Origin of the sequence: Photobacterium sp. GB-36 (genome assembly GCF_003026135.1) — a bacterium.
Taxonomy (GTDB): Bacteria; Pseudomonadota; Gammaproteobacteria; order Enterobacterales; family Vibrionaceae; genus Photobacterium.
On the sequence record NZ_PYNY01000026.1, the window covers coordinates 1 to 54421 of the forward strand.

Here is a 54421-nt window from a genome sequence, read left to right on the forward strand (position 1 = left end):
TATATATTGTGATGTTTTCAGAAATTTTGAGGAAGCTAAAGTATATCTTGAGTTTATAAAAAACAATATATCTCAATCTAAATATTATTTGTATCTATCTAATATTTCAATATTAGAAAATGATTATAAAAATGCTTTAAAGTATATTGATATTTCATTTGGTCGAGGATTATCTAAGCAAGATTATTCGATTAATAAATCTTTCATTTATCTCTGCTTCGCTAAATATGAGGAAGTTATAGATTTAGTTAATAGTTCAAAAACTGCTGGTGTTTATTGTGATGTTCTTGAAATAAATAAACAGTTTTCATTAAAAAGATTAGGAAAAAAAATTGATGAAAGTAAACTTAATGAAATTATTTCAAAATCAGGAAAATTAAAGAGCAGTGATCAATCATTTGAATTAACATCAGATAAGTGGATTTGCGCTAATATAATCCTAGATAAAAATAAGCAATACAATACTCACATTATCAATAATATAAATCATTATCCAGCTCTATATTACCTTTATAGTAAGTGGCCAATTGTTGATATTCCTCCTCTAGCTAAAAAGAACTTAAAGGTTGTATCTTAAAAGTTTTGGGGATAATTTTTATCCTAAAACTTAGTGGCTATTTGCATAACTAACTCTTTACAAAATTTTTTACTTACTAATTCACACTAAGTTAGTAGAGATAATTGGTTATAGACTATGTTTTGAATAAGCTAATATCTGGCGGATAATAAATTGGTATCCGCCATTATTCATAATGAAATACCTTCTAAAGTGTGGAATAGAACGTTAGTGGCTTGCCTGTGAGGAAACTGATTTAATCATTATCTGAATACTTTTTTTGAAATCGTTTATTCTTTCGGAGTTTTTATCTCGTAAACAAAATAAAAAAGTGACGCTGTACCTACACAGCATCGCTTTTTTATTATCTTTTCTATTCAAGTAAAGCGGGTCTTAAACCTTAACGTGACTCCAACGGATATGAACGGTAACTCCACATGCCGTAAGTACGTAATGCATCACGGTAAATACCTAACAATTCACCATCGCTCGTTGTTACTAACTCTTTTAGTGGTTTATCTGGGTAACTTACCGTATCAAAGGTGATGTTTTGTGGGCCTGTCTGCCAACTTGCGATCTCAAACAGGGTTTGACCACGGCGAACATGGCTTGCCGAGCTAATAATTGTGGCATGTTTAATATGATGACGTGCTAACGCATAGCTACTGAATAGGGCATTATCAACAGTGCTGGTGGCGTAGTTCTCTTCAATTATACGATCTTTACTAATGCCTTTTTCAATAAGCCAATCTGCCATTAGCTTACCTTCAGTTTTATGGTTCATTGGCACACCACCTGTTAATACGATTAACGCATCAGGGTTCGCATTTGCCATCGCAAGGGTCGTTTCAAGACGTTCAACTAAGATGGGATGCATCGAACCATCAGGGTTTAGTGCATAACCTAAGGTGATGATTGCGCCTTTGTCGTCTAACTTGCCTTTAGCTGCTTTCTCTTTTAGTGGTGTTGCTACGATGCGATCAACAGTTGTGAAAATACGCTCAATATCAGCCGCTTTGCCCGGGTTTAATTTGGCTAATGTTGCCATGTGTTTGTCAGATTCAGCTTGGTTGCCTTTGAAACGCTGCCAAACAGCAAGGTAAGCATGTAAATCGACATCATCAGGTGCAACCGAAAGAGCTTGTTGGAAAAGTGAAATGGCTCGGTCTGCATTCTTGTTGTAGATCTGTGCATTAGCAGCAGAAATCAGTAAGTCGGTACGGTATGGCTCTAATTGGTAGGCTTCAAGTAATCGGTTGGTTACGATTTCCATATTGCTTGGCATTTTGGCGGTAAAGCCTGCATGGGAAACACGAGCCGGAGATTTAAACGCTGTTACTGCATCATTTAATAGTTGATCGACAACTTGACGCTTAGTAACAAATTGCGAGTAATCGCTAGAAGATTGAACCGTTGCGTCGTTAGCAGCAAAGGAATATGGCGCAGCAGTGAGTGCTAATGCGCCACTAAGGGCTAGGGCAAGTAGGTGACTTTTCATTAATATATCCAGAGTTTATTGCTGTTTATTGTCATAAAAGTGATTTTTTATTCTATTTTTACTGGGTATATAAACTGTGAAAAGTATCCCGTTTTGTAACCTTTCGTTTTAATGACATTCGTTATTGTGATTAATCTCATGTAATTGAGCTTTAGTGATTGATTATTACTATGCTTGCTTATTTTAACTGCTAACAATGAAATTCTGCATTACAGGGCTTTAGTCTTGTGGTTTGTTGGCTAAATATTATTCATACCTGATATATCACCTGTAATGTTTTTGGAATAAATCCATTTACTATCTAATATTCAGTTAGTTAAGATTGTAGTTAGTGATGGTGATGAACAAGGAAGTATGATGAAAAAACGGTTTTATTACCCAATGGTTGCGGCTTTCATTCTGCCAACCTTCTTTAACACTGCGTTTGCCGATTACAGTAAAGAGTTTGATCAGTGCATTGATACTTGGGGAGCCTCGACTCCATCCGTTGTTAAATGTATGAACGAGGAATTATCGAAAAGGGATAAATTGCTCAATACGGCTTATAAGCAATACATGGCTAGAATCCAAGATTTTCGTAAAGAAGATTTAAGGAAAACCCAACGATTATGGATTCAATACAGAGATGCTAAGTGTGGCATGTTTTATCATAGTGAAAGTGGCTCTGGTGGGTTAGAAGATTTAAGTGATTGTATGATTACAGAAACTATCCAGCGCACTAAAGAGCTAAATGAGGGGTGGTAGTGGAAGCATGAAAGGGGATATTAACCTCACTTGCTATCGCTAGAAGTCAGGCGCTTTTTTTTTGAGTGAGGTAGTTCTTATTTCTGCCTTGCTAATTAATATTTTTTAGATGAAGTTAGCATTATTTAACTTTGCACTATCGACCTTTTACAAATCTCTCACTAATATAATTTCGAAGATCCTATATTTTGATTGATAAATATTTCATTCCTTTTTGGCGGTTGATCTTTAATAGAAAGGGGCTGCAACGTCTTTCTATAATGTTATAAAAAAGCCCGATTTTTTAAATCGGGCTTTTTTATCTATTCTTTCTAATTCTTATTTGCTAATAACGTGGTGGTTAATAAGGGGCGATGCTTGGATCAATACACTGGAAAATCTGACCATTAGCATCATTTCTTAACAGCAATTCATGGCTTAATCGTGTGACTTCTCCCCGTGTAATCGCGCCGTGAACTTCTTTATGTTGTGATAACTCGCCTAGCTGGGTTGGCTCGCCATCTTTCAGTCCCCCAGGTCGAAGAATCGTGTAATTCAAACTGCTGCTTTGTAGCCAAGCTTCAGCGAGTGTTTTTTCACGTACTGCGCTGCCAAAACCCGCTTTGGCACGGTCTGAAAGGTATTGCCAACTATCACCACAACCCAGTGAAGTAATTAACAATAAGTGTTGTGAAGTGCTTTGTTCTAATGCATTTGTTAAGTAGCGGTGACCAATGTAATCGACGGGCGTATCAGAGCGAAAACTGCCCATTGTCGAGATATTAAAAGTGTTGTCGGGTAGTGCTGATACAGCCGCTTCAACTTGTTGTTTATCTGTTGCGTCACAACAAATGGACGTTATGTTGTGCTCGGCAAGCTTGGTATTTTTATTAGGGTTACGTGCAATGGCGATAACGTTCATACCTTGAGCATAAAAGTAATCTACCATTGCTGCGCCTAATCCAGTTGAAGCACCCCAAATTGCAATATTCATTACGTAAAAATCCATCTCAAATAACAGTAATGATAATAGTTTGCATTATTCTAATGGTGGAGTCATTAGTTTGGTTGATTATCTGTTTGTTATTAGTCGACTTAGAGAATTGCGTAAATGAAAAAACGTTGCCATCTCAGTGATGACAACACTTTGATTTATATACTGGCTTTTGTTTCAAGAAGTCGCTTAGTGCGCTTGTTTAACTCTCTTTGTTGTCAAACAGGGAGTTTGAGTTTTCGGCTTAGCCGCTCAATATTATTCTGTTAGCGGTAGCTCTACCTCACCAGTGGCACTGGTTCCCCAGTTAAAGGTTTTATCGTCTTTCCCTGTAATTTTCGCTGTGCCGTTTGCCAGCCAGCTATGTTGGCTATTGGTATCTTCATCATAATCAAATGGGGTGGTACCTAAAGATTCTGCCGTCCAATAGGTGACATCTACGGTTTTATCGTCACGGAAGAAGCCTCTGAACGATGCGCTATCTGATCCTGTTTCATTCACAATAAAGTGAATCGCGTTATCATCAACAAGGCGATAATTTAATGTGCCATCGCTAATGCTAGCAGCATGAAACTTGACGTTATCTTTGGTTTGAATTTTGAAGTCGGTTTCGCTAGAACGGGTAATATCAAGCACGCCACTGATCAACGAAATGCTAGAAAACTGAGTTTGGCTTACTGCGTCTTTATGATCGGCGATGTTACAGGTAAAGCCTGTCAGCGTCAGGTTAGGATTTTTGTTTGATTCAGCCGTCAAACATTGGCCACCAATATAAATAATCAATGTATTAATGTCAGTTGAGATCTGGGCATAATTTTGTTTTTGTTGGCTCGATAAGCTATCGATATTTAGCCCAACGGTTTCTACAATCGCATCTTCAGCATCATTAGAACCACACCCCAGCAATAAAGCCGATGCCAAAGCTAAAAGACTCCATTTTTTCATAGCATATTCCTATTGTTTATGTATGAAAGATCCCAACAAAAAAGTCAGTATCTAAGTAATCGTACTTTTGAGATTAGCTAAAGCTTTTTGATTTGATTGTCTTGAAAGTAATACTGTTATTCAATTAAAGATAATCGTTTCTTATGTATAAGCACTCGGTATTTAGCACTTTTCTGTCGCAAATTGTTCACACTGGTAGCGATCAATCATGCGGTTGATACTTTCAGGTGAAAGTAAAAGGTGTGGCTTACTCGGCAGTGATAACACTATATCAACCACAGGTAAGCTAGGCAGGTGCGGGGCGGTAAGCTCGATCAGATCATTCGGCATGCTGCATTTCGCCATCGCAGAAATTGCCAAGCCTTGTCTTACTAAGCCTTTGTTTGCTGTTGCACTGCTGCAACAACTGACGAGCTGATAATGGCGGTTACGTTTTATGAAGCCTTCAATGGCGGCATCGTGGAATTTACAGTCGCGTTGGAATAATACAATTGGTAAGGGTTGCTGGTTAACAATGTCGTGATGTGGAGAGCCAACCCATATGCCTTTGTCGGTTTGGAGAAAATAGCCTTCTTGTGAGGTAGGTGAACGGGTAACAATAGCAAGATCAAGTCGATTACTGTCAAGTAAACCTTTTAAATATACGCTTGGCGCACAAGTGATTTGCAGGCTAATGTGTGGGTGTTCTTCACGGAGTAAAGCCACAATATAGGGCAAGATAGACTCAGCATAATCATCAGGACAACCAAGGTGGATGGTTTGTTGCGGTAACTTGTTTTTAAGTTCTAGCAAGGCTTCATCGTGGGTTGCGATAATTTGGGTGGCATGTGTTGCTAAGCGTTGCCCATCTTCTGTTAATACCAGCATTCGACCATCTTTAGTAAATAGCTGAGTATTGAGTTCATCTTCAAGCTTTTTCATCTGCATGCTTATGGCAGATTGAGATCGAAAGCTTTGCTTGGCTACGCGGGTGAAACTGCCAGTTTCTACGAAAGCTAAAAAGCTTCTTAATGCATCAATATCCATATGATATCCCTCTATTTAGCAATAAAAACATAGCGTTAAATCACTTCCATAACAAGCGGTAAATACTTCAATATTATTGATAGTTGGTATTCGTATTTTACGATAGTCGAATCGTGCTTTGCTGATTACAGTTAACTTTATCAGTGAGGGCGATAAATTGCTTTCAGTTCAAACCCAGACAATACAAGGAGTGGTTATGGTTGTTTATGGCGATTTACAGTCGGGAAATTGTTTGAAAGTGAAGTTGATTTTGTCACTGCTAGGGATTGAGCATCAGTGGCAGCATATTAATATTTTGGAGAACGAAACCCATACGCCTGAATTTTTAGCGTTGAATCCTAATGGAAAAATACCTGTTGTGGTGTTGGATGATGGCCGAGTGCTGTATGAGTCGAATGCGATTTTGAGTTATTTCGCAGAAGGCTCTGAATATTTACCCCAAGACAGTTTTCTCAAAGCTAAAGTCTATCAATGGTTGTTCTTCGAGCAGTATTCGCATGAACCTTATATTGCGGTAGCACGTTACATTCAAGTTTATTTGGGAATGCCAGCGGACAGAGTTGAACAGTATGAAGCGTTACATGCAAAAGGGTATAAAGCCCTCGATGTGATGGAGCTGCAATTGTCGAAATCACACTGCTTGGTAGGTGACAGCGTCACGATAGCGGATTTGGCACTATATGCTTATACCCATGTTGCCAATGATGGCGGTTATGATTTACGCGACTACCCACACATTAAGCGTTGGTTAAAAGCGGTCGGGCAGTTACATGCCAGTGTCGATCTGAAAGAAGCGGTGTAATGTGTAATTAGAGGGATAAAGGTATGTCACTTGTTATGTCAGATACGTTATTGACCGGATAAAGAGGTGTATTTGAATTTCATCGACGCAAGTGGTTGCCTTTATTGGAAAAGATCAGCGGAAAACATCACGGCTATTTTCTTCCATCTGAGGGTCGAATAACACTGCCTTAGCTTTTGTAGTTCTAAGAGCCTTACTGCTTATGAACCGTATGGAAGGGATAAATTTGCAAAGCAATAGATCGCATTATCAAATATGAGCGTAGTTTATTATCCGACTTTTTGAAAAAGGAGAATGACGAATCATGAAGCTGGCACAATTCAATATCGCAAAGGCAAAATACCCATTAGATGCACCTGAGATTAAAGACTTTGTTGATAACTTAGATAAGGTGAATGCGATAGCTGAAAGCTGTGATGGCTTTGTATGGCGCTTAAAAGATGAATCTGGTGATGCGACGAATATTCAGCTATTTGATGATCCTTCTATCATCGTCAATATGTCGATTTGGGACTCGGTGGATGATCTTAAAAACTTTATGTTCCGCACGCATCATAAAGATTTTATGCGCCGTAAAAGTGAATGGTTCCATGGTTTAACGGAAGCTAATTATGTTTTATGGTGGGTTGAAGATGATGAGATCCCCACGCCACAACACGCTGTGTCGCGACTTGAGCATTTGCGTGAACATGGCGAAACGCCTTATGCCTTTTCATTTAAATCCCGTTTTACGCCAGACGATTTGTTGTTGCTGGATGAGCTGATTATAAGTAATAGATGAGTGGCGGGTATTAAAAATTCAATCTCAGTTTGTTTGTCAGTTGGCGGCTATGATTGGTATTAATGGTAGAACAATCTAAGCCAAAAAAGGTGTATGTCATGTTTACTGTTAAAGAAGCCACCCTTGATGATTTAACTCACGTTACGCCTTTGTATGAGGCATATCTGACGTTTTATGAAGTAGATTATAGCGAGAAAAACCCACTTCAATACCTGCAACAACGCTTAGGAAATAAAGAGTCGGTTATCTACTTTGTGGTTGATGAACAAGGGCAATATGTTGGTTTTACTCAATTATATCCGCTGTTTTGCTCGCTTGAAATGAATCGCACTTGGTTACTTTATGATCTGTTTGTAACCGAACCTGCTCGCCAACATGGTGTTGCGCAGTTGCTGCTTGATCGCGCTGATCAGTTAGCGAAAGAAACTCAGGCCTCTTTCATTATGTTAAGTACTGCTATCGATAATTTAAAAGCGCAGAACTTATATGAAAAAAATCACTACGAAAAAGACACTGAGTTTTTTACTTATCTAAAGCATTGTTAACGTTAGCGTTGATTTCTGGTTTTTCATTAGTTTGATGGTTAAAGATCTTACTAGCAATAAAGGCTGTAAATGGAATGGTAAGCACAATACCGATACTGCCTGCCAAACCGTGAATAATGCTTAACGCGATCACTGGGGTATTCATAAACTGTTCAACAGGCATTGAAAGACCCCAGACCATCATGATGGTGGTGAGCGAGCTACCTGCAAACGCTAAAATTAACGTGTTTGTCATGGTTCCCATGATGTCTTTGCCTATGTTCATGCTGGCAAGCATCAATTGCTTGGGAGTGAGTTTAGGATTGGCTTGTTGTAGCTCTTGATACGATGAAGCAATTGAAATGGCAACGTCCATCACGGCGCCTAGCGCGGCAATCATAATGGTAACAAACATCAGCCAACGCACTTGAATAGGATTTTCTGTGGCAAGGTAAATGACATCCTCACCTTTATCTAAGTAAATACCTGATAGGTGTGCCCATTCGCCAAAGGTTTGAGCAAAAATACCCGCCATGATAACCCCAACTAAGGTGCCTAATATCGCACACAGACTTTTCTTGTTATAACCAGCAACTAGGATGAAATTAACGACAATTTTTATTGCCATTAATTCGATAGTGACCAAGGCTGGGTTTATTCCGTCAAATATGGCTGGAATTAATACGCCAATGATCAGTGCGGCAGTGAAATACAGTGAAATCACAGCGTTTAAGCCTGCGCGTCCACCAAACAATAAAATAAGCCCAATAAAGACCAGTGCCATGGTGTAGATGGGAGTAGTACGCTGGTGGTTAAACGCCCAAAAATGGCTGCCGTGAATGGTTTCGCGGATCATCAATATGAATTCTGATCCTTTATCCAATAACACGTTATGTTGACGACTTAATGGGTTATTGATTTCAACGGTTTCATTGGCATGCTCACCTTCAAGTACTTTGATTTTTAGGTGTTGTGTACCGCGATATATCCCAGGCGCTAAATCATCTTCAAAGACATTTTCATCGATGATGTTTTCCACTTTTGCGGAGACGAAATGCTGAGATTGTGTTTTATTTGGATGGAAAGATTGGCTCAACAAAGGGGAGTAAAGAAAAATAGCTGTTGAGAGCGCAAAAATCATGATCGGGAAAACGTATTTTTGAAACATGTGGCCTACAGAGATAGTCATAGATAAAAAGCGGTAGAGGGTATCTACCGCTTAGGGTGTTGAAAGCTATAAACGATTAAATTTTGTTATTTGGATCAACCGTCCAGCTACAGCCAAGGTTGAGTGCTTCTTTCGTTGCACTGCCGTCTGCTTTATAGGCTTTGTTTTCGAAATAACTGGTTGGATCGTTCATGTTTAACGCATGACTAATACTTGGGTATTTCACGTTATCTGGGTTGATATGAATACACAGTTGTTGATGAGTAAACTGTTTCCAGATATCGCTATTAGCACGGTTCTTTGTGATTTCACCGTTCGGTGCTAACTGCTTAATTTGCCAGTTATTCGTGGTGTTTAGGTGCTCATCGTTGATGCTAATACCGTTATGCTCTGTTACGTAAGCGGTGATCATATCTCGGATTGCTGGAACCGTTGCATCACTTGAATCGTAGAACACATCATCTTTCGTGAACCAACCGTTAGTGACCCCTTGGGTACCAAAGCGGTATGAGTTTAATGCTAGTTTGTATGTTGCATTTGGATCAAACGCTTTGCCGTCAACTAGGGTGATATCAACACGATCACCTGCAGGCTTTGTAAGGTCAACGGTGTATTCAATGGCACCATCGAATAAGTCGTAGTTATACGCTTGAACCTCTGGATTAAATGAAACGGTTAAATCACCTTCTTTGTAAGTATTGAAGTAGTTATATGACCACTCCATGTACTCTTTAAGGTGTGCACCTGTGATGTTTACGCCAATGAGTGCGTTATCGTATTTGTACAGGTTTGCGGAGTCTTTACGTTGGTAGTCTTGACTATCACGTAGGTTAGAAGTGTCGCTAAATAACGCAGCAGCAGAAATTGTCGCCCCTGATTTTTCACGCTCAATGAACTGAATTAAGTCAATCAGTGCGCTGTCTTGTACTTTTGCTTTGTGAATGGTGCTGTATAGTCGCGTACCTAAGTCATCAACAAAGTAGTCATCGTTTGTTGCTTCATCAGCACCGCCACCGTTAACAAAGTCACCGTCTACTTTGCCCAAAGTTTCACGAGCATCTTCTACAGAACGATCATGAATATCTTGGTATTCATCAACCATGTTCTGATTTTCTGCGATCTCTTTGGTATCAAGGTTAGAAAGGGTGGTATCAACGATTTTCCATTTACCTGACGCATCTTTTTCAACGTCAATTTTCGCCATGGCTAAATCTGAACCCCATTTACCCGGTTCAATGATTTTTACTGAACCTTGGCGATTTCTGTCGTCGTATTTACCTGATTTTGCTTTGTCTTCAACTAGGCCACTTTTCACACTGATGTCGTTACCGGTAGGCTCGCCTTTTTTCACGGTTTCAATGTAAGTTGCGTGTTCGTGTCCAGCCATGATCACATCAAACTTGTCAGCCAGCTCTGCGGCAATGTTGTATACGCCCACACCTTGATCGGTTCGACCTAAGTGCAGCGCACCGACAATAATATCCGGCTGGTGGCGAGCAATAACATCGTCAACGACAGCACGTGTTGCATTTAGCTCGTCTTCAAACTTTAAGCCTTTGAAATGCTCGGGTGCTGATGCTTCCCAGTTAGGGACATAAGAAGGGGTTAAACCAATAACCGCTACTTTACAGCCGTTAACGTTATAAATCTGGAAGCCACGCAGATAGTTTGCGTTATTTGATTCCCATTTGATGTTGCTAGAAATTACCGCGCCATCAAAGTTTTCTAAGTTACGGTCAAGGAATGAGCGATCAAAGTTAAATTCGTGGTTACCGGGCACCCATAAGTCGTAATTAAGATATTGTAAGGCATCGATCATTGGATGCGTTTCCATATCATTAAATAGCTGTGCTGAATTGCCTTGTACCGTATCACCGATATCTAACAGAATAAGGTTAGGATCTAAAAGGCGTTGTTGCTCTAAGATAGTAGCAATACGGGTTAAACCTGCGTGTTTGTCTTCAGCATCAATGGCATAGTCATAGCCGCGAAGGCGACCGTGTAAGTCAGACGTTGCAGCCAATGTGATGGTTTGTTTGTTTACTTGTTGATCACCTTTACTAACCACTTCTGGAGTGTGGGTCAGTGTTTGTCCATCAATAACTTTATTGTTGTCATCATGGTGGTGGTGGTCATCATTACAGCCAACAAGGGCAATAGAAACAGCTAGGCTTAATGATAGAATTTTAAATTTGCGCACTATTCGAGTTCCTTAACGAATAAAAGATAGTTTCTTGGTAGGGGAGAAACGGCGCGATAATAGGAAGCGAATGTAAGCGTTGTGTCAGCGTTATATGATGCTTCTGTCATTGATTTAAATAATGGGACTTTGCTTGTAAATTCTTATTCTGAATGATTTAGGCTATTAAGATAAAAATATGAAGAAAGGTGAAATAAGTATGGCTGGTCAATATTGTGTTGTTTTAACAACGTTTTCAGATCCCAAGGTAGGGAAAATTATTATCAATGAGCTGATTAGCCAGCGCTTAGCGGCGTGTGTACAGGTGATGCCTATTCAGTCTTATTATCATTGGCAAGGTGAAGTGAATTGCGATCAAGAGCAGCAAGTGCTCATTAAAACCAAAACATCATTGTTTGAAGAGGTTAAAGCCACGATTGTTGCGCTTCATGATTATGAAACCCCTGAAATCATTCAACTACCGATAACAAATGGTTTTGGTGATTATCTTTCATGGATAGACAAAGAATGTCGCTAATTTAACCCAGTAAGTTAAAAACAGTGACTTTTCTTTGATTTATCTATTGGGTTTAGGTAAAACTAAAGCATATATTGTGTTGCTAATTTGATAAATAACATAAATTTTCACCTTAAAAGAGAACGGTAAGGTAAGGCAACACACAAGGATGAGATAAACCGTGGCAAAAGACATTGCTACGGCTTTATAAAAATTAAGCAGGTGTTATCTATTGGGTAATACACTGTGACAACATGGAAGTGAGCATTTATGTCGGATCAATATCAACCCACCCCTGAATCTGAACTGCGTGTCCGTTATAACGACATCACACGCGGTGTTTATTTTATTGGTACAACCCCACCAAAAACCAGTACACCGATTGAAGATGTTGAAGGCATTGCTGATCGTTTAGTTGATCGTATTCGTGATCTCGCGATTGATGGTTTGATTGTTTACGATATTCAAGATGAAGCATCACGTACTAATAAGCCGCGTCCGTTCCCTTTTAAATCGACCCATGATCCTCGTCATTACTCATCACTTTTGAATAAGAAAACCGACCGTCCTGTGATCACTTACAAGAGTGTGGTGCAGTCAGAAACGGAAGCATTTGATGAGTGGCTAAATGAAGCGTGGGATGAGTACCGTGTACGTGACATGGTATTAGTGGGTAGTCCATCGGCGAAAAATGATGTTTCACTGCCATTATCTACGGCATATCAAACGCTGGCTGAAAACCGTAATGACTTTTTTACCGGCGGTATTATGATTGCTGAGCGTCATGCTAAGAAAGGTAATGAGCATGAACGTTTAATTGAAAAGTATAAGCAAGGTTGTAACTTCTTTATTTCTCAAGCGATTTACGATACTCAGGCGACGATTGATATTCTGACTCGTTACGCGATTGAGTGTAAAGAGCAAGGCTTAAAACCGCAGCGTATTATTTTAACCTTCTCACCTTGTGGTAGTGCAAAAACGTTAGAGTTTATTGAGTGGCTAGGTGTAAGCGTTCCTGAAGCAACAAGTTTGCGTATTTTGAATGCGGAAAACCCACTGCATGAGTCGATTAAGATGTGTTGTAACAGCTTAAATCAGATCTTGGATGCGGTAGTGGAGTATGACTTACCACTAGGCTTAAATATTGAAAGCTTAACTAATCGTAAAGAAGAAATTGACGGTTCTATCTTACTTTACAAGTTGCTACGTTCTTCAATGGACAGTCATTTAGCAAAGCATGAATTCCGTTTGTTAAAGCGTAAAGCTCGCGCGAATAAACTCGCATCTGCTTAACGTGTTCTAGTAACAAAGATTGCTAATAAAAATGGCTACCGACTTGAAAGAGCGGTAGCCATTTTTGTATCTGTTTCTTTTTCAATTCTCTTTGGAGAGAGTAGCGTTAAGGTTTAGGTATTTGGCAATTTTTTTCTGAGGCGGGTTCGCAGCCTCCGGTACATAAAATATCACCAAGGTCGTTTTTTATCGCAAAGCCACCATCTTGTTTGGAACACTGGTAGTTATCTTGTCGGTCTTTGATGCATTGCCCTTTACCACATAGTGGGTTGCCGAGTTTATCTGCGTAGATATGACCAAAAGGCGGCGGGCATACATAGTCACCTAAGGTTGTTTTTAGACAGTAACTAGCACTCCATGACGGGAGAGAAAACAAGAGTAATGTTGCTAATAATATCGATCTCACCATGTATTCCTTTTCGCTAGTTTGAAAGCGGTAACGTTATTAAGCTATATGACGTATTAATAGTGGCTAGGCTTATATTTGCTAATAGTGATGTAATTATAGTGTGATTGTGTGAGAGAAGCTGAGACAGATAAAAATCAGGAATAATTCTGATCCTGCGTCTTTGATTAATTCGACACAACGGTAAAAGGAGAAACTGATACGTTAAACAACGAGTAAACGAAAACAGAGATGATCTCTGCTTCCGTTACTGTGCCATTAAAAAGTGTCTTTACTCATTAATAAGAGCAATATCACGAATATATTCAGCTTGCACTTCTTTAGTGAAAGCATTGGGTCTTAATGCTTGAACTTGGCTAATGATGTCTTCTAATTGCCAGTTTTTTTCTAATAATAAGTGGGCAGCAAGTAAACCAGTCCGGCCTGAGCCACCCATACAATGTAGCGCGACTTTTTCCCCGTTATCTAATGCTTGGTGTAATGCAGGGGAGATTGCATCCCAATGCGGTTGAAAGCTTTCATCTGGGGCACAATCATCTTTTATTGGGGTATTGAACCATTGAAGCCCGACTTGCTGAACAACCAGTGGTAACAGACCCACTTTCTTTGCTTCCATTTCTTTGATGCTTAATGCTGTGACAACAATTGTGACACCTTGTGCTTTCAGTTGATCAATGCTGTCAACTAATGGCGTGCCTTTTGTTCCTGGACAAGGGGTTAGTACCAATCCTGCTGATTTATTGCTTATTGGTAATTCCCATGTTGGATGTGTCATGCGGTATATCCTTATCGTCTTTTCCATTTCTAAATAGTTATACACGGTAATTATGACACATATGATAATTCATATGTATTGATTTAAAAAATCTCATTAATGTTTGACCTCAGGTTTACTTGAGGTTTTATCCTATGTTGAGATTTATGAACTGAATAAGGACGTTTTAATGAAAGCGATAGGTATTGTTTATTTCTCGAATACAGGCATCACAGAAGCTTTAGTCGAGGCTTGTTGTGACGAGTTAGTATCAGATCCTGTAGAGATTATTATGCATAAGATAACGGGAACAGAAATTATAGAAGGGCGATTTGTTAATCATGAAATAATGGAAAAACTTCAGCACTGCCAAGCGATTATTTTTGCCTCTCCAACTTATATGGGATCTGTCGCGGCACAATTTAAAGCTTTTGCTGATGCGACAAGTGATCAATGGTGCGATCAGAGATTATCAGGAAAAATAGCAGCAGGAATAACTTCTGGTGGCTCACCGAATGGCGATCAAACTGAAACGCTACGGTATTTCCAAATATTAGCATCGCAACATGGCATGATTTGGATGGGAATAGATAGCCCTTCAAATTTCAACGCATTGGGAGTAAACCGCTTAGGATGTCAGGCTGGTGTTGTTGCTACCTCTGAGGACGGTAAACCTGATGCTAAAGATATAAATACGGCAAAATACTTAGCACGTCGTATCTATAATTTTATTCAGTAACTTGACGTTGGATCAGCGCTTATCAAAAAAGTCTTTATTACGAATATACTTTTGCATGAAGTGATAACTAAAAGGGCGCATGATCCAACTTATTATTGATCGTGATAATCGTATGATGGTGGGAATGTTTTGATATATTTTACCGTTGTGCAACCAGAGCATTTGCCCAACGTGCCAATGCATAAAAGGAATCGCGGGCAGAAAGGTGACAATATCTAGATCACAACAGATACGGTAGGTTTGTTGATGCAATGGGTAGTGTTTTTTAAAACTCCAAAATCCTGTTGCTGGCTGCCCAAAAGTGACTACACGCTTTATTGCATTTGGATAATATTGGTGTAAGTAGTCAGCACTGAGTACCGCCATTGCACCACCAGACGAGTGACCAGTTAAGCTAATGTGCTTACCGGATTCAATTAAGGGTTTTATTACGGCTTGGATCTGTTTAATGATTTCGTTGTAGTTCGATTGATTGCGGTGTGAGGTTAAATATGATGCTTGAAAGATATCGAGCTTTTGGCTATCGCTTAAATCTGGATGGCATTGATGAAAAGCATAGTTACGTTTTATGCTTTTTTGATGTATTAGATAATGATAACCCCAATGAACGTAATATGGCTTAGGTTGTGATTCGATTTTTTTCGGGAAACATGCAAGGTTGAGTAGCCAATCCCATATGTTTTGCGACCCTTTAAAGACTAAGACGACTTCTTTACTCTCGCCCCATAAAATACGAATAATAGTGCGTCCCCAGCGATCGACAATTTCTTCTCTGCCCTCAGGTAAAAAACCATATTGGGTATGATCAAAATCATCAGGGTAAGCCAGCTGACATAAAATCGCATATTGTTCATATTGATAGCGTTTTAGTTTATTCATCGTATTCTTTTTTTAGTTAACTTATCACCAGCATAAACACGGTATTTATCAATCTAATGACAATAAAAGAATACAGGGAAAGTCCAACCTAACACGTTCTGTATTAGGTCGGACTTAAATTAATGAGCACTCAGGGTAAATAAACTCTTTTGGGGGAAAGAGCCTAAGTTAATGTTCATTAAGCTACAAATGGCTTTGTAGACTCATCAATATTTCAATAGGTATCACACTGTAAGCAGAGCAAAACCTGTTTTCATATCGACTGTTGTATTTTTACGCTAAAATGAGGAAGTTAAAAGAGAACAATATAGGAAAAAAGGTTTCCTCTTTATGAGCGGTCAACGATTAAAATTGCAATTCCAGCGTCTGTACAACCATTTCTCAGGTAGGAATACTGAGACTAATCTTCATGATATTTCAGAAGTTTTATTTTGTACGCGTCGTAATGTTCGCATGGTCATCAATAAGATGGTCGATAAAGGCTGGATCGATTGGCAACCTGCCGTTGGGCGCGGAAAGCAATCACGCTTAATATTTAATAGCACTGACAGTGAGTTACAATTTATGCAAGCGCGTAAGTTAGTGACGGATGGCAAACTAGAAACAGCCTTGTCTGTGCTAGATAATAATGCTGAAAAACTGGTGCAATTGATCCATGAACAACTGGGTATTTCGCATGTTCATGGCAGGCAAATTGTGCGACTACCTTATTACCGAAGCTTTGGTAATCTTAATCCTTTCAAGCCACTTCGCCGCTCTGAACAACACCTTGTTAGACAAATTTTCAGTGGCTTAACCCAATTTAATGAGGAAAAAGGGGAAGTTGAACCTGACATTGCTCATGCGTGGGAAATGATTTCGGTAAGGCATTGGCGTTTTCATATTCGTCCTGCAATCCGTTTTCATGATGGGCGGTTACTTGAAAGTGATGATATTATTCAAACGTTTAAGGAAGTGAAACAGCAAGCGTTGTTTAAGCATATTGATGATGTTATTTCTCCCTTTGCTAATACGATAGATGTGTATTTAAAACGGGATGATCTTCACCTTCCTGCTTTGCTCGCGAATATCAGTGCTGTTATTCAGCCTGCAAGTTATCATCGTCGCTCTGATGCAACCACATTTCCGGTTGGTACGGGGCCTTATAAAGTCACGATTAATGATAAGCAGCGTTTAAAACTTGAAGCATTTGATATGTATTTTGGTTTTCGTGCCTTAACAGACGTAGTGGAAATTTGGATTTTAACGGGTTTTTCTGCTTGTTATTTAAAGCCATCACTAGAGTTAGCGCAGACACAAAGTGCAACCGTATCTAATAAGCTAAGCTTAGATCAAGGCTGTAATTATTTATTATTAAATAAAAATAAAGGCTTAGCACAACAAAAGGTTTGGTTAGATTATTTTCAATCTCGTCTAAACAGCTTGAGTATTATGCGTCATTTAGATCTTAACAAAGTCTCTAACTTTAAGGTGATTAATGCTTATGGCTTATTACCAGGATGGGTTTGTACAACAGATTACTCACACGATATTATTGTGCCAACGACGAAACGCTCTGTGACACTGGCCTATCAACAAGAGCATCCTATTTATCCTTATATTGCTGAATTGATAGCTGAAATATTAGCGAAAGACGGTATTACGCTTAAAGTGATTGAAATTGCCTTTGAAGATATCATGCAAGGCAAACAAGCCGACAAAATAGATCTCTGGTTAAATGGCATGAGTCTTGGGAGTGATCGAGCCGATGCGATATTGCCATGGTTATATAACTTTGAGCAAATTGAACGCGCTATGCCACCTCAAGCATTCACGCAGCTTGATACTCTTATTGATAATTGGCGGATGAATATTACCCCTGAATTTCCATTAGAAGAGATCCAGAATTTATTGGTCAATTGTGGTCAAGTATTACCCTTATTCCATACGTGGTTAGGTGTTGATGGTAACGGTGAATTAGAAGGGATGTCGTCTAATCAATTAGGTTGGTTTGATTTTAAATCGGTGTGGGTAAAACCAAGACACTAAGTCATGTCATTAAGTTTTGAAGTGAAAATCAGAAGTAGGCGTTAAATAACGCCTACTGTATTTAGATTAATTATCGTTGTGATTTTCTTCAAATTCGAGAATATCACCAGGTTGGCATTCAAGTAATTCACATAACTTATCTAAGGTTGAAAAGCGTACTGCCTTCGCTTTACCGTTTTTAAGAATAGATAAGTTTGCCTCTGTCATCTCCATAGCTTGAGCCAATGCTTTTAATCGCATTTTGCGTTTAGCCATCATGACATCTAAGTTAATACGTATTGTCATCGTCGGCTCTTAAATGGTTAAGTTTTGTTCATCCGCAAGAATATAAGCTTCTTTCATTACCCATGAAATTATCAATACGATTAGTCCCATAATAATGGTGATAAAATCTATACCCAAAAAACTAATAGCGATCATTCTCTGTCCTGGTGGATTATTGAAGCTAAGTATGAGTGTCATAATTGGTTGATAGAATATTGAGCCACCGACCCAATAAAATATGCTATAGCCAAGTTTTTGATAAATAGTTGCATTTTCTAAGGTAAAGATATTGTTATTTTCATAATTACGGAAGAGTTTAATTAACTTTGTTAAAGCATACATGATAATTGAGCAATAAATGAGGCTAGCTAACGTTGCGATGAGTCTTGTTGTGAGTGTTAATGGCACTTGAGTAATGTTGTGTAAATCATCATACGATGTTTGTACTATTCCAGTGTTCGTTAAATAGGCATATGGCGTATCAATGGTTAGCCAAAAATAGCAAACTAATATAGGTGTTAAAACGAAAAATAGTTGAAACAGTAAACGAGCTCTTTTACTTTGCTTTTGGATATTAGACATGTATTACCTCTTAAGTTGATGAGGCAAGGATAGAGACTAAACTAGAGATAAGCAATAAAAAATTATCGTTTTACGATAATTTTTTGTTTAAATATTTGTGGTTAAAAAGTATTGTTGACTGTAATGTTTTGATAGATAAAGAAAAAAAGAGCAATATTCACTTTTCTAGGTGGAAAGTGAATATATACTCGTTTTTAGGTTCCGGATGGGATTTAATTTTTTGCCGAATATTTTAAATTCAAATGCTGCTGTGATTCCATAAAAGCGACATGTAGGTTAATGAGTTGGACACTTTCTTGCTGCCATTGAGGATCGGTTTGATGTTGGCAAAACTCCACCATAGCAACAATGATTCGATCTAGCTTTTTTAAGCTCCAACGCTTTAGTTCTGCGCTATAACTGGCATCACATACCACGGCTTGAAGTTTGGCATAAGAAAGTTGAATGTAACCAAATGCCTGCTCGTTATAGCCTTGATGTTGATAATATTTAGTTAAGCGAAAACACGCATCTAGCCAGTAGGCTAGAGCTTCACTGCCAGTCTCATTGTCTAATTCATCCATCATGCTGCTAGGCGTTTGCTGAATGAGAGTAACCAACTCTGAAAAATCATGGTTATGGTTGGGTTGGTACCACCCTTTAACTGATTCTAACCAGCAGTGAAGTGTCATCATGCGATTTTTTCCTCTTTAAGTGCGTTGACTTCTGATTCATCCCAGTTTGCTACAAAGTGATTGTCAGCAACTTGGCGATGTCCTGAAACAGACTTCAAACTTATTGCACGGATCTTATCGGCGCTCTGTGAATAATCAGGTTCTGAATCCACGAGTTTATTAAAGGGTAGATCAGGATCGGGCACTGCAGAGATTAATAATTTAGTATAAGGATGCTGTGGGCTACGTAAAATAGAGCGAGTGTCTCCCCATTCAACAATACGGCCACGGTACATTACAGCGGTTTCTTCTGCGATATAATGTGCAGTAGCTAAGTCATGCGTAATGTATAAAAAGCCAATACCAATTTTATCTTTCATCTCTTTCATTAGGTTCAACACACCTAATCGAATAGAAACATCAAGCATTGAGGTGGGTTCATCGGCGAGGATGATTTCAGCACCCACACCAATTGCGCGCGCTAGGTTCACACGTTGACGTTGACCACCACTGAGCTGATGGGGGTATTTATCAAGATCTTCAATCGGTAACTCAACCAATTCCATTAGTTCATTTAAACGCTGCTCTATTGCGTCTTTACCCTTCACTTGTTTATGAATTAACAGTGGGCGAGTAAGGTGATGGCGAATAGTATGAGTGGGATTTAACGATCCAAAAGGGTCTTGGAATACCATTTGGACTTTACCGCGATAATTCAATACATCTTTACGTTTACGAATAGTATCGACATTATCGCCTTTAAATAAAATTTCACCTTCCGTTACGCCGTGAACTTTAGTAATGAGCTTTGCACAGGTACTTTTACCACAGCCGGATTCGCCAACGAGCGCTAAAGTGCGCCCCTTATAGAGCTTAAAGCTGATATTATCGAGAGCACGAAAGATTTCAGTCGAACCAAAACCACCGCCAGCAGTGAACTCTTTCACCACATTATTTAATTCAATAATTGGTTGTTCCATTACGATATTTCCTCTGCTGAGATAGAAACGTGTGGGGCGTCTTCATGAATGTTAGGGAATGATGCCCATAACTTTTGGGTGTATGGGTGTTGAGGATTGTTACGTATTTCACGTGCTTGATTGACTTCAACAATTTCACCGTATCGCATCACGGCAATGCGATCACAAAGTTGACTCATAAGCGCAAGATCGTGAGTAATAAATAACACAGAGAAATCGAATTCTTTACGTAGTTGATATATTTGCTGCAAAATCTCACGTTGAACAACAACATCAAGCGCCGTGGTTGGTTCGTCCATAACAATGAGTTTTGGGTTGAGGCATAGCGCTATCGCAATAACGAGCCTTTGACGCATACCACCACTAAATTGGTGTGGATACTCGGATAAACGCTCGCGAGGGATATTAACCAGATCTAACAGCTTTTCGGCACGTTCTTTTGCTTGTTCATTGCTGTAGCCAAGGTGGTGGCGCATTACATCAGCAAATTGCTCTTGAATAGGGAGTACGGGATTTAATGAGTTCATTGCACTTTGGAATACCATTGCAATGTCTTTCCAGCGAACAACGCCCATTTGTTGTTCAGTTAATGCGATAAGGTTTGTACCGTTGTATTCAATACTGCCTTTTGTGATAAGTGCTGGCGGCTTGTGTAAGCGATTAATAGCAAAAGCGATAGTACTTTTACCACATCCCGATTCACCCGCTAAGCCGAATATTTCACTTTTACCTATATCAAAATTTACTGATTTTACGGCTTTAAAGTCGCCATTGTCTGTAATGTAGGTGACTTCGAGATCACGTACTTTCAGTATTGGGTCTGAATGAAACGCTTGTTCCATGATGCTCTCCCTGCAAAAATAAAACTACATGATAATGAAAGTGATTATCATTAATATTTAAACAAATTAAAGGAGCAAGAAGAGGGTTGCAAAGGTTCAAGTTAAAGAAAGTGAGGCAGGTATCAAAAAATCATGTAAAAGTTGAGTGTCGCAAAAATATATACCACAAGGGTAATTATTATTTGTGAAAAGATTCCATATGGCAGCAATAACAGAGATAAAAAAGAAAAGCCCACACAAGATCACATTGTAATGTTGTGTGGGGGGGGGAGGTGAAAGATCAAACAGCGGCTTTTAATGCAGAGATAAAAATATCAATGTCGTCTTTTGTAATGTCTAAATGAGTGACAAATCGCAATGGGTTTCCAGTTGAGATCAAAATGTTTTGTGCTTTTAATGTGGTCGCCAATTGGGTTTGATCTATCTTACTATCGACTTTTGCAAATAAGATATTTGTTTGTACGTGACTCGTGTTTACTTCAAAACCATTCACTGTATTTAATTGTTCCGCTAAGTATTTAGCATTGGAATGGTCATCGACTAAACGACCTGTATTTTCAGTCAGTGCAATTTTACCCGCAGCGGCAATGATTCCTGCTTGGCGCATGCCGCCACCAAGAACCTTACGCCAGCGACGGGCTCTGGCTATTAGTGCTTTATCACCCAGTAATAGTGACCCAATTGGCGCACCTAAACCTTTTGATAAACAAATGGTGAAAGAATCAAAATATTGAACAATTTCTGTAATATCGACATTAAGTGCGGTGGCTGCGTTATAAACACGCGCCCCATCAAGGTGAAGTTTTAGGTTATGTTGTTCAACAAATTCACGCGCTTGTTGAAGGTAGGTGAGCGGTAACACTTTACCATTGATGGTGTTCTCGAGGCTTAAAAGTGTTGTGCGGGCAAAATGAGGATCGTCTGGTTTAATTGCAGCTATCAATTTTTCGAAAGGAAGTGTGCCATCATCGGCATTTTCTATCGGTTGAGGTTGGATCGAACCTAAAACGGCTGCACCGCCGCCTTCGAATTTATAATTATGTGCCTGTTGGCCACATAAATATTCATCTCCACGTTCACAGTGTGCCATTAATGCCAGTAAATTAGCTTGAGTGCCAGAACTACAAAAAAGTGCGGCTTCAAATCCATGGCGTTCCGCTGCAAAAAGCTCTAAATCATTAACGGTTGGATCGTCGCTATAAACATCGTCACCCACAAGTGCTTGGGACATCGCTTGACGCATTGCGGGAGAAGGGCGAGTTACCGTATCTGAACGAAAATCTATCATTTATTATCAACTTCCTATTCTGTTTTATTCACTATATCACTGTGTACTATTTGGTTTCTATAGTCGTAGATCCTTGTTATTAAGCATATGATGACACTATGTTTAAAACAGAATATTTGATAGTTATATTAATACGGCATTCGCATAAAACATGTTCTGTAAAGCATCTACACTTTAATGGTTGGTTGTTTATTATGCAATTATTGAAGAGACTCTGAGTACGGCCACACTAGGAGGATGATGTGATGTTAGTGGAACAACGTGATTTTACCTTACTTGGTAAAGTTCAGCGGCATGCTCATATTAGCGTAATCCCAACGGGTAAGTTACGCGTTAATATTCTTGAGGATAATGCAGAGCAAGAAGCTGAATTCTCGCAATTATGGTTTAGCAAGACCGGAACAAAAACATTATTAGTCTGCCGAGTTGAATCAAAAGTCAATTGGCAACTAGATCTTAGAAACCAAGATGCGAAAGAGCTCGAACACCTTATTGAATCGGCGCAAGAAGATTATGAAATCTTAATGCGTGATTTATAACTATCATCAATCTTGTTGAATGGTTTGGTGGGGCAATTTGTGATTTTGCGATATGAGTGTGTTTAACCCTGCTAGTAACTAGCAGGGTTTTTTCAGTTTCTAGGTTTAGGTAAAATGAGGCTTGCTTTCAAACCGCCGCGCTGGCTTTTGCTTAAAATTAAATCACCACGATAGCTATGCGCTAGTTCATTCACGATGTTTAATCCAAGCCCTGTTCCAGGGGTATTTTCATCTAACCGCACTCCACGGTGAAGTACTTGCTTGCATTTTTCTTCTGCAATACCAATGCCGTCATCTTCAATGACAAGGGTAATTTGACCTGATTGGTTCGACTCTTGGTAGACGCGAATCAAAGAGTTAGCCCATTTATAGCTGTTTTCGATTAAGTTACCGATCATTTCATCAAGATCACGGCTTTCTACTGCAACCATCACACTGCTATCAAGCTCGTTAACTAAGATCAGCTCTCGATTTGCGTAGACTTTATCCATGGCTAAGGAGATCGCATCCACTCGACTAGAAACGGCGGTTTTTGCCGCTAGGATATTCACAGCGCCAGCCATACGAGCACGACCTAAATGATAATCGATGTGCTGTTGTAACTGCTGGAGAGCGGGTACTAGCTTGGCTTTTGTTGGTTCATCGAGTAACGCGACTTCATTATTCAAAATAGCGATGGGTGTTTTAAGTGCGTGAGATAAATTCCCTGAATGATTACGTGCACGTAATAGTAGCTCTTGATAGTGGAAGAGTAAGGCGTTTAAATCATCAATAACCGGTTGTATTTCAACAGGATATAATCCAGTTAGTTCTGTAGAATGTCCTTCTCGCACTAGCTTTAAATTTCGACGCAATTTACGTAGAGGCCACAGTGACCAGCTGACTTGTAGCGTGGTAAGTGTGAGAATACCAATTGCCATAATGGTTAAAATTAACCATAAACCTCGCGTTAGTTGTTGCAAGGTCTTGAGTAATCGATCCTGATTGACGGCAACGGATAGTTCTACTGGATAATCACTATCAGGCAGTAGGAATTTACGTTTAACCACGATTAAGGATTGTTTATTAGGACCTTCAAACCCCTCTTCGCTATTCCCTGAAATGGTGGTGTCCCATAACGAGCGTGAACGTAGATGTTGTTTGTTGAGTTTGAGTGACCAATACAAACCGCTATAAGGGGAGTTAAATCGCGGGTTTGATAATCGACCATCAAGAAATACACGACCATGCGCATCAATATCGACAAGCGCTGTAATTTGATCAAGGTATAAATAAAGCTGGGTTTTTTCTTGGTCAATAAGGTAGCTTTTAATAAAGCTTGGCACAAGATAACCAGCCGTGAGTGTGATCGCTAATAGCCATATTGCAGAAGCGCTTAATAGGCGATTACGAATACTTGGCTGGCCTTTTTTCCGCATATTAATTCGCATTAATCCGATATCCAAGACCGCGAACTGTTTTTATTACATCATTGCCAATTTTTCGACGTATACGACCAATGAAGACTTCAATTGTGTTGGAATCACGATCAAAATCTTGCTTATAGATATGTTCCACTAATTCTGTACGTGAAATAACCTTATCAGTGTTATGCATAAGATAAGATAACACTTTGAATTCAAGTGCTGTAAGATCAATGAGTTGACCTTCCCAAGTCACCTTGGAAGTACGTGTATCAAGGCTTAAATTACCAGCTTGAATAACAGGAGAAGCATTACCTGTAGAACGGCGAAGTTGCGCTCTAACACGAGCGACTAATTCCACCATCTGAAAAGGTTTGGTTAGATAATCATCAGCGCCTGCATTTAAGCCATCGACACGTTGTGTGAGTTCATTACGTGCACTTAAAATAACGACAGGGCAGTTTACATTTTCTTCACGTATACCTTTTAATACGGTAATACCATCAAGTTTAGGAAGACCCAAATCTAAAACAATAGCATCCCAAGGTTCTGATGTTGCACGATAGAGGGCATCAATACCATCACAAGAAAGCTCTGCCACCCAACCGCTTTGTTCTAAACCAGCGATAATTTGTTCGCCTAAAGTTACTTCGTCTTCTACGACAAGAATTTTCATTTTGGAGCCCTGATGACATTTTCTAAATGTCGTCCTTTGATATTTAACATTTGTAAAGATTGAGCTTGATATTCAACTTTTATTATATTGTTTTGATTATCAATAAGCTTTAGTTCATAGATCCACTCACCATTGTCTTCGTTGAGCTCTACTTTAATTATACGTGCTGATAACTGTTGAGAGACTTTATGTTGAAGGGCTGAATAAGGCTTGATTAATCCTTTCTCGACAGCTGTCATTACATCATCGTGATGCTCTTCATCGTGGGTTATCGGCGTTGCTAATGCACAGAAAGTCAACGATCCGAGAAGCCCGACTATATATAAATATCTATGACGTATTTTCATATTTATAATTGTAACGTAACAACCATGAATGGAAAGTGAATGAGACGATTATGATAACGTGTGTAATGGTCATAAGTCGTTAAATTTTTAAGCTTTTATTCGAAAATTATGATCCCGTTATAGTAGAATAAGTATTGCATGAATGGTGTTTTTAAATTTTATTCAAATTTAGTGAATAGCTTGCTAGTTTACGGCATTTATCGCAAAATTGCGCAATAAAAAGTAATGAAATAGGTAACCCACGATGGCTTCTAGCGCACACGCACTTCATATTTTAGTGAAACACAAAGAATTGGCTGATGATATTCTAGAACAGCTTAAAAAGGGTGCAAAGTTTCAAGATCTTGCTAAGAAACACTCAACGTGCCCGTCGGGTAAAAAAGGGGGAGATCTTGGTGAGTTCCGTAAAGGTGCAATGGTGCCGCAGTTTGATAAAGCGGTCTTTTCTGGTAAAGCAATCAGTACCAGTGAAGCGTTAAAAAAGAAAAATAATAACTTACGCGGATTAATTCCAGAACCTGTAAAGACTAAGTTTGGTTGGCATGTGATTAAAGTTCTTTATACCGTTTAATCTATTTATTGAACCAGATTGAATTTATATTAACGCTCTTATTTTAGAGCGTTTTTTTATGCTTAATAGATACATAATAATATTATTAATGGTATCTATTGGTTGTTATTATTCAATTGTCTGTGTGAATAAAGTGGCTAATTTACATTGATTTACGCTTTAAAGCTGTTTAATTAATCTGTTTTTCCATAGTATTAATATATGCCCTTTTTATGGAGAATGACGATGAAAGGTTTATTCGATCAGCTAATAAATCAAGCTAGTAATTATATGGATAAGGGAAAAACCACATCTAGTTCAAGTACCTCTGATTTATTAAAAGGAGCGACAGCTGGTGGGGTTGTTGGTGCATTATTAGGCAATAAGAAAAGTCGTAAATTAGCCAAAAAATATGGTGGTAAAGCTGCCTTAGTTGGTGGTACTGCTGTGATTGGCACGGTCGCTTATCAGGCTTATAAGAAATGGTCGCAAGAGTCATCACATGCTTCTAATACGGCAATGGACTCACAGCAAGCGATTTCCCCAAATACCCAATTAAGAACAAACCAAGACTTGTTAGTTCAAGCTATGATTTTTGCAGCAAAAGCTGATGGTCATATTGACGAGCAAGAAAAAACAGCGATAGCACAATGGATGATTGAAAATGGGATCAGCCATGATGTTGAAACTGTGATTGTTCGTTGGCTAAATGCACCGTTAGATCCCCAAGTCATTGCGGCGCAAGTTAGTGGCTTAGAGCAAGCTTCTGAAGTTTATTTAGTTACATTATTGGCTATTGATGTCGATCATTTCTTAGAGCGTGCTTATCTTGACGCATTAGCCCAAGCATTAAAACTGCCAGTAGGCTTAGTTCAGCGAATAGAAGAACAAGCAAATGTTATGTCGTGATTGATTTAACACAGCTAAGATAGGGGCTAATTAAATATAGCCCCTGATTGTCAATATTATTTTGTTTGACCCGCTGGCATAGAACTATTGATTCTGACTGGACCTAAACCAATAACACACTGTTTATAACCTTTTTCCCAGCCTTTTAGGTAAGCTGCTCTATTTACGGTATCGTAGCTATTTACTATTTCTTTGGATGGTAAAAACTGCGCTTCCATGGCATTTTTACAACCATCGTCATATCCTTTTTTTTCTACTGGCGCCGTATCTTGTTTTACGATTTTTGTGATCACTTGTCGTTCTGATTGCGGTACAGTCTGTGTCGCACAACCTGAAATCAATAAAGTTAAGCCAATAAAGGGTAAATATTTATTCATAATATACTCAGTTATATATTCAATCTTGCTGTGATTACAAAAGCGACAAGCAAAACCATTATAATTCGTTATGAGTATATTATAGCAATACCCTTAATCAAACCGTAACCAATGCCATAGTGGTTGAAATTGTGAGTATTTTAAGCGATGAACTAAATGCATTATTGCTTAAGCGATACAACTATCTCTTTAGAAGAGCGAGTATCACTCCAATTTAATAATTTTGAATAGAAGTATTTTAGTATTATCAGATAGATAGTGATGAGACTGAAACTGGTTATGGTACTAATCCCTTGTTGAAAATGATTATCACCAGAAAGAAGTAATATTAAGCCAAGACTGACACCAAGTGATGAAATCATTAGCCATAGCGGAAAACTAAGCCTGAAAAACTGATAGAAATGGAACAATACAGAGAAGATCACTTTCTTTAAATGAAACATAATGTACTCCTAAGCGAAATTGTTGCCTAGTTGTTAAATTATTCCAGTTATTGATGAGAGTGAAGTGCAGTGATCAGATTTTGTGTCGTTGTTCATGGTTTGATGGTAACGATGAGGCGGTATTTCGCATCATCGTTATAGCCATACCATAATTACTTTTGTGCCTATGGGTGAGTTGGTTTAGGAATATAACGGCCTAAACGATCAATTTTTCTGTTTTTAGAGAAGAACATTTCAAGCTCAATCATGACCCCAGGGTTAGCGTGATAGTTGTATTCACGAGGGAATTCTAGCTGCGGACGAACACCTAGATATAGCCAGTGTTTGTAAATACGTTTATTCCATGTTGCAGATATCCAATAGTTTGTGATTTCTTTATTTTCTCCAGTATCAGCACTGATCCCTGTTGAATATTCGAATAAATTCTTATCATCATAACGATGGAATAATTCAAATTGCTGGAGAAGTTCCCATTTATCGTCTTCTTTCAAGTACTGCGCGCTGGTTGTGGTTTTGAATATTTTCGAATGCTCAGGGTTTATCGCGTAATAGCCACTGAGCTCACTCAGATAACCTAACCCTTTTGAGTGATAATAAAAGACTTGTTGTTCAAGTCGGGTTGTCCAGTTTTCACTAATAGGATCAACGCGTGTAAGTCGCATTTTTGTGAAAGGATCAAGTGGAAGCTTTAATTTAATACCAATATCAAAATCTGAATTCCAGTTGCCAAAGTGGGCATCTTGAAGACGAAATGCACCCACAGTATCGCCTGATGTGGTTTTGTTGCCTGTGGCAATACCACGTTGCTTGTTTTCAAGACTATCGAAGTCGCCGGGCTCGGAATCAATGATTAGTTTCCAGTCTCTTTTTACATGGGGCAGGTCAAGTTTGAAATAAACTTTGAAGTCATTATCAAGTTTGCCACGGTAAGAGTAGGCTAAACGATTACGAATACGTAAATAGCTTCGGTTGGTAAGTGCACTTTCGTCATCGTCTTTCGCTAAACTTTCGTCAAGGTACTCGCCAATATCATGGACGGTGTTGGTAAGTGATTGGTGTGAGTCATCAACCCAATCTGCCATGCTTGATTGATTGTTGGGATCAGTACTCGTATCGCTAACGGGTTCAGCTTGGCTAATACTGGGTATTATTGAGAATAAAAAAAACGGTAAACAAAGCTGTTTATAGCGAGTTTTAAATGAGACTAATGGTTTCAATTTGTTCAAACTTCCTTTTCGAATTCGTCACTATAGTTCTAAATAAACATCAAAATACAGATGTTATTTTTTACTGAGAATAGAGACACTTAAATTGTTATGATTTTATGCTAACAAAGCTAATTATCTCAGTTGTTATATTTTCATCACTAAATCATCATCTGAATGATGTGTAATCACACTATACTGAAAATGATTTTTATGCTTACGTCCTCATAGCTAGGATATTATTGATACACAGTATTTATCAATCGCTTTTGAATATTGTGGCTTATTATCACAAAGCTTTTGTGACATGTAGTGTAAATATTAATGGTATGTTCTAGAACTTAATGACAGTTTTAGATATTTCTGTTATTGAATTATATGAAACTAAGTGCGCTCGAGGGATGTATGGATAGTTCAGAGATAGAAAGCATTAAACGGGATATGTCAGTAAAAGTTCATGATATTTTTGATAACTTTGAAGAGCATAATAACCGACTACCAACGATGGAAGAATTTCGGAGTATCTTTCATGATTGTGCTGATCACTATTTAGGCCCATTAGATAAACAGATTGTCGATGGTATTAATGCTAATTTAGAGCGTCAACGTATCCGTGAACAACAGTTGTGGGACGCTGTGAACGAGCTTGAATCTGAAGAACGAGTTCGTAGAGACGCTGAATAAAGTTTATGGGCGATGCGCCATAGCTAAAGCAACTTTAGACTGTGGTCGTATCCCCAATTGTTGGCAAAATGTTTGACTAACCAGTGTGAATTTTTCTAAATCTATGCCGGTTTTGATGTTAAGTCCTTGGCATAAATAAAGAACATCTTCTGTTGCTACATTACCACTTGCTCCTGGTGCATATGGGCAACCACCTAATCCCGCAATACTACTGTCTATTGTCGTAATGCCCATTTGCATTGCTTGATAAATATTCGCGATTGCTTGCCCATAACTATCATGGAAATGGACGGCGATGGCTTTTGATTGAAGTTGCTGATTTACACATTCCAACAGGGTAGCAACGCGTAATGGCGTTCCTGTTCCTATTGTGTCTCCCAGTGACACTTGATAGCAGCCCATGTCGATGAGAGCTTTTGCAATTTCTGCGACTTGTTGTGGTGGTGTTTTTCCTTCGTACGGACAATCTATCACACAGGATAAATACGCACGTACAGGTATTAAGTGTTGATGGGCTATCGCAATAACAGATTCAAATCGTCGAAGGCTTTCATCAATACTGGCGTGTATATTGTTTTGCGTGAAGGTTTCAGAGCAAGAAGTAAAGATAGCGACTTCATTGGCATTAACGTTAATGGCCGCTTCTAGGCCTTGTAAATTAGGAGTCAGAGCTGAGTAGAAAATATTGGGATGGCGTTGAATGTGCGAAAATACACTATCCGAATCAGCCATCGCTGGGATCATTTTTGGCGAAACAAACGCACCTGATTCGATATGCGTTAAGCCTGTCTGACTCAGTTCATTAATCAGCGCTATTTTAAGCGCTGTTGCTTTATCACCTAATGTTGAAAGATGAGGTTCGTTTTGTAATCCATCACGGGGCCCAACCTCAAAAACGGTAATAGCATCGGGTAGCGATAATTGAAGCTTATTCGTTAATGTCATTGGCTTTACTCCAACTTGGTGGGACTTTATCGAAAAAAGCTTGTATGCCTTCTTGTGCTTGTGGTGAACATCGAACTCGGGCGATTAATTCACTGGTATAACGAATTAAACGTTGATCAATGATTTCGACTTCACATTGACGACATAAGGTTTTGACTGTTGCAAGCGCTGCTGGGCTATTGGTTAAGATTTGCTGAAGTATTACCTGTTTTTCTTGTTGTATATCATCACAAATAAGGTGAATTAGACCAAGTTCGAGTGCTTGTTCTACCGTGATTAACTCTGCGGTTAACATAAAACGTTTTGCTTGGCGGATCCCAATTGCACGACAAACATACGGGGCAATTGTCGCTGGCACTAACCCTAACCTTACTTCACTTAAACAGAATTTAGCGTTGATACTTGCAATAGCAATATCACAGCAACAAATTAACCCTAATGCCCCCCCAAAAGCAGCACCTTGAACGATGGCAATGGTGGGAGCTGGAAAGTGGTTGAGTTGATTTAGAAGTTCAGCAAGTTGAGCTGCATCTTGTTGATTATTTTGCTCTGTTTCTAAAGCCATGTTTTTCATCCAATGCAGATCAGCACCCGATGAAAAATGTTTACCATTGGCTTCAAGTAGTAGGCCGCGTATCTCTTTGTTTATTTTAAGTTGATTAAGGGCGGTGAGCAGATCACCGATGATTTCAGCATTAAAAGCATTCGATTTATCGACACGGTTTAAAGTAATGGTCGCGATATTATTAGGTGAAACCGACACTAAGATATTTGGTTGTGTTTTCATAATATGACCTAAAAAGTTACATGCGGAAAATACCAAATCGGGTTTCTTTTATAGGGACATGCTGAGTAATTGAAAGCGCCTGAGCTAATACATCACGGGTAGATTTAGGATCAATAATGCCGTCATCCCACAGCCTTGCACTGGCGTAGTAGGGATGACCTTGTTTGTCATAGAGCGCTAAAATCGGCTGTTTGATTTGTTGTTCGTCTTGCTCTGTCCAAGGTTTATTTCCTCGTTGGCGGATAGCCTGAGTGATTTGTGATAAGACTTCAGCGGCTTGCTCACCTCCCATGACGGATATGCGCGCATTAGGCCACATCCATAATAGGGTTGGATCATAAGCTCTCCCACACATACCATAATTCCCTGCGCCGTAAGAGCCTCCGATGATAACGGTAAATTTGGGCACATTGGCACAGGCAACAGCCATCACCATTTTTGCGCCGTGTTTTGCAATACCTTCTGCTTCAACCCGTTTACCAACCATAAATCCGGTGATGTTTTGTAAAAACAACAGAGGGATTTTCCGCTTACAACATAGCTCAATAAAGTGAGCGCCTTTTTGTGCCGATTCTGAAAATAGAATGCCATTATTAGCAACAATACCAACAGTGTGACCTTCAATGGATCCAAAGCCACACACGAGGGTATTGCCATACATAGCTTTAAATTCGTCAAATTCAGAGTTGTCGACTAAACGGGCTATGAGCTCTTTAATATCAAATGGAATACGGATATTGGTACCCACAATGCCGTAGATGTCATCCATGCTGTATTTAGGTGGAGAAGCAGTCGAATCATGATGAATACTAGCACTTGGTATATTGCAGCTAGCAATAGCATCACGTGCAAGACTCAATGCATGTGCTTCATCATTAGCATAATAATCAGCAAGACCTGATTTTTTACAATGAACATCGGCTCCACCTAATTCTTGTGCTGTTACTTCTTCACCTGTTGCTGCTTTTACTAAAGGGGGACCAGCTAAATAGATTGTTGCTTGATCTTTTACCATGATAGACACGTCAGACATGGCTGGAATGTATGCGCCACCTGCAGTGCACAACCCCATAACTACGGCAATTTGAGGGATCCCTTTCGCTGACATTTGAGCTTGATTGAAAAAGATGCGACCAAAATGATCTTTATCGGCAAAGACTTCGGCTTGGTGGGGTAGGTTAGCGCCGCCAGAATCAACAATATAAATACAGGGAAGATGACACTTTTCAGCGATTTCTTGGGCTCTCAGGTGTTTCTTTACCGTTAGTGGGAAATATGTTCCACCCTTAACTGAAGGATCGTTGGCAATGATCATACACGCATGCTGGTGGATGTAGCCGATGCCAGCAATAATGCCAGCACAAGGCACGGCTTCGCTATAGACATTTAGTGCGGCAAAAGGGGCTATTTCTAACCATGGACTGTGTTTATCAAGTAACTGATGAATTCTTTGTCTTACTGGTTGTTTACCTTGTTTTTTTTGATGTGCTAATGCCGATTCTCCACCACCTTGATGGATTATCTCTAGCTGGGTGTTTAAGTCGTCAACCAACAATTGCATCTCATCATTATTGTTTTTGAACCATTGGCTGGTTGTATCTACTTTTGAGGTAAGTTGAGCCATGGCTTACTCCTTAGCGAGCTGATTCTGAGAATAATTCACGTCCAATTAGCATGCGTCTTATCTCTGAAGTTCCTGCACCAATTTCATAAAGTTTGGCATCTCGTAATAAACGTCCGGCAGGGTAATCATTGATGTAGCCATTACCACCGAGTATTTGAATGGTTTCTAACGCCATTTTTGTGGCTAGTTCAGCACTAAGCAAAATTACGCCAGCTGCATCTTTACGGGTGACTTCACCGCGGTCACAGGCTTTTGCAACGGTGTAAACATAGCTGCGAGCAGCATTGAGTTGGGTATACATGTCTGCAATTTTGGCTTGGATCAGCTCAAATTCACCAATCGCTTTGCCAAATTGTTTTCGTTCATGGATGTAAGGGATCACGACATCCAAACATGATTGCGCAATACCGAGTGGGCCGGCAGCAAGTACTACGCGCTCGAAGTCTAATCCACTCATTAAGACTTTTGCGCCGTGGTCGACGTCACCCAGTACGTTTTGTTTCGGTACTTTGCAGTTAATAAAAACTAACTCGCACGTATTTGAACCACGCATACCTAATTTGTTGAGCTTTTGCGCAGTAGAGAAACCATCAAATTGTGATTCAATAATAAAAGCAGTGATTGCGTTGGTTGAGGTGCGGGCATAGACCACAAGCGTATTGGCCTCTGGTCCATTAGTGATCCACATTTTATTACCGTTGAGTACAAAATGATCACCGTGATCTTCTGCTTTTAACTGCATGCTCATAACATCAGACCCAGCATTCACTTCGCTCATTGCCAGTGCACCAATGTGTTCTCCTGTGATTAATGCTGGTAGGTATTGTTGCTTCTGAGCATTATTACCATTTCTGAATATTTGGTTTGTACATAAGTTGGAATGGGCACCGTAGCTCAATCCGATTGAGGCAGAAGCACGACTGATCTCTTCCATCACGATAACATGTTCTAAATAGCCCATAGCAGCCCCACCGTATTGTTCAGCAATGGTGACGCCAAGTAAGCCCATTTCGCCTAATGATTGCCAGAGGTAATGGGGAAATTGATTGTCTTGATCTATTTCGTTAGCGATAGGAGCAATATGTTCAGCAGCATATAAGTTAACCTGTTCGCGCAGCATATTGGCAGTATCACCTAAATCAAAGTTGAGTGGTGAGTATTGGCTATGCATAGTAAAGCCTCCTTTGCGGAACCTGTTCAGATTACTTGTCTTTGTATGATTCTGTTTTTATTAGGGTGTGCATACAGCGTTTTTTTGCGCGTTCAAGTTCAATAAGAGTGATATCAATATCGGCGCATTGATGGGTCAGTTGTCGTTGTTTTTGGTCGATGATGTTGATCATGGAAAGAAGCTGAGCATGGCTTTTGTTGTCATCGTATAAACTGAAGAGTTCCCCGATTTCTTGTAAAGAAAAGCCTAAACGCTTACCGCGAAGTATTAAACCGAGTCGAATTTTATCTCGTCGTCCATAGACACGATTAACGCCATCTCGTTTAGGTGAAAGCAAACCTATATCTTCATAAAAGCGAATACTGCGTGGTGTTATTTTAAATTCGTTTGCAAGCTCGCTGATTTTGAAAGTCATCACATTGAGTCTCCTGCAACGTTAGATAGGTAAAAACTTTTCACCTATCGGTTAAGCAGAGCAGTGATTTTGAGTATTAAAATCCCAGCAAATGTTTCTTAACGTTTACGTAAATGTTAGTGCTATGCTTACAAAAGCGTCAAGAAATCCCCTAATATTCCTGCAAGCAATGTTTTCTAAATTGACGTAAAGAGGTGATTGGTATGAGTAAGGATATTCTGATCGTTGCTGCTAAAAGAACGCCAATTGGGAGTTTTCAAGGCGATTTACGGCATTTTTCCGCCACTCAGCTTGGTAGTATTGTTATTGAAGCAGCATTACGAGATGTTAAACGTGTTCAGCCAACAGATACGACTTTAGAACATAATAATGAGATAGAGTATGAGCACATTGCACAATTGATTGATGAAGTCTTTATGGGCTGTGTATTAACGGCAGGTGTTGGGCAAGCCCCTGCAAGACAAGCAGCTTTGATGGCAAAAATTCCTGTATCGGTTTCCTGTACTACGATAAACAAAGTTTGTGGCTCAGGGTTAAAATCAATCTTATTGGCTTGCGATATGATTAAAGCTGGAGCGATTCGAACGGCTGTCGCTGGAGGCATGGAAAGTATGACCAATGCACCTTATTTACTCACAGACAGTCGAAACGGTATGCGAATAGGCCATAAAGCGGTACTTGATCATTTATATCTAGATGGATTGCAAGATGCATTTGATGGGCACTTAATGGGCGTTTATGGTCAACAAACGGCAACAAAATATAATATTTCACGAGAAATCATGGATGAATGGGCTGTAAGGTCAATTAATAAAGCCCGCAAAGCGGATAGTCGTCAGGCATTTCACGCTGAAATCGTCCCTATTACCGCTCAGAGTCAAAAAGCATTAGTGACGGTTGAAAAAGATCAGCACCCGAATGAAGTGAATATTAAGAAAATACCAAACCTTCCTCCTCTATTTTCGCAACATGGTGAACAAGGTACGATCACTGCCGCTTCATCAAGTGCTATTGGTGACGGTGCCGCAGCTTTAGTGTTAATGGAAGCTGAACAAGTTCGACGACAAGGCTTATATCCACTGGCATCAATTAAAGGTTATGCCAGTCATAGTCGATCCCCCGATGAATTTACTATTGCACCTATTCATGCCATTAACCAATTATTAGATGATCTTAATTGGTCTATTGATGATGTGGACTTGTGGGAAATTAACGAAGCTTTTGCTGTGGTGACAATTGCCGCGATAGAGCAGCTAGGTATTGATGCTGAAAAAGTGAATGTTAACGGTGGAGCTTGTGCATTAGGTCACCCAATAGGCGCGACAGGAACAAGAGTCGTGGTGACATTAACCCATGCATTACGACAACAAGCGCAAATGTTGAGTGGCACGAAAACGCTAAAAGGTGTTGCTGCTGTATGTGTTGGTGGAGGAGAAGCATTGGCAATTGCGATTGAAGTTGATGTTAAATAGTATGACATTGAAGATTGGAAATAAGTTAAAGGAGTAAGTGATGACAGGAATGGTGAATGTTTCCTATATCCGTTGTACTGATGGACATAGTATTGGTGTACTAGAGCTGGATAATCCATCATCGCTTAATGCACTTACGTTAAATATGCATAAAACGATTTACCAGTATTTACAGCTTTGGCGTGAAGATGAAAGCATTGTTGCTGTAATGATTAAATCGGTGGGTGATCGCGCTTTTTGTGCAGGTGGGGATGTGCGCAGTATGTATTATGCAATGGAAAATGATCCTGCTTTAAAGCATCAACAAAAGCCACCAAAGATAGCGTTAGATCAAATTGAAAGTCACGTAGCTAAGCCATTTTTAACGGAATATTTCTCCGTTGAATATAGTTGTAATTTACTCATCCATCACTATAACAAGCCCGTAATTGCGTGGGGACATGGGTATATCATGGGGGGAGGATTAGGATTATATATTGGCGCAAGCCATCGCGTTGCTTTACCGAATACAGTATTAGCGATGCCGGAAATAACTATTGGCTTATATCCTGATGTTGGTGCGACATGGTTTTTAAACCAGCTTCCTGATGGGATCGGTATGTTTTTGGGCTTAACAGGTGCACATGTCAACGTTTGTGATGCTCGAGATTTAGCAATGGTTGATCATATTGTTGCAAATAGTGCTTATGATAATGTTGTTAAACAATTAAAGCATTACCCATGGTCAACAATATTGGCTGATACGCAAAGTCAGTCATTGGTATCAGAAGCAATCTCGGTCATATTAAATAACGGTGCTGAAAAAGCGCACTCTGTGTTACCTGCAAATCAATTGATGCCATACTTTGCACAAATTCAGGCGGCTTGTTTTGCTCAATCATTACCCACTATTTACGACCAAATTAATGCCATTGATGGTTTGGGCCGCTGGATAGAGACAGCAAAAAAGGCCATGAATGCAGGTAGCCCTATTACCGCACACATTTGTTTTAAACAAATACAAAGCTACAAAGATGTATCTTTACTTGACTGTATAAAAATGGAACTGGGTCTTTCAGTAAATTGTGGTTTGTTAGGTGAGTTCAAAGAAGGTGTCCGAGCGCATTTAATTGATAAAGATTATATGCCTAACTGGATTTATTCATCTGTAAATGATGTTGATAACAAGGTAATTGAGCAAATATTTACACCTATCTGGTCTGAGCATGAGAATCCAATTAATCAGGTCAATATTAGCTAATTATTTATAATAACTTAGATTTTATGAATAGAAATATTGTGATGGATAAATATACGTTAAAGTAACAGAGTTAAACTTTTGTTTTAATTCAGGAGCAATTAATGAATATTGAGAATAGCGTTGTTGTCATTACCGGTGCTAGTCAAGGTCTAGGCCAAATGATGGCTGTAACTCTAGCTCAAATGGGCGCTGAATTGGCTTTAATTGATATCAACTCAGCTGGGTTACGTCAAACGCAAGATCAGTGTCATATGTTAAACAGTAAAGCAATGATCTATGAGGCTGACGTAACAAGCGAAGATGAAGTTGTTCAAGCATTTGCACATATTATTGAAGATTTCGGTCATATTAATGTCTTAATTAACAATGCTGGTATTCTTGATGATGGCTTCCTGGTTAGTGAAAGTAATGACGTATTAACGAAAATGCCGCTAGACCAATTTCAAACGGTGATGGATGTTAATGTTACTGGTTCATTTTTGTGTGGACGAGAAGCCGCTGAAAAGATGATCAAGACAGAATCTCAAGGCGTTATTATTAACATTTCAAGTGTCGCTAGAGCAGGAACATTAGGCCAAACTAACTACGCGGCGTCAAAAGCGGCAGTTGCAACGATGGCTGTGGGCTGGTCGAAAGAGTTAGCAAAATACGGTATTCGTGTTGCTGCAATTGCTCCCGGTTTGATTGATACTCCTTTAACTGACCAATTGAAGCCCGAAGTGCTTGAAAAAATGAAGGCATCAGCACCTTTTGAGCGTGTTGGTAACCCTGAAGAGATTGCCCATACAGTGAAGTATATTATTGAGAATGACTACTTCACTGGGCGTATTCTTGAAATTGATGGTGGTATGCGTTTATAACGTTAATTAACCATAAAACATCGCATATAGTGCCATGCCTCCGCCGACTACAAACATAATCATAGAGACAGTAAAGGCGAATTTAGCAAGGTATGGCATTAATTTTTCCATGAGATTTCTCTGTTCATTATTTCAATGAATGAATATTACCTTTCATCTTCTGTTTAGTGAAGATAATTAAATTTATTAAATATAATTCTATTACTTATTCTTTATACTTATTTCGTATACAATTGCGAAAAACAAGATTAGAGATATCTTATGAGTATATTAAAGTCTGCAAAGCTCGCTTACAGTCATAAAAATCACGGTAAAACATTATCTATCGCTAAATACGCGATTAGAGCGATGGTATATTCACGCCAATATAATGAACTCGCTCATTTCTTTTTAAATGATCAACGAAAAGAAGTCATTGATCAGCAACCTGAATTTTTAATGCGCTTTACAAAACCCTATTTGGCTACGTGTTTTTCTAAAAATCAAATTGTTGAGGTTTTAAAAAAACATTATAACTGGATGGAAAGCCATTTTTCAGATTCAGCTCGACATACTATTTATACTGATGAATTAGAGCTTTATAGCTTTGATATTGAAGAAAAGTCCTATCAAGTTAAACTAAGTTTTGACCACACTTATCGCCGCGAAGGGGAATTAGCGTTAATACTGACAGATAGCAATGATCACCGTTATTACGCTATTGCATTTACCGTTATTGATAATGATATTTATGTTGGTTGTATGCAAGGTGGTTCTAACGATAATGGATTTAGTCGTTTATTTACGAAAGCTTTTTATGGCTTACGACCAAAGTCTTTTATGGTTGAAACCTTACGTTTATTTGCTAATGATATGAATATTGAGCATATATATGCGGTTAAAAATAGTGCACATGTATACACTGCTAAGCGCTATGGTAAAAAAGCATCAACGATCAACCTTAACTATGATCAATTATGGCAAGAACATAATGGTGAAGAATACAATGATGCTTTTTATTCATTACCATTACATACAGAGCGTCGCGCAATGGAAGATATCAAACGACCAAAGCGTAAAATGTATCGTGAACGTTACGCCTGGTTAGATGAATACGATCAAGATCTTAAAGAACAATTGGATAGTGTTACGATTCAACATTGATTTATTGTAGTGAATGAATCGATTAAGCAATAAAAAAGGCTTGTCACGATACATAGTGACAAGCCTTTTTATGTTTTTCTTATTTTAACCTGCTGCGACGTTATCTTCAGGATATTTCAGCAAGGTTGGTTTAGGACGAGCTAACATGTATGCCAAGGTTAGTGGGCCTAAACGACCGATGATCATGACGACTATCATGATGTATTTACCGGGTTCAGATAAGGTTGCTGTTAAACCAGCAGTAACGCCTACGGTCGCAAATGCTGAAATGGTTTCAAACATTACCTCATAGAATGGGGCTTTTTCCGTGATCATTAAGGCAAACATTGCAATGGTAAGTACAATGCCACTAACCACAATGATGGCTAATGATTTTGTCACCGTTTGGTTTGAAATTGTGCGCTTAAATAGCACTACACGATCACGTTGCTTTAAGAACGACCATGTTGCCAAAATAGCTACGACAAAGGTTGATACCTTAATACCGCCACCTGTAGATGTTGAACCAGCACCAATAAGCATTAATAGCATCATGACCAACATAGTTGGTTCAGTAAACTTACCAATATCAACACTGTTGAAACCGGCTGTACGTGCTGTAGCTGATTGGAAAAAGGCTGCTAACCATTGCCCTGATTCATTAAGTGACCCAAGAGTGTGGCTATTATGGTGTTCTAAAAGCCAAATCATTACGGTACCAACAAATAATAGTATGGGTGTTGCTATTATCATTATTTTTGAATGCAAAGATAAAAAATGGAACCCACGGTGTGCATTTCTTTTGATATCAGAAATAACAGTAAAACCTAAACCGCCTAATATGAATAATGATGAAATCGTAATAATAACAAGAGGATCATCAACATAGCGTGTTAAGCCATCTGAAAATAAAGAAAAACCCGCATTGTTAAAGGCTGAAATCGAATGAAATACTGCAAAGAATAGACCTTGCTCCCAACCCATCTCAGGTACCCAGCGTAGCGACAGAAAAAATATACCGATCAATTCACAAATAAGCACAAAGATAATGATGTGTTTTACAAGGCGGCGAATATTTGTGAATTTATCTTGTCCTAATTGTTCTTTCGTTAATGCTTGTTGACGTAAGCTTAACCGCAAACCAAACATGTAAAGTAAAACGGCAGACAATGTCATTTGTCCTAAACCGCCAATTTGCATGAGTAGCATTAATAACACTTTACCACTAATGGAAAAATGCGAGCCTGTATCTACTACACCTAAGCCCGTTACACTGATCGCAGAAGTTGCAGTAAATAGAGCATCGACAAAACTAAGCCCTGAAACTGAAAATGCAGGTAACGTGAGCAGGATTGCTGCTGGCATTAAAATGGCTAAAAAACTAAAAATGATGATCTTAGGTTCAGACCATCTTTTTTTATGGTTGTCAGTTTTGATAGGGACATACATGCCCCTGTTTGGAATGAAACTCATAGCTTTCTTAAAGTCTCAGTTAATATTTTTTCAGGTCCTGTGATAATTAAAATATCGCCTACTTGTAATTCAGTGCTTGGATCAGGAGCTTTACGTACTTCAGGGCCACGTTTAAGTGCTAATACTTGGGTTTCTTTATGAGCACCACATGGGTGTTCATATATTTTACGTCCCATATTTTTTGCTGTAACGACCACTTCTGCGAGTGAAATACCACTTCCTAGTTCAGAGAACTCAAAAATACGTTTATCTAACATATTGCGAGCTATACGAATCCCCATATCACGTTCTGGACGGATGATCTTATCTGCGCCAATTTTAGATAAGATTTTGCTATGAGGTGTATCCTTTGCTTTAACCCAAACTGTTTTCACTCCCGCCTCTTTTAAAAGAAGAGTAGTAAGAATACTGGCATTAACATCTTCACCAATTGATACCATAACAAGATCATAATCGTCCAATTTTAGCTCAGAAATGGTGGCTTCATTTGAACAATCAGCAACAACAGCTTGAGTTGCGACATCTGCCGCTTTACGCACACAAGTTTCATCAAGATCGATAGCAAGTACTTGAGCGCCACGCTCGCTAAGTTCTTGACAAAGTGACATACCAAATCTGCCAAGACCAATAACGGCAAATTGTTTATCTTCAGGATTCATTGTTTTTCCCCAAACTGTTTTAGTATAGCGTTTTAATTGTTTTGTTGTTGATTCAAAATACATTTTTTAAAATGTTGTAAAGACTATGGACGTGTAAAATTTGTCTTATTCAATTTAAGGTACGTAGTCGTTACACATTTCCAATTATCAAAATAGATCGTGAATAGTGCTAGGATTTTATTTGTAATACAAGATAATTGAGTGTTGGTATAGATCGCACCTGCTACAGAGTATTCTGTAATATTAACTTAATCTATTGATTTAAATTCAATTTATTTTATTACTAGTGCGTTTATTTTAAAAATAGCAATCTTATATTTAGTACAAATCATATAAACTTATAAATTTTGCACATCTAACTGTTGTTTTTTTGCCCATTTATGTGTGCGGTGTCACGTATATAAGTTAGATGAGTGTAAATAACTAATTTGTTCTGCTTTTTTACCTCAAAACGCCAATATTTGCATTGTAATAAAGCTGTTTCCCTTTTCCTTGATTAATATTACTTGATAAGTATCAGACAGGGCATTTTTATGCGTTGTTTTTGATATGTCGTTTAATACAGAACTATTAACACTAAAGTTGACGTTGTTATCGGCAGTGCACTGAACGATTCTATTATACTCGAAGACGAGTAAGTGGTTATATCTACCACCTTTTTTGTGGTTATTGCGTTATACGCATTGTGTTCTATTTTTATATTTTGTTCGGTAATCGCACCTTTAATCTTAGGTGTCTTTGATAAGGAAATTTAGAACTTTCACATCATGAAACTCAAGGATGATTATCTTGAAAATATTTAGGGCAGGGTAATAAACCGCTCTGCCAATATTGTATGCCATTATTTTTATTACCTCTGTTCGTTATCGGAAAGAAGTAGTTTAAAAACATGTGAATAAATAAAATATTGCCAGCATGTTTGACGTTAACTTTACAGACCTCATTCTGTTCTATGTGGAAGATATATATGATAATTAACTGCCATCATTAATGTGAAAACTTATGGTTACTTTGATAAAAATAGCTTGTAACAAATACGAGAAAGAATAAAGCCTGTGATTAATCCTCCGGTATTTGCAGCTAAATCTAGCCATTCGCCATAGCGATTAACATAAGGCTGGATTAATTCAATTACTCCGCTCCATGTAATACACCCGACAAATAACCAAAACCAATATTTAGGCATTTTTAGGCCAATAGCAAAAATTAATGCGCTATAAGCGATAAAGTGATGTGTTTTATCTGTTCCTGGTACTTGGGGTAAGCTGGGTTGAGGTAATAGTGATAAAACTGTAATTATCATTAGCGTTAGTAAAGTAATAACTTTCCAGTGTATTTCTATAAAACGTAACAATGTAGGCATAAGAAAGGATTGCTTTTATATAAGAGTAATAGGATTTTTCGATCATACGTGTGATTAAGTAATGTTCAAGATACTTATCATTGATAAGTAGCAGGAATAATCCTGCTACTTGAAGCTATTCTAAATTATCGAAATCGGTCTTATCTATTAGAAAAGGGGCATTGAGTAAATAAGATTGGCTGATAAAATGCTCAGCAAGCGTTCTGACCGTCTGTAAGTATAACTCAAAATCCTCTTGGTGTAGTTGACTTATATGTTGCGTTAAAATAAGTCGACAAAGTTCTCCAGTAATCGAGTGTGAAATTTGTTCGACAAGTTTATATGTCGCTTGCTTTGATAGTTGAAAGCCTTTATCAATATCTTGATTCACAATAACTCGACTAAATACAAGGTCGAGACTTTTTGTTATATCCTCTTGTGTTGTAAATGCGTTAATGAGTGATGTGATTTGTTGAATAGATAAAGCAGACATGACCATTTCACATTCAGTATTAAATGTATTTTTAACCAAATCAGTTGTTTCTTTCTGAGTGATGTGGGTCAGTGTTCCACGCCTGTTCGCCGCTTTAATAGCAAAGTCTTGTTGTGATTGACGAATAACCTCAGTCAATTCCTGACTTATTTGATCAAAATTCTGAAAGTTGGCACTAAATCCATAATGGCATTGTTTGCTGATGGTATTAAGAGACGCTCCTTGAAATGATTGCAGAAGTAGATAGAGCGTGTAAGTGATCTTATTTTGAAAGATACACGCATTTTTTTTTGCACTATGGCTATTAGATGACGGATTTAATGCCATAGTGGTTAGGATTTGCTGCACAGCACTTTGAACTTCGAGTTCTAGGCTGGCAGTTTCGCATAACCTTGTGCTCATAAGCGTACTCCTTTAACGCTACTGCTCTTTAAGCATGATACAAGATTATACGAATTTCACGTTTTAAACGTTTAAATGTGAACAATATTATCGAAAAAGCATGTTTTTATAAAGAAAATAGCAAGTTACGACATACTAATAAGGATCTATTTTTTATGATGTATTGTTCGGTAGATATATTTTACGTGTAATCTGCCTACTTTTTAACCGTTTATCTAAACTATAACAGGATTTAGGAGGAGGGCTGTTCAGTTTTGTGAGTAAAGCGTCAAGTGTGATGGTGAAAACTGAATAATGGCAGTGAAAAGAAGATTGCTATATTTAATATTTAGATACAGCAACCTTATAATTTATCATGAAGCTAATTAGAGTGAGTATTCGTGAGTTGTGCGACTGTTGCCACTCTCGTATGTAAAGTGATTTGATTATGAAAAACCATCAACTTAATTTTATTTTTGTAGGCTGTTAACGTTCTAACTTATTAATTAGCTCTGTTAATTGCTGGTTTAAATCATCGTTAATTAATGTGTTTTTTTCTAAATCAAAGTTTTCATAGAAACTAGGTATAGATAATGATCCTACCACCTTGGCGTCAAAATAAGGTGCAGACGTAACAGCACTATTTAATACACTCGCAGCGCCACCAGGACCCGGAGAAGTAGCTAGCATGATCACTGGTTTATTTTGGAATACCTTTTGATCTATACGTGAGGTCCAATCGAAAACATTCTTATAAGCCGATGTATATGAACCGTTATATTCTGCAAATGAAATTAAAATAGCATCCGCTTGGCCAATCTTATCGAAAAAGATTTGTGCTTGTTCTGGAATGCCTGAGTTATTTTCACGATCGATACTGTAAATCGCCATTTCAAAATCATTAAGGTCTAAAATTTCAACGTCATCAGCATTAGCTTGTGATGCCGCATATGTCACTAATGCATGGTTGATAGAGTGTTGGCTGTTAGATGCCGCAAAAGCAAGTAGTTTCATTTTTAAATCCTCATCGATAAGTCTTTTAACAACATACCGTTGTTAACCTTTGTACAGAGTGTATATTAGAGTTCAAATGTAATTAATAGGCTAAAAGTGATTAGATAGATTCCATATGGCTAATAATCGATTGTTTGATGGTATCACTGTGTTTGTTCAAGTAGTGAAGTGCGGCGGTTTTGGTGCCGCTGCCGAAGCTACTGGACACTCTAATTCTTATGTAAGTAAAGAAATCGCCAAACTTGAAAGTCGCTTAGGGGTTCGACTCCTTAATCGCACCACAAGGAGCATTGCTTTAACTCCTGAAGGGAAGACTTATTATCAAGAGTGTGTACAACTGATTAGTGATGCAGAGCAAGCCGTTGCGGAAATAACACAAAGTACCGTTGAGCCAAAAGGTACGTTAAAAGTTAGTTGCCCTGTCTGGTTTGGTAAACAGTATTTAGCCGATGTTTTCACAACATATTTATCTCGATACCCTGAAGTTACGCTCGATCTAGATATGAGTGATAAGCCTATTGATGTGATTGCCGACGGTTATGATTTAGTTATCCGCGCTACTGCTAAATTAGATGACTCGAGTTTGATTTGTAAGCGTATTTATAGCAGCAGAATTTGCACAGTGGCATCAAAACAATACTTAAAAGTCTATGGTTACCCACAACATCCTTCGGAATTATCCGCTCATAGCTGCTTTTGTTATACTAATTTGAAAAAATTCAATGTCTGGGAATACCGAGATAAAGCAGGAAACAAAACACTAGTCGAAGTACAACAACGCGTATTGAGTAATAGTACGGAAATGTCACTAGCACTGGTTGATAATGGATTGGGTATTATCCGTGTACCTGAATTTTATATAGAGGCACAACTACAATCAGGTGAATTAACGCTATTATTTGATGATTACATTTTCCCTGAAATTGATGTTTATGCGCTCTATCCAACACGTAAACATGTCGCATCGAAAGTAAGCTGCTTCCTAGATTTAATAACAGAAATAGTGACACCGTTTTAGCTTACTAAGCATTGGCATGCTTCGTCGAATATCTTGTTACAAGTTTTCTTTTTTTTTTGTGATGTAAAGTGGTATTTTTTCTGTATTAGTAGTAAGTCTTCTGTATTTACTGCTTCATTACTATCAAGGGTATAGATAAATGAGCAATGCTATTCGTCTGCGTGCACTAGAGAAAACTGATCTTCGCTTTATTCATCAATTAAATAACAACCGCACGATTATGGCGTACTGGTTTGAAGAGCCTTATGAATCGTTTGCAGAGCTTGAAGAGCTATATCGTAAACACATTCATGATAGTACTGAGCGTCGCTTTATTGTTGAAAATGAAGATGAAGAGTCAATTGGTCTTGTTGAACTGGTTGAAATTAACAATATCCACCGTACAGCGGAATTTCAGATTATTATTGCGCCTGAATTTCAGGGTAATGGTTATGCGCGTACTTTAATTAATCGTGCGCTAAACTATGCGTTTACGATTCTTAATCTACATAAAGTATATTTGCATGTATCGGTTGCGAATGAAAAAGCGATCCACTTGTATGAAGAATGTGGTTTTGTAGAGGAAGGCCATCTAGTGAAAGAAATTTTCATTAATGGTAAGTACTGTGATATTAAGCGAATGTATATCTTACAGGATGAATATTTCTTAAGCCGTAATCAGTAATTAGAAAAACCAGATAAGGTAATGGAGACAATAACTTGTCTGGTTTCTTTTTTTTAAAATTAACGCATCAATCTATTTAGCTCACTATCGCAAGAAAAGTTCCCCATCTCGGGTTCTGTCACAGCTTTAAAGTTGTGTTTGTGATTCATCTCAATACGTCCTGCTGCTTGTAATGAGAAATTTTACAGTTATCTGCTGTTATTGTTCAATCATACCAACAGTGTTTACAGGCTTTATAAGCGATATGCTCTATTTTTCCCGCCTTTATCTTAATTTTCACAGGATCTTTGCGGTAAATATTATCTATTGTTGTTATTAGCATAGCGCTGACATTTGTTATATAAAATTCGTCGCTAATTCACTAATTTGTCATGCTTAAGTTATTGTATTTATTAGCAACTGTGCTTCTATCATTATCCCATAATGGATACTTTTTCATTGCTTTTGAAAAAATAGGGTCTTGATAAAGACTACTTAACCATTGCTTTATATTTGGATAATCGGCTTGTCGAAACCATCGGCGTTCAACATGCGAAAATTGTCGTATAAAAGGCAATATGGCGTAATCAGCTAAGCTCAATGTATCTGTCATTAAATACTGATGATTAGAAAGACGGTTTTCGAGATCAGATAGAAATGATTCACAAAGATTACGATAGATTGGTACTTCTGGATTATGATAGCGAGCATCGGATTTATAGTGTTCTAATGCTAATATGTACTTATGATCATTTCTTGCTATAAGGCTAAGCATCTCAGGAAAGAAGTGGGGGGCATGGCTTAACAGTAAATTATGAGGATCATTTTTGTTCAAAGACCAGATCATGATTTCTAAACTTTCATCAATATAGTCACCATTTTCTAATACTAGTAAAGGTACCGTTCCTTTCTGTGTTATGTCTAACATTTCGGCAGGCTTTCGCCTTAAATCAATATCACGTTGCTCAAATTCAAGTTCAGCAAGTGCCAGACTCAACCTTGCTCTAATGGCGTAAGGACATTGTCGTAGTGTATATAAAATAGGTACTGACATATCTAAAACCTTCAACTTATCCCAACTTATCCCCTTTGTAATTGAGGGTAGTCTAAAATAGAGCATGGTGCGTATATCTATGTAACGTATTGTATTGATTCATTACCATAAGCTAACGAATTAGAGTATAAAGATCTGTGTTTACGATATGCTTACAATACATATAACATTTTAGCCTTGTTTTAATTTGATTCTGTGATGAGAGTAATACGGATGAATGAGCAGTTAGATCAATATATAACACAACAAAAACAGGCATTTTTACAATGTCCAATGCCTGATTTACAAGAAAGATTAACCGATTTAGATAAGATCTCATTATTAATTACGCAGAATCAACATGCTATTTGTCATGCGATTGCACAGGACTTTGGTCAGCGTTCGGCTTCAGAAACAGCATTGCTTGAAATATTTACCAGCATTGAGTGTATTAAATATACACAAAAAAATCTGTCTCGTTGGATGAGAGTACAAAAACGTCATACCTCGATATGGTTTCAACCTGCTAAAAATAGAGTGATACCTCAACCTGTTGGCGTTGTTGGTATTATAGTGCCATGGAACTATCCCTTATTTTTAGCTATTGCGCCTTTGGTTGCCGCGATTGCTGCGGGTAATTCAGTGATGGTGAAGATGTCTGAAAACTCCCCAGAGCTCTGTCGATTGCTACAACAGTTATTTACAGATACATTTTCGTTAGAAAAGGTTCGCTTTATTGCAGAAGAAGGCAACACAGGTAAAGCATTTTCAGCATTACCGTTTGATCATTTAGTCTTTACGGGCTCAAGTGCAACGGGCAAAGCTGTAATGGCAAATGCGGCGAAAAACCTTGTACCAGTGACCTTGGAGCTTGGAGGGAAATCGCCAGCCATTATTGCTGATGATTATGATCTCAATAAGGCATTAGAGCGAATTTTAGGCGGAAAAACGTATAATAGTGGTCAAACATGTGTAGCGCCAGATTACCTGTATGTTCCTGAGGCTTTGTTACCAGAAGTTGTAACAAAAGCAAAAAAGATTATAGCTAAGCGCTTTGTCGATATTAACCACCAAGATTACACATCAATTATTGATAGTCAGTCCTTTGAACGATTAGTAACGACTTTAGAAGATGCAAAAGCGAAAGGGGCTGATATTTATAACTTGATCCCCAATTCATCTCCTGATACGAACTCGCGTAAATTCCCACTCCACCTTGTTATTGGAGTGGATGAGAGTATGCAAGTCATGCAGCGTGAGATTTTTGGTCCTATTTTACCCATCCTTGGCTATCAGTCGATAGAGCAGGTTATATCATCAATAAATAAAGGTGATAGGCCACTGGCTCTATATCTCTTTTCTAACAATAAAGATATACAACAAAAGGTTATTCAGCAGACGCGTTCAGGTGGCGTCACAATTAATGATGTAATGTTACATGTGGCGCAAGATGATTTACCCTTTGGTGGTTCCGGCCATAGTGGGATAGGTCATTATCATGGAAAAGAAGGCTTTGAACGTTTATCGAAGATGCGCCCTGTAATGTATCAAGCGTCTTTTTCAGCATTGAAGCTATTATATTCACCGTATTCATCATTAGGTAAACGCATGATTAACTTTATTGTTAATCGAAAGTTTGGAAAGTATGACTGATTGCATTACTAATAACGTAATTTATGTGGGCTTTTGGCAACGTGTAGTCGCGACGATTGTTGATACATTGGTTGTTTCATTAGTCACGGCACCATTATTGTACAGTTTATACGGTGATTTCTTCTCGACTGGGTCGAGCGCTACTTTTGATTCTGCGAGCTTACTCGTTAATTATGGTCTGCCATTTATTGGCGTGATGCTTTTTTGGTTATACAAATCAGCGACACCAGGGAAAATGGCAATAAAATCGATCATTGTTGATGCGACAACAGGGGATAAAACGACGGTTAAGCAATTTATTATTCGTTATTTATCAGCAATCCCTTTAGGAATAGGCTTACTTGCCGTTGGCTGGGATAAACGAAAACAAGGATGGCATGATAAATTAGCCAATACGGTTGTTATCAAGAAATCTAAATAAAAGATCTTTGTTGGATATAAATAACGAGATAATAAAAAGCCCTTAACGATGAGAATGCTAAGGGCTTTCTTTTATCTATGTTCAGCGAAACTAAAAATTATTTCTTAGTGTATGCCGCAATGATAACCATTTGAACGCCGTCTGCACGACCTTGGATATGAAGAGGGTTATCAGTTAGGCTGATGTTACGTACCGGAGTACCACGCTTAATTACCATGCTAGAACCTTTAACTGGAAGGTCTTTGATGATTGTTACGTTGTCACCAGCTTGTAGCTTGGCGCCGTTTGCATCAAGTGTTGGAACAGAAGCTTGTTCTTCTTCAACAAGGCCTTTATCTGCCCATTCTTTAACATCATCTTCTAGGTACATCATGTCAACTAGGTCCATTGCCCAGTCAGTTTTTGAAGATAGACGCTTAAGTTGACGGTAAGCCATTACTTGTACAGCTGGAACCTGACTCCACATAGAGTCGTTTAGGCAACGCCAGTGGTTTTCATCTGTTGTCTCTGGAGCTTCAAGCTGACCACGGCAAGTATCACAAAGGTATACACTACAGCCTGCGCTCTTATCTTCAGACGCTGGAACTGCGTATACAGCTAGGTTATTTTCAGAAGAACATAGTTCACATTTTGATTCGCTACGATCTTTTAAAGCTTGTTCGATAGTCATGGGAATTGTCCATAGAGTGATTGTGGGCACATTATGCACATCAAATAATCATAAGGGAAGAAAACAAGCGTGAGATCACGAAATATATAGTACATCAGACTGTTTAGTGTCCAAAGGAAGAAAAATATCATAGGAAATTATCCAAGAGACAACTAAAAAGTAATCAGATTTTAACCTTTTTAACCAAAGCCAAAGTTATGTTTACGATGTCGTATTTATTTAATGGGCATGATTGCTAAAATTGCTGCTTTAAGTAATAGATATTATTATTTCAGGTTATGAATGGTGTCACTTTTTTACTTCTTACTTCTGCTCGTTTGGTCATAATTTGTTACTTTATAAGCCTAATTAAAAGGAAAAAAATTAAGAAGGCTTGTATGAATAAAATGACAACGTTTGGGCTAGCTATTGCGGGAATACTGTCTTTTCCTCTTTCTGCAACGGCGTCAGAAAGTGATATTAGTGCGTATATTATTGGTGGTAATGAGGTTCAAACAAACCCTGAAGAATTATCAACTGTGTATATTGAATCTGGACAAGTAGGCTGTACTGGATCTTTAATTGCAGAACGGTGGGTATTAACTGCTGCACACTGTATTAAAATTGAACAAGATGATAACACTGTAACTGATGTAGATGTTGAAAATATCAAGGTATTTACATCAATCACCGACTTAAAAGACATAACTAATGCAAATACTTATAATGTCGTCGATTCAATTGCTCATCCTGATTACGTTCCGGAAAAAGTGATTAACCCATATCCCAATGATATTGCTTTGTTGGCATTGTCTAGAAATGTCGAAAATAGCTCGATTATTAAATTACCTACATTGGTTGAAGCTGATGAAATTGAAAACCAATTGGTTCAATTAACTGAAGAGCCTAATCTAGTTATTAGAGGTTGGGGAAAAACTTTGTTGGAAAATAAATTTGGTTCAGATGTGTTAATGGAAGCTTCTGCCCCGTTTTACTCAGATCAAAAGTGTTATGACGACACAAGTGACAAAAACAAATATCCATCACCATGGATAGAGAGTACAAATGATCCATTTAAAATTTGTACTTCAAGTAAAATTAATGTTGGTATGTGTAATGGAGATAGCGGTGGTCCGTTAATTTATACGGATCAATCTGGACAAAAAATACAGGTGGGTGTGTCAAGTTTTGGCTCAATTAACTGTGGTGATGTTAGTCCTGAAATATATACAAGAATTGGGGCATTTTCTAATTGGATTAATAATGTAATCGCAGAGCAAACACCAACACTTCCAGCTCCGGTACCTTTGGAAGATGAATCAACAGGTAAAGATAATACAGATGACGGTGGAAGCGGTGGTGGCGGTTCTGTTGGTGCAGGTGTAGTGATGTCATTACTGGCACTGGGCTGGTTACGAAGAAAGCGTAGCAAATAAAAATTGAAACGAGTTGCTGTTGTGGGATTGATTTAATATTTTTTATGTTTGCTATAACTAGTTACATAGAAAAAAGAAGCCTGTCGCAACTCGTTTATCTTTCTAAACATGCAATGAAGAGTATTCGGTATCATTAAATTAGTTGTATTTTAAAAGGATTTAATGATGGTGAACAAATTAGCTCATTCTTTGAGTATCTGCATTGCTGTAGGAGTAAGTAGCTCTGTCTACGCTCAAACAGAACAGCATAAACTAGTTCCTTATATTATTGGTGGTGATGAAGTCGCGGTTGCAACTGAAGATAACTTCATGGCGTCGCTGCGTATGAATAAAGAAAATGAATCACATTTTTGTGGTGCGACTGTTTTAAATGATCGTTGGTTACTCACAGCAGCTCATTGTGTTGTGGATGGAGGCGGTACTGGGGAATCTGGTCTTACTGTTGTTGCTCCTTCAGATATTACGGTTACCACTGGCCTTGTTGATAACGCATCAGCAAATATTAAAGATATTTACTCGGCAACTCATGTTGTCGTTCATCCTGATTATAATCCAGTTCTTTTACTTCAAGTTTCAACAGATAACGGCGTCGATCTTGAAACCGAGATCATTAATACTGCATTAGATAATGATGTCGCGCTTATACGTGTAAACCGTGATTTTAATGGTGTTGGTACAGTGACGTTAGCATCAACCAGTGCTGCGGTTGAATTGGATGATAAATTAAAGGCGGAATGGAACGATAAAGATCTTCCTGAAAATGTCAAAGTTCAAGGGTGGGGGTCAACAACAACGGATGGTTCTCTTGAATCATCCTCTAGTATTTTATTAGAAACCAAGTTAGCAAGTTTCCCGATTGATAAATGTTACGAGCGTTTTGAAGCACAAGATCCTGCCGGTATTTTCATCGATAGTCCAAGTAACACCACTAAGCTTTGTACATTACCGGCACGTAAACTTGAAGACTTAGGTTTAGTTGGACCTGATACTTGTAAAGGCGATAGTGGTGGTCCGCTATTAACCCAAGATAACAATAGTAACTGGGTACAAATTGGTATTGTGAGTGGAGGTTCAGCTGGTGAGCCTCTATGTGGCTCATTAACACGACCAACGTTTTATGCCCGAGTGGGAACGTATTATGACTGGATCAATGAGTCTGTTGCTGTTGTACCAGAACAAGCAATTACATTGCCTGAATTTTTAGCGAAAGAAAAAGCAGACGCTGAAATGAATTGTAATGACAGTATTTCTGCTAATAATTGTAATATCACTGAAGATGATGGTGGAAGTGGCGGCCATATTGGTGTTTTATCGCTTGGTTTACTTGGAATGATGGCTTATTTAAGGCGCAAAAAGAGTTAACAGGCTAACTGTTTTTAATACAAGCCATCAGTGTAAACTGATGGCTTTTTTTATGAAGGGTATTTATGTGGTTATGTAGCATAAAATTATCAAAAGTTGTGTTGAATTATGAGTAATTAAAACGATTTATTCACAGTATTTTTTTGTCATAAATAAAGTGAAATTAATAACAATTTAGAATCAATTTCTTTATATTATGTTTTTAACTATCTGACTAATAAAGATTATTGTTTATTGTTGTCGGTTGTTAATGTTACAAAGATACCCTTGGAGTAAGTATCTTGAGGAGGAACTATTCGTTCTTATTATCCACAGAAGCTGTGTATAACTCTGTGGGAAAAGCAGGTAGGCTAGATTTGGTGCCGCCTCTGCTAAAGTCAAGAAGTAGTTAAGGATAAAAATGGTGTAATTGATGCCTAATTGATTTAGTTCAACATATAGACATAAAACTAAATTTTTCCTTAAAAGTTAGCATCTTTAGGGTTACGCAATTTCTTGTTGTAGCCATTCAGAAAGTGCCATCAGTTCATCATAATGCTCTGAATGCGTGAGCAATAAACCGCAGACAATGGATATAACAGATTTGGCATTAAATGGATAACCAATTGCCGCTTGACTGAGATCATTCATCATATTGTGATATTGGGTAGGTGAATCGTAGTAGACTCTGGTAATCACTCCAGCATCAACATTCAATTTCAGTTCTACGTGTCCCCATGAAAATTCAGTTTCTAATGATTCAATAAAACTAGGTGATTGACCGTAATTCCAATCCCAACTTTTCAGACGATAAAAATTTGTACTAAATTCGAACCAATCGGGATGCTGGTTATTTACAATAACCGTATTTTCGACATCAAGCTTTAGTGTTTTTTGAATACTGTCACTAATGTAATGACATAATTCATTATGCTCTAATGGACGAATATGTTGGTTAATAGAGGTATAAGATCGTTCAAGGTTTTGATGATTGAGAATAGAATAACGACTGTTCATGTACTTTGATATATCAGCAAGAGAGGTATTTACTCTTAAAGTAGTATGAAAAAATAAATATTCTTCAGAGACTGATAGCGCAGTATTAGAAATTTTTCTATTTTCAACTAAGCATTCAAGATTGTCAGAGACTGCGATATCTATTTTCAATGGCTCAAATGTACCTATTAATATTTTTTCAATTAAGCATTGTGTTAAATAATGAGTAGGGCCGATTAACGCAATATTTGTGTGTGTTAGATCTTGATAGATAGCACCGCCAATTGTATGACGCCTGACAATGTTAATATTTTCACGACGAAGTAGCTTCGGCTTACATACACGCCAAGGATTTTGGTCTTTTCCTATATTAACAGAGCGCTGATTTTGCCATAAAAAAGCAATAATATTGTTGCCATTCGCTTGTTTCAGTAATGTTTCTTCAATCGCTTGATTGAAGCTTGGATCGGTTGATTCTGAATAATAGATAGACAGTTTCATGAAATTATCTCTTATCATCAATCTTTGAATTATAAAAATACATTGTTGCATATACGCCAAGTTTAATTAAGTGAGATAACTAAAAATTAAAAGTATTTATATGATGTACATCGCATTAGTTATTTTTAAATTTAAAAATACTGTCATTTAATACCAAATTGGAATTTAAACGGGATTT

57 protein-coding genes are annotated in these 54421 nt (G+C 38.3%); 23 read left to right on the plus strand and 34 right to left on the minus strand.

Annotated elements, in window-relative coordinates:
* The coding region (locus C9J46_RS21560; RefSeq protein WP_158259619.1) for a hypothetical protein at positions 1-577 on the plus strand (577 nt) is incomplete at its 5' end.
* A 379-nt stretch (positions 578-956) separates the two neighbouring features.
* Here C9J46_RS21560 and C9J46_RS17870 read toward each other — a convergent pair.
* On the minus strand, positions 957-2054 hold the full coding sequence (locus C9J46_RS17870) for a YdcF family protein (RefSeq protein WP_107291308.1): 1098 nt from the start codon (positions 2052-2054) through the stop codon (positions 957-959).
* A 357-nt stretch (positions 2055-2411) separates the two neighbouring features.
* Between C9J46_RS17870 and C9J46_RS17875 the strand changes: the two genes are divergently transcribed.
* The gene (locus tag C9J46_RS17875; RefSeq protein ID WP_107291309.1) at positions 2412-2798 is read left to right on the plus strand and encodes a lysozyme inhibitor LprI family protein; all 387 of its coding nucleotides are present in this window, start codon (positions 2412-2414) and stop codon (positions 2796-2798) included.
* A gap of 340 nt (positions 2799-3138) precedes the next feature.
* On the opposite strand, the gene C9J46_RS17880 is transcribed toward C9J46_RS17875, so the two are convergent.
* From C9J46_RS17880 to C9J46_RS17890, 3 genes are all read right to left on the minus strand, one after another.
* On the minus strand, positions 3139-3771 hold the full coding sequence (locus tag C9J46_RS17880; RefSeq protein WP_107291310.1) for an SDR family NAD(P)-dependent oxidoreductase: 633 nt from the start codon (positions 3769-3771) through the stop codon (positions 3139-3141).
* 258 nt (positions 3772-4029) lie between these two features.
* Positions 4030-4716 carry a hypothetical protein gene (locus tag C9J46_RS17885; protein WP_107291311.1) on the minus strand — a complete coding sequence of 229 codons (687 nt, stop codon included), beginning with the start codon at positions 4714-4716 and terminating at the stop codon, positions 4030-4032.
* Positions 4717-4878: 162 nt separating this feature from the next.
* Complete coding sequence (locus C9J46_RS17890; protein ID WP_107291312.1) at positions 4879-5742, minus strand: LysR family transcriptional regulator; 864 nt, start codon at positions 5740-5742, stop codon at positions 4879-4881.
* 196 nt (positions 5743-5938) lie between these two features.
* Here C9J46_RS17890 and C9J46_RS17895 point away from each other — a divergent pair, with 196 nt between their 5' ends.
* The 3 genes from C9J46_RS17895 to C9J46_RS17905 all read left to right on the plus strand — a co-directional run bounded on the left by C9J46_RS17895 (position 5939) and on the right by C9J46_RS17905 (position 7870).
* On the plus strand, positions 5939-6544 hold the full coding sequence (locus C9J46_RS17895) for a glutathione S-transferase family protein (RefSeq protein ID WP_107291313.1): 606 nt from the start codon (positions 5939-5941) through the stop codon (positions 6542-6544).
* 304 nt (positions 6545-6848) lie between these two features.
* Positions 6849-7325: a DUF3291 domain-containing protein gene (locus C9J46_RS17900; RefSeq protein ID WP_107291314.1), complete on the plus strand. Its 477-nt coding sequence runs from the start codon at positions 6849-6851 to the stop codon at positions 7323-7325.
* 98 nt (positions 7326-7423) lie between these two features.
* The gene (locus C9J46_RS17905) at positions 7424-7870 is read left to right on the plus strand and encodes a GNAT family N-acetyltransferase (protein WP_107291315.1); all 447 of its coding nucleotides are present in this window, start codon (positions 7424-7426) and stop codon (positions 7868-7870) included.
* Here the strand turns inward: C9J46_RS17905 and C9J46_RS17910 are convergent.
* Positions 7848-9017, minus strand: a complete 1170-nt coding sequence (locus C9J46_RS17910; RefSeq protein ID WP_107291329.1) for a YibE/F family protein — start codon at positions 9015-9017, stop codon at positions 7848-7850. The genes C9J46_RS17905 and C9J46_RS17910 overlap by 23 nt on opposite strands.
* A 76-nt stretch (positions 9018-9093) precedes the next feature.
* Complete coding sequence (locus C9J46_RS17915) at positions 9094-11217, minus strand: bifunctional UDP-sugar hydrolase/5'-nucleotidase (RefSeq protein ID WP_107291316.1); 2124 nt, start codon at positions 11215-11217, stop codon at positions 9094-9096.
* A 199-nt stretch (positions 11218-11416) separates the two neighbouring features.
* Between C9J46_RS17915 and cutA the strand changes: the two genes are divergently transcribed.
* Together cutA and C9J46_RS17925 are read left to right on the plus strand one after the other, a co-directional pair.
* Complete coding sequence (cutA, locus tag C9J46_RS17920; protein WP_107291317.1) at positions 11417-11734, plus strand: divalent-cation tolerance protein CutA; 318 nt, start codon at positions 11417-11419, stop codon at positions 11732-11734.
* Positions 11735-11983: 249 nt separating this feature from the next.
* Positions 11984-13006 (plus strand): methylenetetrahydrofolate reductase, encoded by a 1023-nt coding sequence (locus C9J46_RS17925; protein WP_107206910.1) that lies wholly within the window; start codon positions 11984-11986, stop codon positions 13004-13006.
* A 106-nt stretch (positions 13007-13112) separates the two neighbouring features.
* On the opposite strand, the gene C9J46_RS17930 is transcribed toward C9J46_RS17925, so the two are convergent.
* Positions 13113-13415, minus strand: coding sequence for a hypothetical protein (locus C9J46_RS17930; RefSeq protein WP_233217807.1), 303 nt, complete (start codon positions 13413-13415; stop codon positions 13113-13115).
* Between the two features lie 268 nt (positions 13416-13683).
* Positions 13684-14187, minus strand: a complete 504-nt coding sequence (locus C9J46_RS17935) for a cyclin-dependent kinase inhibitor 3 family protein (protein ID WP_107291318.1) — start codon at positions 14185-14187, stop codon at positions 13684-13686.
* Between the two features lie 169 nt (positions 14188-14356).
* Between C9J46_RS17935 and C9J46_RS17940 the strand changes: the two genes are divergently transcribed.
* The gene (locus tag C9J46_RS17940) at positions 14357-14905 is read left to right on the plus strand and encodes a flavodoxin family protein (protein WP_107206912.1); all 549 of its coding nucleotides are present in this window, start codon (positions 14357-14359) and stop codon (positions 14903-14905) included.
* 12 nt (positions 14906-14917) lie between these two features.
* Here C9J46_RS17940 and C9J46_RS17945 read toward each other — a convergent pair whose 3' ends face one another.
* Positions 14918-15784 carry a DUF2974 domain-containing protein gene (locus tag C9J46_RS17945; protein WP_107206913.1) on the minus strand — a complete coding sequence of 289 codons (867 nt, stop codon included), beginning with the start codon at positions 15782-15784 and terminating at the stop codon, positions 14918-14920.
* Positions 15785-16114: 330 nt separating this feature from the next.
* Here C9J46_RS17945 and sgrR point away from each other — a divergent pair, with 330 nt between their 5' ends.
* The gene (gene sgrR, locus C9J46_RS17950) at positions 16115-17812 is read left to right on the plus strand and encodes an HTH-type transcriptional regulator SgrR (RefSeq protein ID WP_107261371.1); all 1698 of its coding nucleotides are present in this window, start codon (positions 16115-16117) and stop codon (positions 17810-17812) included.
* A gap of 66 nt (positions 17813-17878) precedes the next feature.
* On the opposite strand, the gene C9J46_RS17955 is transcribed toward sgrR, so the two are convergent.
* From C9J46_RS17955 to ltaE, 6 genes are all read right to left on the minus strand, one after another.
* Entirely contained in the window at positions 17879-18097 is a 219-nt protein-coding gene (locus tag C9J46_RS17955; protein ID WP_005364730.1) for a helix-turn-helix transcriptional regulator, read from the minus strand.
* A 9-nt stretch (positions 18098-18106) separates the two neighbouring features.
* Positions 18107-18658, minus strand: a complete 552-nt coding sequence (locus C9J46_RS17960) for a DUF2975 domain-containing protein (protein WP_107206915.1) — start codon at positions 18656-18658, stop codon at positions 18107-18109.
* Between the two features lie 212 nt (positions 18659-18870).
* On the minus strand, positions 18871-19332 hold the full coding sequence (locus C9J46_RS17965) for a hypothetical protein (RefSeq protein ID WP_107206916.1): 462 nt from the start codon (positions 19330-19332) through the stop codon (positions 18871-18873).
* Positions 19329-20291 carry an ABC transporter ATP-binding protein gene (locus C9J46_RS17970; protein WP_107247288.1) on the minus strand — a complete coding sequence of 321 codons (963 nt, stop codon included), beginning with the start codon at positions 20289-20291 and terminating at the stop codon, positions 19329-19331. Before C9J46_RS17970 ends, C9J46_RS17965 begins: the two co-directional genes overlap by 4 nt.
* Positions 20291-21133 carry an ABC transporter ATP-binding protein gene (locus C9J46_RS17975; protein WP_107206918.1) on the minus strand — a complete coding sequence of 281 codons (843 nt, stop codon included), beginning with the start codon at positions 21131-21133 and terminating at the stop codon, positions 20291-20293. The genes C9J46_RS17970 and C9J46_RS17975 overlap by 1 nt, the downstream gene beginning before the upstream one ends.
* Positions 21134-21413: 280 nt before the next feature.
* Positions 21414-22421 carry a low-specificity L-threonine aldolase gene (gene ltaE / locus C9J46_RS17980; RefSeq protein ID WP_107261373.1) on the minus strand — a complete coding sequence of 336 codons (1008 nt, stop codon included), beginning with the start codon at positions 22419-22421 and terminating at the stop codon, positions 21414-21416.
* Positions 22422-22666: 245 nt separating this feature from the next.
* Here ltaE and C9J46_RS17985 point away from each other — a divergent pair, with 245 nt between their 5' ends.
* Positions 22667-22960, plus strand: a complete 294-nt coding sequence (locus C9J46_RS17985) for a hypothetical protein (protein ID WP_107206920.1) — start codon at positions 22667-22669, stop codon at positions 22958-22960.
* Positions 22961-23052: 92 nt separating this feature from the next.
* Here the strand turns inward: C9J46_RS17985 and C9J46_RS17990 are convergent, their stop codons facing one another.
* The 3 genes from C9J46_RS17990 to C9J46_RS18000 are packed head-to-tail and all read right to left on the minus strand — an operon-like array spanning position 23053 to position 25278.
* Positions 23053-24390 carry a sensor histidine kinase gene (locus C9J46_RS17990; RefSeq protein ID WP_107206921.1) on the minus strand — a complete coding sequence of 446 codons (1338 nt, stop codon included), beginning with the start codon at positions 24388-24390 and terminating at the stop codon, positions 23053-23055.
* Complete coding sequence (locus C9J46_RS17995) at positions 24380-25039, minus strand: response regulator transcription factor (RefSeq protein WP_107206922.1); 660 nt, start codon at positions 25037-25039, stop codon at positions 24380-24382. Before C9J46_RS17995 ends, C9J46_RS17990 begins: the two co-directional genes overlap by 11 nt.
* Complete coding sequence (locus tag C9J46_RS18000) at positions 25036-25278, minus strand: PepSY domain-containing protein (protein WP_233217632.1); 243 nt, start codon at positions 25276-25278, stop codon at positions 25036-25038. The genes C9J46_RS17995 and C9J46_RS18000 overlap by 4 nt, the downstream gene beginning before the upstream one ends.
* Positions 25279-25630: 352 nt before the next feature.
* Between C9J46_RS18000 and C9J46_RS18005 the strand changes: the two genes are divergently transcribed.
* Both C9J46_RS18005 and C9J46_RS18010 read left to right on the plus strand, forming a co-directional pair.
* On the plus strand, positions 25631-25957 hold the full coding sequence (locus tag C9J46_RS18005) for a peptidylprolyl isomerase (protein WP_107206924.1): 327 nt from the start codon (positions 25631-25633) through the stop codon (positions 25955-25957).
* 225 nt (positions 25958-26182) lie between these two features.
* A complete protein-coding gene (locus C9J46_RS18010; protein WP_107247291.1) occupies positions 26183-26845 on the plus strand; it encodes a tellurite resistance TerB family protein in 663 nt (220 codons plus the stop codon).
* Positions 26846-26901: 56 nt separating this feature from the next.
* Here the strand turns inward: C9J46_RS18010 and C9J46_RS18015 are convergent, their stop codons facing one another.
* The 3 genes from C9J46_RS18015 to C9J46_RS18025 all read right to left on the minus strand — a co-directional run bounded on the left by C9J46_RS18015 (position 26902) and on the right by C9J46_RS18025 (position 28882).
* Positions 26902-27222, minus strand: coding sequence for a hypothetical protein (locus C9J46_RS18015; RefSeq protein ID WP_107291319.1), 321 nt, complete (start codon positions 27220-27222; stop codon positions 26902-26904).
* Positions 27223-27383: 161 nt separating this feature from the next.
* Entirely contained in the window at positions 27384-27665 is a 282-nt protein-coding gene (locus C9J46_RS18020; protein ID WP_107206927.1) for a hypothetical protein, read from the minus strand.
* A 164-nt stretch (positions 27666-27829) separates the two neighbouring features.
* On the minus strand, positions 27830-28882 hold the full coding sequence (locus C9J46_RS18025; protein WP_107206928.1) for a hypothetical protein: 1053 nt from the start codon (positions 28880-28882) through the stop codon (positions 27830-27832).
* Positions 28883-29275: 393 nt separating this feature from the next.
* Here C9J46_RS18025 and C9J46_RS18030 point away from each other — a divergent pair, with 393 nt between their 5' ends.
* Positions 29276-29554 carry a hypothetical protein gene (locus C9J46_RS18030; protein WP_107206929.1) on the plus strand — a complete coding sequence of 93 codons (279 nt, stop codon included), beginning with the start codon at positions 29276-29278 and terminating at the stop codon, positions 29552-29554.
* Between the two features lie 3 nt (positions 29555-29557).
* Here the strand turns inward: C9J46_RS18030 and C9J46_RS18035 are convergent, their stop codons facing one another.
* The 5 genes from C9J46_RS18035 to C9J46_RS18055 are packed head-to-tail and all read right to left on the minus strand — an operon-like array spanning position 29558 to position 34496.
* Complete coding sequence (locus C9J46_RS18035) at positions 29558-30499, minus strand: hydroxymethylglutaryl-CoA lyase (protein ID WP_107206930.1); 942 nt, start codon at positions 30497-30499, stop codon at positions 29558-29560.
* On the minus strand, positions 30483-31286 hold the full coding sequence (locus tag C9J46_RS18040) for an enoyl-CoA hydratase-related protein (RefSeq protein ID WP_233217808.1): 804 nt from the start codon (positions 31284-31286) through the stop codon (positions 30483-30485). Before C9J46_RS18040 ends, C9J46_RS18035 begins: the two co-directional genes overlap by 17 nt.
* A 16-nt stretch (positions 31287-31302) precedes the next feature.
* Positions 31303-32910 carry a carboxyl transferase domain-containing protein gene (locus C9J46_RS18045; RefSeq protein WP_107206932.1) on the minus strand — a complete coding sequence of 536 codons (1608 nt, stop codon included), beginning with the start codon at positions 32908-32910 and terminating at the stop codon, positions 31303-31305.
* 10 nt (positions 32911-32920) lie between these two features.
* Positions 32921-34081, minus strand: coding sequence for an isovaleryl-CoA dehydrogenase (locus C9J46_RS18050; RefSeq protein WP_107291320.1), 1161 nt, complete (start codon positions 34079-34081; stop codon positions 32921-32923).
* Between the two features lie 31 nt (positions 34082-34112).
* Positions 34113-34496, minus strand: a complete 384-nt coding sequence (locus C9J46_RS18055) for a MerR family DNA-binding transcriptional regulator (RefSeq protein WP_199190652.1) — start codon at positions 34494-34496, stop codon at positions 34113-34115.
* A 203-nt stretch (positions 34497-34699) separates the two neighbouring features.
* On the opposite strand from C9J46_RS18055, the gene C9J46_RS18060 reads away from it, so the two are divergent.
* From C9J46_RS18060 to C9J46_RS18080, 4 genes are all read left to right on the plus strand, one after another.
* Positions 34700-35968: a thiolase family protein gene (locus tag C9J46_RS18060; RefSeq protein WP_107206935.1), complete on the plus strand. Its 1269-nt coding sequence runs from the start codon at positions 34700-34702 to the stop codon at positions 35966-35968.
* Positions 35969-36008: 40 nt separating this feature from the next.
* The gene (locus C9J46_RS18065; protein ID WP_107206936.1) at positions 36009-37208 is read left to right on the plus strand and encodes an enoyl-CoA hydratase/isomerase family protein; all 1200 of its coding nucleotides are present in this window, start codon (positions 36009-36011) and stop codon (positions 37206-37208) included.
* Positions 37209-37309: 101 nt separating this feature from the next.
* A complete protein-coding gene (locus tag C9J46_RS18070) occupies positions 37310-38068 on the plus strand; it encodes an SDR family oxidoreductase (RefSeq protein WP_107206937.1) in 759 nt (252 codons plus the stop codon).
* Positions 38069-38329: 261 nt separating this feature from the next.
* Positions 38330-39211 carry a VirK/YbjX family protein gene (locus C9J46_RS18080; protein ID WP_107206939.1) on the plus strand — a complete coding sequence of 294 codons (882 nt, stop codon included), beginning with the start codon at positions 38330-38332 and terminating at the stop codon, positions 39209-39211.
* A gap of 84 nt (positions 39212-39295) precedes the next feature.
* On the opposite strand, the gene C9J46_RS18085 is transcribed toward C9J46_RS18080, so the two are convergent.
* From C9J46_RS18085 to C9J46_RS18105, 5 genes are all read right to left on the minus strand, one after another.
* Positions 39296-40639, minus strand: coding sequence for a TrkH family potassium uptake protein (locus tag C9J46_RS18085; protein WP_233217642.1), 1344 nt, complete (start codon positions 40637-40639; stop codon positions 39296-39298).
* A gap of 20 nt (positions 40640-40659) precedes the next feature.
* Positions 40660-41322: a TrkA family potassium uptake protein gene (locus C9J46_RS18090; RefSeq protein WP_158259293.1), complete on the minus strand. Its 663-nt coding sequence runs from the start codon at positions 41320-41322 to the stop codon at positions 40660-40662.
* 1006 nt (positions 41323-42328) lie between these two features.
* The gene (locus C9J46_RS18095) at positions 42329-42625 is read right to left on the minus strand and encodes a VanZ family protein (protein ID WP_233217634.1); all 297 of its coding nucleotides are present in this window, start codon (positions 42623-42625) and stop codon (positions 42329-42331) included.
* 175 nt (positions 42626-42800) lie between these two features.
* Positions 42801-43559, minus strand: coding sequence for a hypothetical protein (locus tag C9J46_RS18100; protein WP_107206943.1), 759 nt, complete (start codon positions 43557-43559; stop codon positions 42801-42803).
* 465 nt (positions 43560-44024) lie between these two features.
* Entirely contained in the window at positions 44025-44552 is a 528-nt protein-coding gene (locus C9J46_RS18105; protein ID WP_107206944.1) for an NADPH-dependent FMN reductase, read from the minus strand.
* A gap of 115 nt (positions 44553-44667) precedes the next feature.
* Here C9J46_RS18105 and C9J46_RS18110 point away from each other — a divergent pair, with 115 nt between their 5' ends.
* Together C9J46_RS18110 and speG are read left to right on the plus strand one after the other, a co-directional pair.
* On the plus strand, positions 44668-45570 hold the full coding sequence (locus C9J46_RS18110; RefSeq protein WP_107206945.1) for a LysR family transcriptional regulator: 903 nt from the start codon (positions 44668-44670) through the stop codon (positions 45568-45570).
* Positions 45571-45709: 139 nt separating this feature from the next.
* Complete coding sequence (speG, locus tag C9J46_RS18115) at positions 45710-46234, plus strand: spermidine N1-acetyltransferase (protein WP_107206946.1); 525 nt, start codon at positions 45710-45712, stop codon at positions 46232-46234.
* Between the two features lie 361 nt (positions 46235-46595).
* On the opposite strand, the gene C9J46_RS18125 is transcribed toward speG, so the two are convergent.
* Positions 46596-47267 (minus strand): glutathione S-transferase, encoded by a 672-nt coding sequence (locus C9J46_RS18125; protein WP_107291323.1) that lies wholly within the window; start codon positions 47265-47267, stop codon positions 46596-46598.
* 213 nt (positions 47268-47480) lie between these two features.
* Here C9J46_RS18125 and C9J46_RS18130 point away from each other — a divergent pair, with 213 nt between their 5' ends.
* The gene (locus C9J46_RS18130; RefSeq protein ID WP_107291324.1) at positions 47481-48899 is read left to right on the plus strand and encodes a coniferyl aldehyde dehydrogenase; all 1419 of its coding nucleotides are present in this window, start codon (positions 47481-47483) and stop codon (positions 48897-48899) included.
* Positions 48892-49320, plus strand: coding sequence for an RDD family protein (locus C9J46_RS18135; RefSeq protein WP_107291325.1), 429 nt, complete (start codon positions 48892-48894; stop codon positions 49318-49320). The genes C9J46_RS18130 and C9J46_RS18135 overlap by 8 nt, the downstream gene beginning before the upstream one ends.
* Before the next feature lie 97 nt (positions 49321-49417).
* Here C9J46_RS18135 and C9J46_RS18140 read toward each other — a convergent pair whose 3' ends face one another.
* Positions 49418-49990 (minus strand): alkylphosphonate utilization protein, encoded by a 573-nt coding sequence (locus tag C9J46_RS18140; RefSeq protein WP_107206951.1) that lies wholly within the window; start codon positions 49988-49990, stop codon positions 49418-49420.
* 386 nt (positions 49991-50376) lie between these two features.
* Between C9J46_RS18140 and C9J46_RS18145 the strand changes: the two genes are divergently transcribed.
* Both C9J46_RS18145 and C9J46_RS18150 read left to right on the plus strand, forming a co-directional pair.
* Positions 50377-51405 carry a trypsin-like serine protease gene (locus C9J46_RS18145; RefSeq protein WP_233217810.1) on the plus strand — a complete coding sequence of 343 codons (1029 nt, stop codon included), beginning with the start codon at positions 50377-50379 and terminating at the stop codon, positions 51403-51405.
* Positions 51406-51570: 165 nt separating this feature from the next.
* Positions 51571-52767, plus strand: coding sequence for a trypsin-like serine protease (locus tag C9J46_RS18150; RefSeq protein WP_107291327.1), 1197 nt, complete (start codon positions 51571-51573; stop codon positions 52765-52767).
* 483 nt (positions 52768-53250) lie between these two features.
* Here the strand turns inward: C9J46_RS18150 and C9J46_RS18155 are convergent, their stop codons facing one another.
* Positions 53251-54243, minus strand: a complete 993-nt coding sequence (locus C9J46_RS18155; RefSeq protein WP_107291328.1) for a lipoate protein ligase C-terminal domain-containing protein — start codon at positions 54241-54243, stop codon at positions 53251-53253.
* Positions 54244-54421 lie beyond the last annotated feature (178 nt).

Coding starts and splice junctions, on each gene's coding strand:
- C9J46_RS17870 (WP_107291308.1), bottom strand. CDS start 2,054: ATGAAAAGTCACCTACTTGCCCTAGCCCTTAGTGGCGCATTAGCACTC.
- C9J46_RS17875 (WP_107291309.1), top strand. CDS start 2,412: ATGAAAAAACGGTTTTATTACCCAATGGTTGCGGCTTTCATTCTGCCA.
- C9J46_RS17880 (WP_107291310.1), bottom strand. CDS start 3,771: ATGAATATTGCAATTTGGGGTGCTTCAACTGGATTAGGCGCAGCAATG.
- C9J46_RS17885 (WP_107291311.1), bottom strand. CDS start 4,716: ATGAAAAAATGGAGTCTTTTAGCTTTGGCATCGGCTTTATTGCTGGGG.
- C9J46_RS17890 (WP_107291312.1), bottom strand. CDS start 5,742: ATGGATATTGATGCATTAAGAAGCTTTTTAGCTTTCGTAGAAACTGGC.
- C9J46_RS17895 (WP_107291313.1), top strand. CDS start 5,939: ATGGTTGTTTATGGCGATTTACAGTCGGGAAATTGTTTGAAAGTGAAG.
- C9J46_RS17900 (WP_107291314.1), top strand. CDS start 6,849: ATGAAGCTGGCACAATTCAATATCGCAAAGGCAAAATACCCATTAGAT.
- C9J46_RS17905 (WP_107291315.1), top strand. CDS start 7,424: ATGTTTACTGTTAAAGAAGCCACCCTTGATGATTTAACTCACGTTACG.
- C9J46_RS17910 (WP_107291329.1), bottom strand. CDS start 9,017: ATGTTTCAAAAATACGTTTTCCCGATCATGATTTTTGCGCTCTCAACA.
- cutA (WP_107291317.1), top strand. CDS start 11,417: ATGGCTGGTCAATATTGTGTTGTTTTAACAACGTTTTCAGATCCCAAG.
- C9J46_RS17925 (WP_107206910.1), top strand. CDS start 11,984: ATGTCGGATCAATATCAACCCACCCCTGAATCTGAACTGCGTGTCCGT.
- C9J46_RS17930 (WP_233217807.1), bottom strand. CDS start 13,415: ATGGTGAGATCGATATTATTAGCAACATTACTCTTGTTTTCTCTCCCG.
- C9J46_RS17935 (WP_107291318.1), bottom strand. CDS start 14,187: ATGACACATCCAACATGGGAATTACCAATAAGCAATAAATCAGCAGGA.
- C9J46_RS17940 (WP_107206912.1), top strand. CDS start 14,357: ATGAAAGCGATAGGTATTGTTTATTTCTCGAATACAGGCATCACAGAA.
- C9J46_RS17945 (WP_107206913.1), bottom strand. CDS start 15,784: ATGAATAAACTAAAACGCTATCAATATGAACAATATGCGATTTTATGT.
- sgrR (WP_107261371.1), top strand. CDS start 16,115: ATGAGCGGTCAACGATTAAAATTGCAATTCCAGCGTCTGTACAACCAT.
- C9J46_RS17955 (WP_005364730.1), bottom strand. CDS start 18,097: ATGACAATACGTATTAACTTAGATGTCATGATGGCTAAACGCAAAATG.
- C9J46_RS17960 (WP_107206915.1), bottom strand. CDS start 18,658: ATGTCTAATATCCAAAAGCAAAGTAAAAGAGCTCGTTTACTGTTTCAA.
- C9J46_RS17965 (WP_107206916.1), bottom strand. CDS start 19,332: ATGATGACACTTCACTGCTGGTTAGAATCAGTTAAAGGGTGGTACCAA.
- C9J46_RS17970 (WP_107247288.1), bottom strand. CDS start 20,291: ATGGAACAACCAATTATTGAATTAAATAATGTGGTGAAAGAGTTCACT.
- C9J46_RS17975 (WP_107206918.1), bottom strand. CDS start 21,133: ATGGAACAAGCGTTTCATTCAGACCCAATACTGAAAGTACGTGATCTC.
- ltaE (WP_107261373.1), bottom strand. CDS start 22,421: ATGATAGATTTTCGTTCAGATACGGTAACTCGCCCTTCTCCCGCAATG.
- C9J46_RS17985 (WP_107206920.1), top strand. CDS start 22,667: ATGTTAGTGGAACAACGTGATTTTACCTTACTTGGTAAAGTTCAGCGG.
- C9J46_RS17990 (WP_107206921.1), bottom strand. CDS start 24,390: ATGCGAATTAATATGCGGAAAAAAGGCCAGCCAAGTATTCGTAATCGC.
- C9J46_RS17995 (WP_107206922.1), bottom strand. CDS start 25,039: ATGAAAATTCTTGTCGTAGAAGACGAAGTAACTTTAGGCGAACAAATT.
- C9J46_RS18000 (WP_233217632.1), bottom strand. CDS start 25,278: ATGACAGCTGTCGAGAAAGGATTAATCAAGCCTTATTCAGCCCTTCAA.
- C9J46_RS18005 (WP_107206924.1), top strand. CDS start 25,631: ATGGCTTCTAGCGCACACGCACTTCATATTTTAGTGAAACACAAAGAA.
- C9J46_RS18010 (WP_107247291.1), top strand. CDS start 26,183: ATGAAAGGTTTATTCGATCAGCTAATAAATCAAGCTAGTAATTATATG.
- C9J46_RS18015 (WP_107291319.1), bottom strand. CDS start 27,222: ATGAATAAATATTTACCCTTTATTGGCTTAACTTTATTGATTTCAGGT.
- C9J46_RS18020 (WP_107206927.1), bottom strand. CDS start 27,665: ATGTTTCATTTAAAGAAAGTGATCTTCTCTGTATTGTTCCATTTCTAT.
- C9J46_RS18030 (WP_107206929.1), top strand. CDS start 29,276: ATGGATAGTTCAGAGATAGAAAGCATTAAACGGGATATGTCAGTAAAA.
- C9J46_RS18035 (WP_107206930.1), bottom strand. CDS start 30,499: ATGACATTAACGAATAAGCTTCAATTATCGCTACCCGATGCTATTACC.
- C9J46_RS18040 (WP_233217808.1), bottom strand. CDS start 31,286: ATGAAAACACAACCAAATATCTTAGTGTCGGTTTCACCTAATAATATC.
- C9J46_RS18045 (WP_107206932.1), bottom strand. CDS start 32,910: ATGGCTCAACTTACCTCAAAAGTAGATACAACCAGCCAATGGTTCAAA.
- C9J46_RS18050 (WP_107291320.1), bottom strand. CDS start 34,081: ATGCATAGCCAATACTCACCACTCAACTTTGATTTAGGTGATACTGCC.
- C9J46_RS18055 (WP_199190652.1), bottom strand. CDS start 34,496: ATGACTTTCAAAATCAGCGAGCTTGCAAACGAATTTAAAATAACACCA.
- C9J46_RS18060 (WP_107206935.1), top strand. CDS start 34,700: ATGAGTAAGGATATTCTGATCGTTGCTGCTAAAAGAACGCCAATTGGG.
- C9J46_RS18065 (WP_107206936.1), top strand. CDS start 36,009: ATGACAGGAATGGTGAATGTTTCCTATATCCGTTGTACTGATGGACAT.
- C9J46_RS18070 (WP_107206937.1), top strand. CDS start 37,310: ATGAATATTGAGAATAGCGTTGTTGTCATTACCGGTGCTAGTCAAGGT.
- C9J46_RS18080 (WP_107206939.1), top strand. CDS start 38,330: ATGAGTATATTAAAGTCTGCAAAGCTCGCTTACAGTCATAAAAATCAC.
- C9J46_RS18085 (WP_233217642.1), bottom strand. CDS start 40,639: ATGTATGTCCCTATCAAAACTGACAACCATAAAAAAAGATGGTCTGAA.
- C9J46_RS18090 (WP_158259293.1), bottom strand. CDS start 41,322: ATGAATCCTGAAGATAAACAATTTGCCGTTATTGGTCTTGGCAGATTT.
- C9J46_RS18095 (WP_233217634.1), bottom strand. CDS start 42,625: ATGATAATTACAGTTTTATCACTATTACCTCAACCCAGCTTACCCCAA.
- C9J46_RS18100 (WP_107206943.1), bottom strand. CDS start 43,559: ATGAGCACAAGGTTATGCGAAACTGCCAGCCTAGAACTCGAAGTTCAA.
- C9J46_RS18105 (WP_107206944.1), bottom strand. CDS start 44,552: ATGAAACTACTTGCTTTTGCGGCATCTAACAGCCAACACTCTATCAAC.
- C9J46_RS18110 (WP_107206945.1), top strand. CDS start 44,668: ATGGCTAATAATCGATTGTTTGATGGTATCACTGTGTTTGTTCAAGTA.
- speG (WP_107206946.1), top strand. CDS start 45,710: ATGAGCAATGCTATTCGTCTGCGTGCACTAGAGAAAACTGATCTTCGC.
- C9J46_RS18125 (WP_107291323.1), bottom strand. CDS start 47,267: ATGTCAGTACCTATTTTATATACACTACGACAATGTCCTTACGCCATT.
- C9J46_RS18130 (WP_107291324.1), top strand. CDS start 47,481: ATGAATGAGCAGTTAGATCAATATATAACACAACAAAAACAGGCATTT.
- C9J46_RS18135 (WP_107291325.1), top strand. CDS start 48,892: ATGACTGATTGCATTACTAATAACGTAATTTATGTGGGCTTTTGGCAA.
- C9J46_RS18140 (WP_107206951.1), bottom strand. CDS start 49,990: ATGACTATCGAACAAGCTTTAAAAGATCGTAGCGAATCAAAATGTGAA.
- C9J46_RS18145 (WP_233217810.1), top strand. CDS start 50,377: ATGACAACGTTTGGGCTAGCTATTGCGGGAATACTGTCTTTTCCTCTT.
- C9J46_RS18150 (WP_107291327.1), top strand. CDS start 51,571: ATGGTGAACAAATTAGCTCATTCTTTGAGTATCTGCATTGCTGTAGGA.
- C9J46_RS18155 (WP_107291328.1), bottom strand. CDS start 54,243: ATGAAACTGTCTATCTATTATTCAGAATCAACCGATCCAAGCTTCAAT.